Consider the following 55,959-nt stretch of genomic DNA (forward strand, 5'->3'; position numbering starts at 1 on the left):
GGTAGCGGAGCGTTCCGTAAGCCGGTGAAGCGATCTGGTAATGGGTCGTGGAGGTATCGGAAGTGCGAATGCAGACATGAGTAGCGATAAAGAGGGTGAGATGCCCTCTCGCCGAAAGACCAAGGGTTCCTGCGCAAGGCTAATCCGCGCAGGGTGAGTCGGCCCCTAAGACGAGCCCGAAGGGGGTAGTCGATGGGAACACGGTTAATATTCCGTGACCTGGTGGTGTGTGACGGATCTCGTGTGTTGTCAGGCCTTATTGGATTGGTCTGGCTTCGAAGAGGTTCCAGGAAATAGCCCCACCGTATAGACCGTACCCGAAACCGACACAGGTGGTCAGGTAGAGTATACCAAGGCGCTTGAGTGAAGTGTCCTGAAGGAACTCGGCAAATTGCCTCCGTACCTTCGGAAGAAGGAGGCCCTCACAGCGGGCAACCGTTATGAGGGGGCACAGGCCAGGGGGTAGCGACTGTTTAGCAAAAACACAGGGCTCTGCTAAGTCGGCTTCAAGACGACGTATAGGGCCTGACGCCTGCCCGGTGCCTGAAGGTTAAGTGGAGGGGTGCAAGCTCCGAAATGAAGCCCAGGTAAACGGCGGCCGTAACTATAACGGTCCTAAGGTAGCGAAATTCCTTGTCGGGTAAGTTCCGACCTGCACGAATGGCGTAACGACTTCCCCACTGTCTCCAGGACATGCTCAGCGAAATTGAATTCTCCGTGAAGATGCGGAGTACCCGCGGTTAGACGGAAAGACCCCGTGCACCTTTACTGCAGCTTCAGAGTGGCATTAGGAAAGAACTGTGTAGCATAGGTGGGAGGCTTTGAAGCGACGGCGCCAGCTGTCGTGGAGCCATAGGTGAAATACCACCCTGTTGTTTTCTGATGTCTAACCTCGATCCATGAAACTGGATCAGGGACCCTCTGTGGCGGGTAGTTTGACTGGGGCGGTCGCCTCCTAAAGAGTAACGGAGGCGCGCGAAGGTTGGCTCAGGACGGTTGGAAACCGTCTGTTAGAGTGCAATGGCATAAGCCAGCCTGACTGCGAGACTGACAAGTCGAGCAGAGACGAAAGTCGGTCATAGTGATCCGGTGGTCCCTTGTGGAAGGGCCATCGCTCAACGGATAAAAGGTACGCCGGGGATAACAGGCTGATAACCCCCAAGAGCTCATATCGACGGGGTTGTTTGGCACCTCGATGTCGGCTCATCACATCCTGGGGCTGGAGCAGGTCCCAAGGGTTTGGCTGTTCGCCAATTAAAGTGGTACGTGAGCTGGGTTCAGAACGTCGCGAGACAGTTTGGTCCCTATCTGCCGTGGGCGTCGAAATTTGAGAGGAGTTGACCCTAGTACGAGAGGACCGGGTTGAACATACCTCTGGTGTACCTGTCGTTTCGCCAGAAGCGCAGCAGGGTAGCTATGTATGGACGGGATAACCGCTGAAAGCATCTAAGCGGGAAGCCTCCCTCGAGATAAGATTTCATAGAGCCGTCGGAGACCACGACGTTGATAGATCGGATGTAGAAGTGCGGTAACGCATGGAGCTAACCGATACTAATTGCTCTATTTGCGCTTGAGAGTCCCGCCATCAACGACAACTCTGGGTAACACCAGCGTTTGTCCGAGAATGTCGGATGATGATTAAGAGCTACGCCTAATACAACTACACCTGAATTCCAGGCTAAGTGTGCATCGATTTTAGAACCGTTTTTCGCTCCCTTTAAGGGCCCCATCTGGCTTGCCAGATGGGTGTTCTCACCGGCTTCATTGCTTGGTGGCTATAGCGTCAGTGCCCCACCCGATCCCATCCCGAACTCGGCCGTGAAACCTGACTGCGCCGATGGTACTATCGCTTAAGCGATGGAAGAGTAGGTCGTCGCCAGGCATTGTAGCCGGTGAGCAGTGAAAAACGAATTCTAGTACGGAACCCATTCACATGTCTTTTCCCCGCTTCATTGCGGGAGAAGAACCTTGGCGCGGGGTGGAGCAGCCCGGTAGCTCGTCAGGCTCATAACCTGAAGGTCACAGGTTCAAATCCTGTCCCCGCAACCAACGGACAATCGCCCGCAAACCTCACGGTTTGGCGGGCTTTTTTGCGTCTGGCGATGATCGCCAGGCCAGGTTGCGCCTCCCGCTGGAGCGCGCCCGCCGTTGCGGTCGAGGCGCAGCAGGCTCGCCGCCCATCGGTCATGCCAGCGCTTGTCAGCGCTCACAAACCATCGATCTAATCGTTTCGATGACAGCCGCTCCTCCCGAAATATGCTTCAACGCCGCCCGAAGTTCATCACAGGAGTCGGGTCCGTGTCGCTCACCCCAGTACAGCAGTCCGCCTATAACGACATCAAGAGCAAGCTCGACAATGGCGGCTGGTTCAACACCGTCACGCATGACGAGGTCAACGATGTCGCGGCCAAGCTCAAAGGGCTGAGCGCGACCGACGCCGATGCGGTGATCGACGAAATGCAGCGCAACGGCGAACTCGATCGCTTCGCGTCCGAAGCGGTCGACGGGTCGTGGTTCGGCAATGGCGGTTATACCGACAATGAGCGCCGCGACATGTTCACCGATCTGGCGGGCAAGCTCGACGGCGACAGTCTGGCCAAGGTGAGCAATGCGTTCGCCAAGGCATCAAGCGGGGAGGACGGTTATAACCGGGTCGGCGAACTGGCCGATGCCGTCGCGTCGCACGCGTCCTCGGCGGCGAAGGTTGACTATGTGAAGGCGCTCGCTGCCCAGTCAACGGACGGCAAGGGACTGGACGGTGCGAGCTTCGGTGGTTCCTGGTCGCGCGAAGTGGATGCGGAAGCGTCGGCGATCGGCAAGGTGATCGGATCGATGCGCGGCGCGCAGGCGGAGGCCGCGTTCGGCGCACTTGACCAGGATCAGCTGCGCGCGGTGATGAATACGGGCATCGACCAGAGCAACCAATATTCCCAGGGCGGCGTCATCACCAGCTTCGACGCCAAGGGGTTTCAGTCGGTGATGGACGCGGCCGTCAGCACCACGAACGCGGATCTCAAGGCGCGCATCTTCGACGCCGGCGCCGATGCATTGCGCACCGTGCGCGACACGCAAGGCGTGGGGCTCGGCCAGAATTCGCCGGACCGGAACGAAACTCTTTCCGCCGTCACCGATTCGATGACCAAATTGCTCGACAGCGACACTGCGGGCATCGCCCGCGAGCTGACCTATAACACCGAGACGCAGGATGGCTCGGATCTCGCCGCTTATGCTCAGGTGATGATCGCCGACGGCAAGGAAGCCAAGCTCGGCGAGCAGATGGCGCGACTTCAGTTCGGTAATGACCTGCAGGGTGATCCAATCGCCCGGCTCAACCAGACGACCAACGTCAACGGGCAGGAACGGCGCGAGAATGCCGGTACGCTTGGATATTTCACTGGCGCGATCTACGCTGGCGCCGCGGCCCATTCCAAGGACGTGAAGGCGCAGCAGGAGGTGGTGACGGCGGTGCTGAAATCGGTGCTCACGGTGGTCGACAAGGCGGGCGTGGGCGGCAAGGCCGTTGGCACGGCGGCAAGCGTCGGCAAGGAATGGGTGCAATTCGCGGTAAGGGCGGCGATCGCCGATCCGGGCGCGACGGCGGCACAGAAGCTGGAACGCGCCGCCTTGCCGCAGGACCCGCAAACCGGCGAGCTCGGCGTGGGCGATCCGGTCGCCGATGCCTTCAACACCACGCTGAGCCGCGTGCAGCGCACCGCCGAACCGTGATCGGCCGCGGTGCTCCATCACGGTTCAGGTGGCGCTGGCCAGCGCCCCTTGTCGCGGTCTTGATGCTGGCCGCTTGCACCCAGAAGGAGCCGACCGCCATGTCCCTGCCAGACCCTCCGGCGCCAATCGTCCACCCTGCGGAATATGCATTTGGCGACCAGGTGGCGAGCGCGGAGGAGCATCTGGTCGGGCAGGTCGATCAGCTGTTGCGCACCCGCTTCGGCAAGCCGGTCGAAGCGCATCTCGCCGCACCGACCGCTACCGACTTCGCGGCGCTGCGTCGCTGGTATGGTGAGCGGGCCAAGGGCTGGCAACCATTGCCCGATGTCGAAGGCGCGGCCAAAGCGGGTCGCGGGCAGGGCTTCGGCTTTTCGCATGGCGATCAGGCCTTTGTGATGGTCTGGCTAACACGTGACGCAGCGGAAGGAGCGAACCCCGTCACCATCCTTCGTTACGGAAAAGCCGGCTAAAGCGGCTCGCGCTATCGCGCTTTCTGTTGAAGAGCGCGGAGCGCGACGACCCAGCCCTAAACCGGACGCAGGCCGCCCAGCAGGGTCGGAATCAATTCCGACACGGTGGGATGGATCGGCACCGCCCATTGCAGCACGGGAAAGTCCAGATCGGCGTGCATCGCGTCGATCAGACCATGGATCGCTTCATCGCCGCCGACGCCCAGGATCGCCGCGCCGAGGATTTTCCTGGTCTCGGCATCGGCAACGACTTTCATCAGGCCATTGGTCTCGCCTTTTTCGATCGCGCGCGACACCTGGCTTATCGGCCGGGTCGAGACGAGCAGCGGCCGGCCGCTGTCGCGTGCCTGCGTCTCGGTCAGGCCGACCCGGCCGAGCGGCGGATCGGTGTAGAGCGCATAGGCCGGCACGCGATCGCTCACCCGCCGGTTCTCGCCATCGAGCAGGTTCGCGGCGACGATCTCGAAATCATTATAGGCGGTGTGCGTGAAGGCGCCGCGGCCATTGCAGTCGCCCAGCGCCCAGATGCCCGGCACATTGGTCGCCAGACCCTCATCGACTTGGATATAACCACGACCGTCGACCGTGACGCCGGCCTGGTCGAGCCCGAGATCGTCGGTGTTGGGCTTGCGCCCGATCGCGAGCAGGACATGCGACCCGATAACCTGTGGCGCGCCTTCGGTACAATCGACCGATGCGGCGATGCCCTCGGCATGAGGGGCGAACGAGATGCATGTCGCGTTGGTGCGAATCTCGATCCCTTCGGCGATCAGCATTTCGCGGATCGCCTCCGATATCTCCGGATCCTCGCGCGCGATCAGGCGCGACGACATCTCGACCACCGTCACGGCGGCGCCGAAGCGCCGGAACATCTGTGCGAATTCGAGCCCGATATAGCTGCCGCCGATCACCACCAGGTTGTGCGGAACCTCGGTCAGTTCGAGGATCGAGACATTGGTGAGGAAGTCGATCTGGTCGAGCCCGGGCATCGCTGGTGCGTTGGCGCGGCCACCGACATTGAGGAATATCTTCGGCGCGGTGATCGGCTCGCCGCCGACCTCGATCGTGTCGGGCGCGGTGAAGCGGGCATGGCCGCGTAGCAGAGTCAGCCGCGCCATGCCGATCAGCCATTGTTCGAGCCGGTCGCGCGACCCCGACGATACCGCCGCCGCCCGTGCCTGGACTTTGGCCATGTCGATCACCGGCGGCCCGTCGATGCCGACGCCATAGTCATCGGCCCGGCTCGCCATGCGCGCGACATAGGCGCTCGCCACCATCGTCTTTGTCGGCGTGCAGCCGGTATTGACGCACGTCCCGCCGACCGCACCGCGTTCGATCAGCGCGACGTTCATCCCGGACGTGGTCAGCCGCCCGGCAAGTGCCGGCCCGGCCTGACCTGCGCCGACAATGATCGCGTCGAAGCTGCGGCTCATGCCGCGCAGCAGACGATCAGGTAAGCGCCGGCGATCGCCACCGCGTCCTCGATCAACGCCGCTGGCCGGTCGCTGCCGAACAGTCCGGCCAGTTTCGTGCGTGCCGCTGCGCCGCCATAGGTGCCGATCACCGCCCCGATCAGCCCGGCAACGATGCCGGCGGCGATCGATCCGCCGCCCGCGCCGCCCGCCGCACCGATCGCGCCGCCGCTAAGGCCGCCGGTCAGCAGGCGCGCGATGAATTGCGGCGGCACCTTACGGCTCGGCGTCGAGGGGAGTTGGTCGGTGACGAGTTCGGCCAATGCCAGCACCGACAGAATCCACGGCGTGAAACGATAACCGAGAAAGGCGAGCCAGGTGCCGTCGACATGCAGCCAGCCAAAATGGGCGGCCCAGCTCACCGCGGCCGGCGCCATCATCGCGCGCAGGCCGGCGACGACGCCGATCAGCAACGCCAGGATCAGAATGGTCATGCGCGGTCCCCTTCGTTCCGGTCAGGTAATGATGCAGGATATTCTTTTTCCCACGCGAGTCTCGTGCGAAATCGAAGGCGGTTTTGGCGCTTGATGACGACGCTGCGATGGGATGAACGTCGGGCATCCCAATACGTCACCCCGAGCGAAGGCTGGGATCTCTCGCGTGGGCAGCCGTGTCGAACTTCGCGGAGAGATGCCAGCCTGCGCTGGCATGACGTTGGGGTGAGGCGTGGTTACGGAGCCAGCGATTCACCTTGCAGACTGTCGTCGTCATGACGCTTCCGGCGGAGGCCCGCAGCGTCGCGGAAAAGGCCATCCGACCGACCCTTTGACTCGGCTGACTCGGAACCGAAAGACTATGACCTACGTCCCGCCATTTCCCGATATTCCCGTAAAGCGTGCGCAAAATTCCCGCTACGCCGCACCGATTTTCCCGCAGTTTTTCCCGCAGTTTCCCGCAGAACGCCCAAAAAACCATTCTCCCGCAAAATTTCCCGCAGCTGCGCGAATATTGGCATCGGGCTGCGATCCATCGGAGCTCGTGCGGCGCCGAACGGAGCCATGCCACCGATTCAATCTTATCCGCCCGGCCATTACATCGCCCCCAACGGTGTCCCATCCACTGCCGTTCCGCTCTTTCACATGACCATCAACCACAGGCCGCGCGGACCGGGGCGCTTTCAATCCGGCCAACCACGCCATATCACCCATGAAACGGCAACCGTTGGGGACATGGACGATCATGACAATTGCCGGCCCGACGCTATCCCCCGGCGAAACAATGGCCGACTCCGCGAGCGGCGAGACGCGAGCCCGGTTCGATGCACATCAGTTCCAGGCATGGCTCGCGGAAAATCATGCGGGGTCGAACGGTATCTGGCTGCTGATCCAAAAAAAGGGATCCGCCGCGAAATCGCTGACCATCGGCGAAGCGCTGGACGTCGCACTGTGCTTCGGCTGGATCGACAGCCAGCGAAAGAGCTACGATGGCGATTTCTATCTGCAGCGTTATTCGCGCCGACGCACGGGCAGCCCATGGTCGCGGCTCAATGTGCTGCGGGTCGAGGCGCTGGCCGATGCGGGGCGGATGCAGGCGCCCGGCTTGGCCGAAGTGGCTACCGCGCAAGCGGATGGGCGCTGGGCCATTGCCTATCAGCCGCAGCGCGATGCGGAACTTGCGCCGGATATCGTCGCGGCACTGAAGGACAATGCTCCCGCCGCCGCCGCTTTCGAGCGGCTCGACAAGACTGGCCGTTACGCCGTTTTCCTGCCCGTCCTGAAGGCCGTCACGCCCGAAATCCGCGCGGCTCGTCTTGGCAAGGCAATCGCCAGGTTGACGTCCTGATCTAACGAAGGCGCGTTATTTCGTCCGCTTGATCGCCGAGCGCGCGCCGCCGATCAGCCGCGACATGACCAGCTGCTCGACCCCGGCATGACCAAGCCCGAGATGGTCGGGCCTGACCGCGACCGCGTCGCCCAGTCCGATCGTCCCGGTACGCAGCGCCGCGCGCCCGACCCTGCCCCAGCGCCGCGCGGTCTCCCAGCGGATCAGGGTCAGGCTCTCGGCATCGATCGTGCGGGTCGACAGGAAATCCTCCTGCAGGCGCGCCAGTGCGGAGCCGAGCTGGAGCAAAGCGACGCGGTTGGGCACCGGCTCTTGTCCCATGATATGGTGTACGACGAGCCTGGCGACATCGTGCGCCTCGTCGCCGAACAGATCGCGATAGGCCTCGGCGAGCACCAGCGCGGCATTTGCGCGCATCGTATCGACATAACGCTGCGACGCGCCACCGCAGTGGCGGCGATAGACCAGCAGTTCGTCGTCGAGCCGCGCAATCCGGCCGAGCCGTGCGAGGCGGTGATAGAGATCGAAATCCTCGGCGTAGAGAATCGCGGGCCGGGTGAACGGATCAAGCTGTCGCGCGGCATCGGCGCGGATCATCACCGATGACCAGACCAGCGGATTCTCGATCCTCAGCAGCCATTCGATCAGCGATGGCGTCGAGCTTGCGGCATGGCTGGTGGCGGAGAGCCGTCCGTCCTCGAGCGCCGCCGCCGCGGTGCCGAGCAGCACCGTGTCGGGATTGGCCTCGAGATAGGCAACTTGCCTGGCGAGCCGTTCGGGACGACACAGATCGTCCTGGTCGAGTCCGGCGATGTACCGCCCCCGCGCCGCGGCAAAGGCGCGGTTGCGCGCGCGGACCGGGCCCTGATTGGTCTCGCTTTCGATCACGCGAAGCCGCGGGTCGTCGATCCCGCGTAGCACGGCGAGTGTGTCGTCGGTCGACCGGTCGTCGACCACGACGATCTCGAAATCGTTGAAGCTCTGCGCCTGCAGGCTGGCGATCGTTTCGCCGACCAGGCCCGCGCCATTATACGCCGCCATGACGATACTGACGGCGGGGGTCGTCATGCCACCGCCCTGATCTGACTCGCCGCCGTTCCTTCCAGGATCTGATCAACGATCATCTGGCCGACATCGTTCTGCCACAACCACAGGCCATTGGCCTGGCCCGAGAAACTCGCTTCGCCGCCAAGCGCGCCCCACGGCACGAAGCCGGCGGCAAGGCCGATGCCGTAGACGCCGGGAACGGGCGTTCCGTCGGCATGGACCACGCGGCAATGCCGGTCGACCATCGCGCCGCCCACCTGTGCCGACAGCGCGATCGGCTCGCCCTGCATATCGCTGAGCGGCAATGCGTGAGGGCGATAACCGAGCGCCGCAACGACGATATCCGCGCGATCGAGATGCTCGCGTGCCGCTATGTCGTCATCGCCGGTGATGCGGTGAAGCGCGATGCGTGGATCGGGTGCGCGGCCATCGATACCGAGCATGCGTAGCACCAGTTCGCGCGCCTCGAGTCGGAAACCGGCCAGGCGATAGACGAAGCCGCTGACCGGGCAGATGTCTTCGGGGCCGAAATCGGTGAAGCCTTCGGCATGCGCTGCTTCGACCGATGGGTAGAAGGGCCGTAACGGACGACGGTGGAGCAGAGTGATGCCTCCCGCGCCGAACGGCAACGCGGGGCTGCCCTTCAGCAACAGGGCGATGCTGGTCAGCGCGCTGGTCGATCCGCCGATCACCGCGATGCGAGGGTTCCGCTTGCCGGCGAGCAGATCGGCAACCTTGGCGAAGCCGCCGAGCGACAGGATCTCGTCGGACTGCAGGAGCTTGTCGCCGACCTGTTCGACCAGCGAAACGCCTGCGACGCTCTGACGCACCAGCCGGCCGAGCGGCTGATGCCCGCCGGTGGCGATGACGATTCGGTGCGACAGCTGGTCGAACTCGATCCCGTCGGCACGCCGCTTGAGCCGCGTGCGCCACAGGCCGTCGGTCGTGCGCTGGCTGCCCAGCACTTCATGCCCGGTCAGTACCGATCCACCATTGGCGGACACGATATCGGCCAGCCGGTCACCGGTCGCGCGCAGCAATGGACCCGCTTCGACCAGAGGCACGCCAAGCGCATTGGCATAACGCTCGACCGCGCGGCCCGCCGGGTGCGCCATGATCGCCGCAAGTTCGGGGTGGGGGTTGTCCTTGACCGCGGTCAGGAAGGTTTGCGCGGTGCTGTCCGAATTGATCGCATAGCGACCGAGCCGACCGCCGCCGATCGCATCGTCGCGCTCGACCACGACCAGGCCGGCGCGGGCCAGATCGGCTAGTTGGCCTTTCTTGCTCGCCGCGGTGAGCAGTGCGGTACCGGCTGGTCCGCCGCCGACGATCAGCGTCGAGGCGATCATGGGCTGGCGCGCTACGGCCGGCACGGATGCGGCCTCGGCGTGGCAGATAGATTTCAGCGTGGCGGCGATATGATGCGCATCCGCCGGCGTCATCGCATCGGTGATCGGCAGCGACAGCATGCGTGCGGCGACCCGGTCGGCGACCGGCGTCGGTTCGATCAGTGCGCTGGTCTGGAACAAGGGCTGCTCGGCGAGATGCGGGCTGAAATACCGCCCTACGCCGATCCCGGCGTCGGCAAGCCGGGCGACGATATCGTCGCGCCGTGCGGCGAGTGTGTCGGGCAACAGCATCGGCATGAACTGCATCGCGCGCCGCCGCCCCGATACCGCCTGCAGCGTGAAGTCGCTCAGGCTTTCGCGATAGGCAGCTTCGATCGCGGCGCGCGCATCGCATATCGCCTCGATTTCGCCGAGCTTGGCGCGCGCTAGTATCGCGATCACTTCGGGCAGCTTGGCGTTGATGCCGGGCAGGGTTGCGTTGCGTCCGCTCTCGAAGCCGAAATTGATCATCGCGCGCAACGCATCGATCAGACGCTTGTCGCCGCTATGGACCAGCCCGCCTTCGGCCACCGCGAAGGTCTTGGTCGCGTGCATCGAATAGACCACCGCGAACGGCGCATCATGGCCAAAGCCATTGCCGGCGCCATCGACCGTGCCGAGCGAGGATGCCGCGTCGATCACCACGCCGACGCCGAAGCGCTGCTGCAGCCAGGCGTAGCGATCGAGATCGATCGCATTGCCGAAGGTCGCATAAGGGACGATCACGCCGATCCGGTCGCCGTGATGGTGGAGCAATTGCTCCTCCGCCTCGGGCGATGCGCTCCATTCGTCGGGATCGACATCGCAGATCAGCGGCGTCAGGCCGGACCATAAAGCGGCCTGAGCGGTCGCGGCGAAGGTCAGGCTGGGCATCAACGCGAGGCCGCCGGGCCGACCCGCCTCGATCGCGGCATGCTTGATCGCGACCATCAGGCCGAGCGTGGCGTTGGACACCGCAAGACTCGCGCCGCGACCGCCGAACAAGGTGTCGGTGACCTCGGCTTCGAACGCGCGGACTTCGGGCCCGTTGTTGCTGAACACGCCGGAGGCTTCGACCCGGCGCAACGCATCGCGCTGCTCGCTGAGGCGTGGCGGGTTGGGGGCAATCAGAGGAAAATGACGCATGCGCGTGCTTATGCCCGGTGCCGACTAAAAACCCGTTACGATCCCGGGACGCGCGATCTACGGGTTTTCCATTGCTCTCGCCACGCAACGACCTATCGTATCGCTAACGCATCAAAAGGGAGACGCCATATGGCGACCGAGTTCCTTCTCAACGGAGCAAAGGCGACCTTCGATGGCGACCCCGACACGCCCCTGCTTTGGGTGCTGCGCGATCATCTCGAACTGACCGGCACCAAATATGGCTGCGGTATCGCGCAGTGCGGCGCCTGCACCGTTCATCTCGACGGCAAGAACCGCCGCTCCTGCGTAACGCCGGTCGGCACCATCGCCGGGCGCAGCGTCACCACGATCGAGGGAGTGACGGGCAAGACGGCGGATGCGGTCAAGGCGGCGTGGGTCGCGATCGACGTGCCGCAATGCGGCTTCTGCCAGTCGGGTCAGGTGATGTCGGCGATCGGCCTGCTCTCGATCAAGCCGAACCCGAGCGACGAGGATATCGACCATGGCATGGCGGGTAACATCTGCCGTTGCGCGACCTATGTCCGCGTCCGCCAGGCGATAAAGGATGCCGCGAAATCGGCGGGAGCCGCATCATGAACGCGCCCTTCGATGCCAAGGGCGCGAGCCGCCGTGAATTTCTCGGCAGTTCGGGCCTGGTGCTCGGCCTTGCGCTGCCGCTTGGCGGCCGGGCCGCCGCCGCGACGGCGCCGGCCGATGCCGCTGCGCCGTTTCAGCCCAACGCGTTCGTGCGCATCGCCGCCGACGACAGCGTCACGGTGATCATCAAGCATATCGAATTCGGCCAGGGCCCGGCGACCGGCCTGACCACGATCGTTGCCGACGAACTCGACGCCGATTGGGGCCAGATGCGCATCGCCTTCGCGCCTGCCAACGATCCGCTCTACAAGAACCTGCTGTTCGGTACGATGGGCACCGGTGGCTCGACCGCGATAGCCAATAGCTGGATGCAGCTGCGCACCGCCGGTGCCGCCGCGCGCGCGATGCTGGTCGCGGCCGCCGCGCAGAAATGGAAAGTGCCTGCCGCCGAGATCAAGGTATCGAAGGGCGTGATCAGTCACGGCAAGCTCAAGGCAAGTTTCGGTGAGCTTGCTGCCGCCGCCGCGCTGCTGCCGGTGCCGGAAAAGCCGGTGCTCAAGACGCCCGACCAGTTCACCCTGATCGGCACCGATGTTCCCAAAATCGACACATTGGTCAAGACGACCGGCACGGCGCAATTCACCATGGACACGCGCCGCCCCGGCATGGTGATCAGCGTGATCCAGCATCCGCCCGCATTTGGCGGTACGGTCAAGGCCGTGCGCGATGCGGCCGCGCTGGCCGTGCCCGGCGTGGTCGCGGTCAAGGCGATCCCGCATGGCGTGGTGGTCTATGCCAAGGACACGTTCGCGGCGATCAAGGGCCGCGCCGCGCTTGAGATCGACTGGGACCTGTCCAAGGCGGAAACCCGCTCGACCGAGACGATGATCAAGACTTATGCGGCCGCCGCGGCGACACCGGGCAAGCAAGCCGAGGCAAAGGGCGATGCCGCCGCCGCGATCAAGGGTGCGGCGAAGACGCTCGATGCGACTTATGTCTTTCCCTATCTCGCGCATGGTCCGATGGAGCCGCTCGACGCGGTGATCGAGCCGCGTGAAGGGGGCGCGGACGTCTGGATGGGCAGCCAGTTCCAGGTCGGCGAGACCGCGGCGATCGCCACCACGCTTGGCGTACCGTTCGCCGGCATGACGCTTCACGAGCTTTATGCCGGGGGCAGTTTTGGCCGGCGCGCGACGCCGGCGATGGAATTCGCGATCGAAGCCGCCACCGCGGTCAAGGCGCTCGGCGGCAAGACCCCGGTCAAGCATATCTGGACGCGGGAGACCGACTTGCTCGGCGGGCGCTATCGTCCGCTCGTGGTTCATCGTGCGCAGGGAGGAGTCGATGCGGCGGGGGAGATCGTCGGGTGGGATTCGGTCATCGCCGCCCAGTCCTTCATGATCGGCACGCCGTTCGAAGACAAGACCAAGGGCTATGACGATTCGATGATGGAGGGCGTCACCGAAAGCTCCTACGACTTTCCAGCTTTCCGCGCCGGCTTCCATGTCATGCAGAATGGCGTGCCGACCTTGTGGTGGCGCTCGGTCGGCAACACTCACACTGCCTATGCGGTCGAAACCTTCCTCGACCAGCTGCTCGAACTCGGCGGTAAGGACCGTATCGCTGGGCGGCTCAAGCTGATGAAGGATGATCGCGCCAAGGCGGTGCTCAACCGTGTTGCCGAACTGGCCGGGGGGCTCGATGCGAAATCCGGCCGCACGCGCGGCGTTGCCTTCCACAAGAGCTTCGGCAGCTATGTCGCGCAGATCGCCGAGGTGTCGAAAGGCGCGGACGGCCTGCCCAAGGTGCACAAGATGTGGTGCGCGATCGACTGCGGCATCGCGGTCAACACCAATGTCATCCGCGCGCAGATCGAGGGCGGGATCGGCTATGGCCTTGGCCATGCGCTCTATAGCGAGATCACGCTGGGCGAAGGCGGGGTGGTGCAGCAGAGCAATTTCGACAGCTATCGCTCGTTGCGTATCGGAGAGATGCCGGAAGTCGAGGTCGCGATCATCAAGTCCGGCGCCAACCCGACCGGCGTCGGCGAACCCGGCCTGCCGCCGACCGCACCCGCCGTTGCTAATGCCTGGCGCAAACTAACCGGCAAGGCGGTGCGCCGATTGCCCTTCGCGCATGGAGACAATGTATGAAACTGGGCATGATCCGGCGCGTCATCCCGCTTCGCTACGCAACATTGGCGGTCGCTGTCGTCGCCTTGCCCGTCGCGGTGCTGGCATCGAATACGCAAACGGCTGTACCGGCATCGACCGGCCTGAAGGCATCCGCCAGCTTCGCCTCGATCCGTAATCAGGATGCACGCTCCGCCGCGCTGTTTACGGAGATGGGCAAGGTGATCCAGAGCCCGCGCTGCCTCAATTGCCATCCGCGCACCGATCGCCCCAACCAGAACGATGCGATGACCCCGCACAATCCGCCGGTGGTGCGTGGCCCCGACGGCCATGGTGCGCCGGGTCTTGAATGCGCGACATGCCATGGGCCCGCCAATGTCGCCTTCGCCAATGGCTCGGGCAGCATTCCCGGAAACCCCAATTGGCACCTCGCGCCGATCGAGATGGCGTGGGAAGGCAAGACGCTCCGCCAGATCTGCGAGCAGATCAAGGATCCCAAGCGCAACGACGGCAAGTCGCTTGAGCAGCTGATCGAGCATAACAGCCATGACAGCCTGGTCGGCTGGGGATGGAATCCGGGCAAGGGCCGCGTGCCCGCACCGGGCAGCCAGGCCGAGTTCGGGGCGCTGACCAAAGCTTGGGTGGAGAGCGGCGCGAAGTGTCCGGCTTGAGCGATTTCACGACGATCGCGCTCGCCGTCGATGATGACATTGCGACGATCACGCTCGACCGGCCGGACAAGCTCAACGCGTTCAATCAGGTGATGATGGAGGAATTGGTCGCGGCGTTCGACGCGACCGATGCCGACGACAGGGTTCGTGCGGTGATCGTCACCGGCGCTGGGCGCGGTTTCTGTGCAGGGGCCGATCTGTCCGGCGGCGCCGCGACCTTCGACTATGACAAGAGCGGCGGGTGGAATGGCGCGGACTCGCCGACGCGTGCCGACGGCAGCGTCGATTATAGCCACCCTGCGGTGCGCGATGGCGGCGGTATCGTGGGACTGCGCATCTTCGAATCCAGGAAACCCGTGATCGGCGCGATCAACGGCCCGGCGGTCGGGATCGGTGCGACCATGACCTTGCCGATGGATTTCCGCCTGGCGAGCGAGGTGGCGCGCTTCGGTTTCGTGTTCGCGCGGCGCGGCATCGTGCCGGAGGCGGCGTCGAGCTGGTTCCTGCCGCGCCTTGTCGGCATCGGCCAGGCGCTCGAATGGTGTTATTCGGCCCGCGTGTTCGATGCAGCCGAGGCACTGAAAGGCGGCCTGGTGCGCAGCGTGCATGCGCCTGATGACCTGCTTCCCGCCGCCCGGGCACTGGCGAAGGAGCTGACTGGCGAGGGCGCGCCGGTCTCCATTTCGCTGATGCGCAAGATGCTGTGGACCGGCATGGGCATGGCGCATCCGATGGAAGCACACCGCCTCGAAAGCCGCGCGATCTGGGTGCGCGGCGCGAGCGGTGACGCGGCGGAAGGCGTGGCGAGTTTCCTCGACAAACGCGCGCCCGTTTTCCTCGACCGCGTGTCCGAAGCATGGCCCGACTTCACCGACTGGTTCGACGACCCGCCTTATGATTGAGAAGGCTGCCCCGGCCGAAGCCGGGGCGCCGGTATCAGAACTTCGCGCCGGCGCGAACGCCGATCGTGCGCGGGGTGCTGTAAACGATCGTGGTGCGCTGACCGCAATTACCGCAGGCTTGGGCGCGGGTCAGCTCGGCGCGCTCATTGAACGCATTCTGCGCGAAGATTTCGAGGCTGAATTTGCCGAAATCGGCGCCGACCGCGAAATTGGCGGTGGTCGATGCCTTAATTCGCCCGAACGATGTCGCCGCAGCCACACGAATGTCCGCCGAAGCGGAACTCTGGTGCGCGACCAGCCCCTGGATATAGGCCTTCGCCTCGCCGAGCGGCACCGTGTAGCGCGCCGTGGCATTGGCCTTGAAGCGTGGCGTGATCGGCAAGCGCGTCCCGATCGGCGCTGCTACATTGGCGGGATCGCCGCCGCATTGATAGGTGGGATCGTCGAACGTGCACAACAGCTGCGTCGTCTTAGCGTCGGTGTAGGAACCCGCCGCCGTCAGGGTCAGCCCGCCGGTCGACAGGTTCGCGTCCATCTCGACGCCGCGAATGCGAGCGTTCGGGCCATTATGGATTTCGGTAAAGCTGTTCTGGCCCAGGAACGAGAATTGAAACTTGTCCCATTCCTGCTGATAGATCGCACCATTGAGCCGCAACAGACCACCGAACAAGGTCGTCTTCGCCCCCAATTCGTAATTGGTCAGGAAGTCGGCGGCATAAGGCTGCACATCGGCACGGCGATTGATGCCGCCGGGACGGAAACCGCGCGACCAGGTGCCGTAAAGCAATATGTCTTCGGTCGGCTTCCAGGTCAGGTTGAAGCGATAGGTCGCGCCCTGACCCCCGGTCGATTTGGGTTTGAGAGCGCCGCTCGCATAGGTGGCGAGGTTGGTACACGGGCTGCCATCGACCGTCGCAGGGAGCAATGTGCCGCCCGGATTGTCGCGTAATGTCTGGCCGGTCGTGGTGAAACAGCCGGCAACGCCGGTACGAGAGCTGGCGGCCCCGTTATACGGAGGCCCAGCCGGATTTCGGCCGAAGCCGAAGAAGCCGATCAGTGAATTGTCGTAGATATAGCCGCGACCACCCGCGGTCAGTGTCAGGTTGGGCAGAATGTCGTAGCTCGCCTCGCCAAACATCGCGTAATCCTTGTCGACGCGATGCTGCTGGGTCAGCCACAGCGTGCCGGGCACGCCGTTAACCGACAATTCCGGTGCAAGATTGGCCACTTGGTAATCCTGATGGATCGCGTTGCTTTGACGCTGATAGAACAGGCCGGCGACGACGCGGAAGCGCTCTCCTTGCGGCGACGCGACGCGGAATTCCTGGCTCATCTTCTTGAAATGATCTGACGCCACCACGAACTGACGCGGGTCGATCGTATTGCCCGCGGCATCGTTGAAATAGAAGCAGCCGGCGATACCACTGCAGCTGAAACTGCCGTCTTCGCTGACGTAATTCGCATAGAGCTGGTCATAGGCTTCGGAATAATCGGTATAATCGGTTGCCGAATGCGCGGTGCGATCAAGATAGGCACCCGCATAGGTCACGTCCCAATTGCCGACCTTCCCTTCAATCGTCAGCGCCGCCTGGACGAAGCGCTCCCGGCGACTATCGGGAAAGAAGCGCTGCACTTTGAGGTCGCCGACACGTGGATCCGAAGCGAACGTGCCGTTGGTCTTCTGCTCCTGGTAGATGACGGTCGGCGTTACTGTCCAATTGTCGTCCAAATCGATCTTGAGTGCAGCGCGTCCGCCATAGACCTCGTTCTTGTTGAAATCCTTCTTGACGAACGCGTTGTTGTTGATCGTGCCGGTATAACCCGGCGCCAGGTTGGTACCGGGCGGAATGATGAAACTGCGGGTGCCCGCAACATTGTCGATATAACCGGCGTCACGCTCATAGAAGCCGACGACGCGTAGCGCCGCGCTGTCGGACAGCGGAATATTGACAAAGCCTTCGAGCTTGCCGCCGACACCGCCTTTGTCGACCGTGTTCACTTCGCCATCGATCGCGCCAGAAAAGCCGCTCGTGTCGGGCTTGTTGGTGATGATGCGGATCGTGCCGGCCTGCGACGACGCGCCGTATAGTGTGCCCTGCGGTCCGGCGAGACTCTCGATCCGCGCGATGTCATAGACGTGGACGTCGAGCGTGCCGCCGATCGTCGTCACCGGCTGTTCATCGAGATAGACGCCGACCGAGGGCAGCGAGCCCGAATGGTTGCCGTCGCCGCCCGATGCCACGCCGCGCATATAGACCGTCGTCACACCTGGCTGCAGGCTCTGGAACGAGACCGACGGCAGCAGCTTCGAATATTCTTCGAAATTGCTGATGTTGAGCTGGTCGAGCTTGCGCGTGCCCAGTGCCTGGATGCTGATCGGCACATTCTGAAGATTTTCTTCGCGCTTCTGCGCGGTGACGATGATGTCGTCCGAATCGTTCTCGACCGCTGCGGCGGGCGTGTCGGCCGATGCCTGATCCTGCGCGAAGGCTGGCGAAGCGATGAAGGCGGCGGACGCCAGCATGGTGGCCAGTGTGGAGCGGCGCTTGTTAACTTGCATGACGATCCCCCGAAGCGACATTCTATTGCGCCAGACTGTTCGCAAGCGCAGCAACCGTCAACGGTCCGATATGGACCTACTCATTTCATGACCGCAACGTGACAGTTTTGCCACGCCTCGATTTCCGCGCGTCAGGGGAAATGCGGCGTGTCAGGATAGGTGTCGAGCACATCGCCCAGCGCCAGCTTCAACGGGTCGAGCCAGGGTTCGAACGGTTTCCAGGCTTCGGTGCCTTCGCGGAAGATCGGCTGGCGAACCTGTTCGGAACTGGCGGTGCGCACCGCGCGGTCGGTCTTGTGGAAATCGAGGCACGCAGGCTCGAATTCGAGCCCGCACGCGGCGAGCAGGAGGCGAACCTCGCCTTCCGTGTCGTCGACCATGTTTTCATAGATCACGCGGTGCACGCGTCCCGGCAGCGCGGTATCGATATGCGCCATCAGCCGCACATAATCGCGATAGTAACGGCCCATATCGTCAAGCGAATAGCTGAATGTCTGGCCGCGCGCGAAATGCTGCTTGTAGTTGGAAAAGCAGCAGCCGAGCGGATGGCGGCGTGCGTCGATGATTGTCGCGTTGGGCAGGATCAGGTGGATCAAGGGCAGATGCGCCCAGTTGTTGGGCAGCTTGTCGATGAAGAACGGCCGGTCGGTACGACGCTGAATCCGCGTACGCTGCAGATATTCTTCGCCGAGTTCGTGCAGCCGCTCAAGCGGTACGTCGGCGAGCCGGTCCGGATAATCGGTCCAGCGTCGTGCGAACACGGGAATATCGGGAAGTTCGGATGTGCCCTCGACCAGCGAATGGCTCGACAGGATCTGCTCGACCAGGGTCGATCCCGCGCGCGGCATGCCCAGGATGAAGATCGGGTCCGGCGCATCAAAGCCGGCGCCGGCGCGCGCGGCGACGAAGTCGGGGGTGAAGAGACGGATGCTGCGATCGACGAACGCTTCGGTTTCGTCGGCTTCATAGACGATTTTGGTTCGGCGCAGCGTATTGCCGGCCTGGTAATGGCCGAACGCTTCCGCCGGCTGCTTGCGATCCTCGAATGCCTTGCCCAGTGCGAAATCGAGGTGGAAGCGATCCTCGTCGGAAATATCACCACGTACCAGCTGCGCCTGCATCGCCGCGATATCATGATCGTCGAACCTCACCGTCTTCAGATTGGCGAGGCTCCACCATGCTTCCCCCAGTTCGGGGCTGAGTTCGATCGACCGGCGATAGGCAGCCACGCCATCGGCCTGACGTCCGACCGTCTTGAGCATATGGCCATACGACATCCACACCTTGGGCTGGCGCGGCGCTTTTTTCAGTACCTCTTCGTACAACGCGATCGCCTCGTCGAACCCGCCGATCCTGCCGAGCGCCGCCGCCTTGAGATTGGCATGGCCGGGATTGTCCGGTTCCTCCTCCAGCACCAGATCGAGCTCAGCAATCGCCTCGTCCGCGCGGTTCTGGCGATACAGCACGATGGCGAGGTTGGCGCGCGCAGCGGTGAAATCCGGCGACAGCTCGATCGCACGGCGCAACAGGTTTTCGGAATCCTTGTAGCGCCCGATCCGCCCGGCCAGTTCGGCGAGCATGCGGATCGCCTGAACGTCGAACGGGTCGGCCTTGAGATGCGCCTTCAACAGCGGTTCCGCTTCCGAAAGGCGATTGTCGTGCAGCGCCAGTGCCGCGTCGATCAGACGTTGTGGCCAGCGGGGTGTGGGAACGGCGGCGAAAGTCATTGAACCGCCCTTAGCGTGAGAATGCCGCGCGTGAAATCATCTCCTGCCGTTCGGCCCCGGACTTGATCCGGGGTTGTCGAAACCCCGCCCGCGCCAAATGCGGACATCGGCTGGGGAAGCCGCCCTTCGACAGGCTCAGGGCGAACGGAGAGGCTGGCGCGGCGTCGCATATAATGCCTAGACTGAAGTCGGCAGGGGGAACGGTAGATGACCACAATATCACGCCGCGCATTGGGCTTCTGGACCTGTCTCGCGCTGGTCATGGGCAATATGATCGGTTCGGGCGTCTATCTTCTCCCCGCGACGCTCGCGCCGCTGGGCTGGAACGGCATGATCGGCTGGATCGTCACGATCGGCGGCGCGCTGTGCCTCGCTTTTGTGTTCGCCCGGCTTGGCGCGAAGCTGCCGATCGCCGGCGGCCCTTACGCCTTTACCCAGGCGGCGTTCGGGCCGGCGGCGGGTTTCGCCGTCGCATGGAGTTATTGGGTGCTGATCTGGGCGGGCAATGCCGCGGTCGCGGTTGCGGTGGTCAGTGCGCTCAGCCTGATCTTTCCGGTGCTGGGACAGGCGCCGGCGCTGGCCGCGCTGGCGATCATCTGGGGGCTGATCGCGGTCAATATTCGCGGCGTCGCGCTTGCCGGCCGGGTGCAGTTCGCGACCATGGCGTTAAAGCTGGTGCCGCTGGTCGGCGTGATCGCGCTCGCCGCCTGGCTGTTGCTGCGCGATGGCGCGGGGGCGGTCGCGGCCAATCCGCCGGTGCCGCTGAGTGCGGGCGCGATCGCCGGGGCGGCGGCGATCACCTTTTGGGGCTTTCTCGGCGTCGAGGCGGCGACGGTGCCCGCCGACAAGATCGCCAACCCCGCTTATGTCGTGCCGCGCGTGACCCTGATCGGTACCGCGCTGACCGGTCTGGTCTATCTGCTCGTCTCGGCGGCGACCGCCTTTCTGATGCCCGCGGCGATCACCGCTGCATCGCCCGCGCCGATCGCCGAATTCCTCGGTCGTGAATTCGGATCGCGCACCGCCGATGTCGTTGCGCTGTTCGCCGCGATCAGCGCGTTCGGCGCGCTTAACGGCTTCATCCTGCTCCAGGGCGAGGTGCCGCGTGCGATGGCGCAGGGCGGCGTGTTTCCCGCCTGGTTCGGCAAGGAGGGCGCGCGCGGCACACCGGTCCGCGCGCACCTCGTTTCGGGCGTGCTGGTCACCCTGGTCGCCTTGTCCAACTATACGCGCGGTATGGGCGACCTGTTCACCTTCATCGCTTCGGTCTCGCTCGCCGCCGGCATGCTTGCCTATTTCGCCAGCGCGCTTGCCGCGATCCGTTTGCTGCCCGACGACCTCCCGCTCAAAGTCGCAGCGGCGATCGCGGCCGCCTTTGTCGTGTGGATGGTCTATGGCCTTGGGCTGGAGGCGAATTTGTGGGGACTTGCGCTGCTCGTGGCGGGGCTGCCGGTTTATCTATGGGTCCGCCACACTCGGATGCTAACCGAACAGCCGGCCTAATACGCTGCGATCGCGGATGATCTCATGCGCGGCATTGTGCCCTGGTGCGCCGGTCACGCCGCCACCAGGATGCGTGCCCGCGCCGCACATATAGAGCCCTTTGATCGGGCTGCGATAATCGCCGTGGCCAAGCATGGGCCGCGCTGCCCAGAGCTGATCGAGCGACATATGACCATGCATGATGTCGCCGCCGATCAGCCCGAACTTGCGCTCCAGGTCGAGCGGCGAATGGATTTGCCGCGCGATGATCGAGCCTTTGAAATTGGGGGCGTGCTTGGTGACGGTGTCGACGATCAGGTCCGCCGCCGCCTCGCGTTCGTCGTCCCAGTTGCGGCCGTCAGGCAGGACCGGCGCGAACTGTTGGCAGAACAGGCTGGCGATATGCTGTCCCGGCGGGGCGAGGCTGTCGTCGACCGAGGTCGGGATCTTCATCTCGACGATCGGCTCGTCCGACCAACCCTTGGCCTTCGCATCGGTGAACGCCTTGTCCATATAATCGAGCGTCGGCGAGATGATGATGCCGCAAGTGTGGTGTTCGGCCACTTGCTTGCCCGGCAGGACCGAGAAATCGGGCAGCTCGGACAGAGCGACATTCATCCGGAACGTGCCCGACCCCGCCTTGAAATTGTCCATCCGCCGCGCGAATTCGGGCGTCATATCGGCGCGGTCGACCAACTGGCGATAGAGCAAAGCCGGACCGACATTGGCCGCGACTACCTTGGCCGCGATCTCCTCGCCGCTTTCCAGCGTCACGCCGGTGACGCGGTTGCCATCCACGAGGACCTTGGCGACCGGCGTCTCGAGGCTGATCTCGACACCCAGTTCGGTGCACGCCTCGGCCATGTATTTGGTGATTGCACCCATGCCGCCGACGCTGTGGCCCCAGGCGCCCTTCTTGCCGTTTACTTCGCCGAACACATGGTGGAGCAGGACATAGGCCGACCCCGGCGTATCGACGCTGGCATAATTGCCGACCACCGCGTCGAAGCCGAACGCCGCCTTCACATAGTCGTTCTCGTACCAGCTATCGAGGAAGCTGCGCGCCGATTTGACGAACAGGTCCATCACATCGCGCTGCGCCTCGATGTCCATGCCGGTGAGTTTGCGGCCCTGTGCCGCCGCGGCGATCAGTGCGCGGACGCCGCCGCCGGCATTGGGTGGGGTCTTCAGCGCCATGTCGCGCAGCACTTCGGCGACGCGCTCAAGCGCTTCCTCGTACTTGGGGAAAGTCTCGGCATCCTTGGGTGAGAAGCGCGCGAATTCGGCCTGAGTCCGCGCAGTGCCGCCACCGAGCTTCAGATAGCCGTCGTCATGCGGGAAGAAGTTCGAGATGGTGCGCTCGATGATTTTCCAGCCGCGCTCGTGCAGCCGCATGTCCTTGATCACCTTGGGACGGAGCAGGCTGACCGTGTAGCTGGCGGTCGAGTTGCGGAAACCGGGGTGGAATTCCTCGGTAACGCACGCCCCGCCAATCACATCGCGGCGTTCGAGCACGCGGACCTTCAAACCCGCTTTGGCGAGATAGAAAGCGCAGACCAGGCCGTTATGCCCGCCGCCGATGATCAGTGCGTCGTAGGATTTGGTCATGCTCGCTCCCTTAAGCCCTCTCCCTTCGGGAGAGGGTTGGGTGAGGGTGACTGCAAGGCCACCTTCGTCCCAATCACCTCACCCTCCCGCCGCTGCGCGGCTCCTTCCCTCTCCCGATGGGAGAGGGACACTTAATCCACCACTCGCGGCCGGCGGCTCCAGCCCGGCGCGGGCGCGCGGTGCTGGCGTGCCTCCGGGATGATGCGGCGGATCTTCTTCGCGAAACTGCGCAGGCATACCTCGCTCGCGCCGATCGGGCCGGCGGTATAGGTCTGCGAGGCCATGCCGCGCTGCACCCGCTCGATCAGCCAGGTGTCCTCGGCATTGACCGTGCGGTTGATCCGCCAATTGGCATAGCGCACCAGCTTCATCTCTCGGCGCTTTTCTTGAGGAGTATGGGCATCGGGCAGCGCAAAGCACATCTCGCGCAACAGCGATGTGGTCGGCGTCAGCGGTAGCCATTGCATGAAATCGATCTGATCGGCGTACAGGTCGAACGCCATATTCGGCCACAGCTTGAAATAGAGCCAGAGTCGCTGATTCTCCTCGGGCAAATGATCCACCTTGGGCAGATGCTTCTGGTAGAATCGCTCCCATGGATTGGCCGAAGGGCGGTCGACCAGCCGGCCCGACATCTTGTCGACCCATGGCTCAGCCTCGATCGCATAGCTTTTGCCAAACAGCCGGGTCAGCCCGTCATGCGCGACCGGGATGTGAAGATTGTCGGAATAATTGTCGCCGACATTCTTCCAGTTTACCGCCCGCTCTCGCGCGCGCACCGGGCTGATCGTCTGCATGTCCTCGAAGCGATAGGGGGCGATCTGACCGTCATAGGGCGCCATCATTTCGGCGACCGACGGCCCGCCATCATCCTCCAGCCGCACGAACACGAAGCCGCGCCAGATCTCGACCCCGATCGGAGCAAGCCCGTTCTTCGCCATGTCGAGCGCCGGATAATCGCCGCGCATCGGCACGCCGCTCAACCGCCCGTCAAGCTCATAGGCCCAGGCGTGATAAGGGCAGACCAGCTTCTTCGCGCAGCCTTGCGGCCCTTCGACCAGCCGCATCGCGCGGTGGCGGCAGACATTGGCGAAGGCGCGGACCTGGCCATCGTCGCCGCGCACCGCGAGGACGCTTTCGCCGATATAATCGAGCGTGTGGTAATCGCCGGGCTTCGCGATATCCCCGACATGACAGACGATCTGCCAGGAAGGGCGAATGACCCGCGCCACTTCGACATCGAAATATTCCTGATCGGTATAGAGCCAGCCGGGCAGACTCCAGTCCGCGTCCGGATCATGCGCTTCCATATCGGCAAAACGATGCGCCATCCCGGCCTCCCGCCATTTTCCCTCAGGGTCGATCCTTTGTTGAACGATCGTATAACAAGCTGCGCGGTAACGCAATTGCTGTTATGGCGGTGCAATGACTCAGCCTGCCTTCTCCCGCGCCGAACCTGATGCGCGCCGTCTCAGCCTGATCGAGGCGACCGCGCGCGTGCTTGCCTCGCATGGTGCGGCGGGGGCGTCCGTCCGGGTGATCGCGGTCGAGGCAGGCGTGTCGCCGGGGCTGGTCAGCCATTATTTCGACGGCATCGATGCGCTGATCGCCGCGACCTATGTGCATGTCGGCGAGCGGGTCAGCAATGCACTCGATGCCGGCGTAGCGGCGGCGGGAACGGATCCGCGCGCGCGGCTCGATGCCTATGTCACCGCCAGCTTCCACCCGCCGATCGCCGACCCCGGCCTGCTCGCGACTTGGCTGGCATTCTGGAGCCTGGTCAAAACGCGGCCGGGGATCGCCGCGCTGCATGACGATATCTACGCCGCCTATCGCCGCGACCTGGAGGCACTGCTGGCGGAATGCGGCGTCGCGCCCGGTGATCTGCGCCTGACCGCGATCGCGATTACCGCTCTGGTCGACGGGCTATGGCTCGAACTCTGCCTGTCGCCGACCACTTTCACCGCGGATGAGGCGCGCGGCATTGCCGGACGCCAGATCGCGGCGCTGCTGGGCTGACTGTCCCACCTCCCTTGACCGTTCGGGCTGAGCCTGTCGAAACCCCCGTGGCCCACGACGCGCCAGGAGTTGTGACATGCGCCCTTCGACAGGCTCAGGGCGAACGGGATCGGGGTGGATGGCCCTATTTCGACAAATCCGTGATCAATGACCGCCAATAAGCCATGGACGGCTTGATATTGGCCAGCGGCGTGCGCTCGTTGAGGCCATGGCTGAATGAATCCGATTCCTTGATGAAGGTCGGGCTGACGCCATAACTCGGCACGCCGCGGCTACGGAACCACATCGAATCGCTTGCCCCGGCGGACATACCGGGGATGATCGGCACGCCCTTATATCCCAGGTCGAGTGCTTTCCTCACCGCCTTCATCACATCGGGCCGCATCGGCGAGGCGTCGTTGGGAATGGTGCCGGTATCGATATATTTGATCGTCATCGCCGGGTCGGCGGCGACCTCGGCCAGCTTTGCCTGCACATCCTCGACCTTCACGCCGGGAAAGATGCGGCAGTTGATCAGCGCGGTGGCGCGTTGCGGCAGCGCGTTGATCGCATGCCCGCCGCTGAGCATGGTCGCGACGCAAGTCGTACCGATCTGGCCGATATAGGCCGGGTTGTCGGTCAGCGTGGCGATCGCCACCTTGTCGGTCTGGTCGGCGGCGAAGGCGCGCATCGCCGCCGCGATCTCGTCGGTCTGCTGCTTGGCGGCCTCGGTAAAGAATGCCTTGGTCAATTCGTTCGCCTGGGGCGGGAATTGATAGGCGCCGATCCGGCCCAACGCGGCGGACAGTTGATAGATCGCGTTGAGCTTGCGCGGTGCGCTCGAATGGCCGCCGGGATTGGTGAATTCGAGCTGGAAATCGGCATAGGTCTTCTCCGCGCCCTGCAGCGTGAAGAATTGCGGATGGCCGTCCTCGGCCAGCGTGCCGCCACCGCCATCGGCGTTGAGCACCAGTTCGGCATTGGGGAATTTCGCCGCCAGTGCCTGGGTCGTCTTCATCACCGTTTCTTCGTCGCCCGAAAAGGCCACGACAATGTCGCGCCGCGGCTTGAAGCCGTCGCGCTTGAGCTGCAGCAGCGTGGCGATCACCTCCGCCCCGTCGAGCTTCATGTCGGTCGCGCCGCGTCCGAACAGATAGCCATTCTCGATGATCGGCGTGAACGGGTCGCGCTGCCAGTCGGCCGGCTTGGCCTCGACCACATCCATATGGCCGGAAATGACCAGCGGCTTGGCCGCGCTGTCGGTGCCGCGGTAATAAGCGACGAACATCGCGGTATCGTCGATCCGGGTCACCGTCACATCGCCGGCGGCGAACCCGCCCTCGATCAGCAGCCCTTTCAGATAGTCAGCATAGTCGGGCGTCTGGTTGCCCGGTCCCTGCACGGTTCGAAAGGCGATCGCGCGCTTGGTGATGTCGAGCGCCTGGGTCTCGGCCTGGCTGTTGTCGGCGCCTTTGGCGTGTGCCGTGCCGGTCATCAGCGCAAACGCCACCACCATCGAACCGAATTGCCGCATGCGCATGACCCTTTTTTGTCGTTGAGCGGGTGATGCTACGATGTGGAGCGGTGTCGTCAACGGGGCCGCGGCATTTCCGATGAGCATTTGGCCCGTTCTTCCTCGCGCCGCGCGTTCATGATCGCCAGCCAGCGCGAGCGCAGCGCCGCGGGACGATCGGCATAACGATCATCGAGGAAGCGTGCCGCGCGGATGCGGTCGAGCCGGAACATGCGGAAATCCGTGCGCAACTCGCACCACGCGATGACCACGCGCACCGCGTCGCGATAACCGACCAGGAACGGCCATATTGTACGCTCGCTCGCCCGCCCGCTTTCGTCGGCATAGTCTATCGCCAGCTTGCGACCGCGCTGGCACCACAGACGCAGCTGTCCGACGTCGATCGTCTCGACGGTTTGATGCCAGGCCGGCGGGGTGACCACCACCGGTTCGAGTACGAGCGCGCGCAGGCCTTCGGGCACCGTCGCGGCGAGTTTGGCGATCAGGTCGTCGGCCGCCCGGGACAATGCCGGGTCGCCACGCGACCGCACCCATTGTGCACCGAGCACTGCGGCCTCGACTTCGTCCGATGTCAGCATCAGCGGCGGCATGTCGAACCCGCCTTCCAGCACATAACCGATGCCCGCTTCGCCGCGAATCGGTACGCGTTGCGCCATCAGGGTGGCGATGTCGCGATAGATGGTGCGTTTCGATGTCTCCAGCTCCGCCGCCATCGCCTCCGCGGTCAGCGGGCGGCGATGGCGTCTGAGCACCTGGATGATTTGAAAAAGGCGGTCGGCTCGTCTCATTTTTTCGCTCTATCGCATCGCTGCTGACAGCATGGTGGCAGCAGGGTGGCAGTAGTCAATGATCATCGCCGGCGCTGATGCCGACGGAGGAAAAGGATCACACCATGCTGGCACTTTATCACGCACCCCGCTCGCGTTCGGGCCGCACCGTCTGGCTGCTCGAGGAACTCGGTGCGGCCTATGACATCCGCTTTGTCGATATCGTCTACGGTGACGGCAGCGGCCGGCGCGATCCCGCCAATGTCCATCCCGACGGCAAGGTGCCCGCGCTGGTCGATGGCGACGCGCTGGTCACCGAAAGCCTGGCGGTCGCGCTCTATCTGACCGACCTGTTACCAGAGGCCGGGCTGGGCGTCCTGGTCGGCGATCCTGCACGCGGCACCTATTTGACCTGGCTGGCCTGGTGCGCCGGTGAACTGGAGCCGACGATCTTCGCACAGATGACCGGCGCGGGCGACGACCCGCGCGCAAAGGCAGGCTTCGATGCTGTCGTGGCGCGGATCGATGCGGCGCTGGCTGCGGGTCCGTATCTGATGGGTGATCGCTTTACCGCGGTCGATGTGATGGTCGGGGGCACGCTCGCCTGGGCTCGTTCGGTGATGCCGCCCAGCGCGGCGCTCGATGCGTATCTCGCGCGGTTGAACGAACGCCCGGCGAGTATCGCTGCCTGCGCGAAGGATGCACCGGCAGCGGACCGTCAGGCGGCCTGACTTGCGATACCGGCCGCCGGGTGTTGCCCGGCGGCCGACCGGATTTTTGCCGGCGCGCTCGCGATGATTCTAACCTGTCCGTTTCGAGCTTGTCGAACCGCATGGAGCCGCCACCGAAACACGTCAGACTATGCACCAGGGAAATGGTGCCCGAGGGCGGGTTCGAACCACCGACACCACGATTTTCAATCGTGTGCTCTACCAACTGAGCTACTCGGGCGCTGCCGGATATATCCGACAGGAGGCGGCCTCTTAGTCGTCGTTATCGGCGGTGTCCAGTCCGGTCTGCACCCGAGTCTGGGCGTCATTTTCCGCTTCCGGATCGGCCGGTCCGGCGGGAATGCGATAACCCTCGCCGAGCCATTGCAGCAGGTCGCGGTCGCGGCATCCCTGGCTGCAGAATGGCTTGTGCGTTTCGCTCGGTGGCTTGCCGCAGATCGGGCAGGCGGTTTTCTTGGCCATCTCTATCTCGTCTCGAATATCGGCTCGACGCCGGTACGGCGGGCGAGCTCTTCGCGCCAGTCGCTTCGCATCGCGATCAGATCGGCGACGCGTCGCGATACGATATGGTGTCGCGGGGCCGGCGGGGGAATACGTTCGATCATACGCAGCAAAGCGCGCGCTTCGGCGCCGGCCGGGTCGATGCGTAGCCGCTCGGGCAGTGACGCGCGGTGACGCGGGCGCACGATCTGCAGGAACCCGAAGCCATTCATCGCCGTGCGCTCGAACGGCAAGGGCAGTGCGGCATCGATCGCGGCGGCGACCGCCTGACGCGCTTCCTTGCCCGATAGGGTCGGAAAATCGATGCCGATCGATCCGGTGATGCCGTGGCGGACGATCGCCGAGCCGATCGCGCTCGCCGCAGCGATGGCGAGTGCTTCGAGCGGTCCCGATCCATCGACGTCGAACAACGTCATTGCCGGTGTCGGTGACAGGCGCAGCGCGCCGCCGGCAAAGACGATCTCGCCGCTGGTCGCTTCCTCCAGCACTTCGGACCAGCCCGCCGCTTCGAAATGATCCGCCTCATGCGCGCGGCACTGGCGGATCGGATGGCCGCTCGCGCTGATCCGCGCGAGCAGATCGGGACCGGGTGTCGGCGCCGCATCACTCGGCAAGCAGCGCGCGAGCTTGGTGCGTCCGGGTTCGGGAATCACTTCGCGGAGGATGGCCACGGTCAGTTTCGCGCCTTGCGTGATGGCGGCGGGCAGGGGCGCGCACATCGCTTCCTCGCCGCTGTCGAGCGTCACGCGGCCCTCGCGGCCCTTGACGATGATCTCGGTCAGTCGCGCGCCGGAGACCGTGCCGACCAGCGGGCCGACCCCGTCGGGCTCGATCCGCGCCACGACGATCCGGTCGCGATCGACCAGAATGGCGCGGGATTCACCGATCCCGGCCTCGTAGAGCCACTCAGCCAAGCGGAATGCCGACGGTGGTCAGCAACGCGCGCGTTTCGAACAGGGGCAGGCCGACCACGCCCGAATGGCTGCCGGACAGGAACCGCACCCAGGTCTCGGCGCGACCCTGGATCGCATAGCCGCCCGCCTTGCCCATGCCTTCGCCGCTCGCGACATAGGCATCGATATCGATCGGAGAGAGTGGCTTGAACGCGACGATCGTGTCGGACAGCCGCGAGCGCGCCTTGCCCGTCGCGTCGATCACACACACCGCCGACAGGCAATGATGACGCCGGCCGGACAACAGTCTGAGCATGCGGCGCAGATCGACCTCGTCCTCGGGTTTGCCCAGGATACGCTGGCCGACCGCAATGGTCGTGTCGCCGGCGAGGATCACCTCGCCCGGCGCACGATCGACCGCATGTGCCTTGGCGGCCGCGATGCGCTCGACATAGACACGGGGCTCTTCGCCTTTCAGCGGATCCTCGTCGATGTCGGGCGCGGCGATGCGATGCGGCACGATACCGATCCGGGCAAGCAGTTCCAGCCGTCGCGGACTGGTCGATGCCAGTACGAGGCGGGGCACTATAGCGGGTACAAGTTCGGGCTCTGCGGCCACGCCCTCGACCTCTTTACTTGAAGCGATAGGTGATACGACCCTTGGTCAGATCATAGGGCGTGAGTTCGACGAGCACTTCGTCGCCGACCAGCACGCGGATGCGGTTCTTGCGCATCTTGCCGGCGGTGTGACCAAGAATTTCATGGTCATTCTCAAGCTTCACACGGAACATGGCGTTGGGCAAAAGCTCCACCACCTGTCCGCGCATTTCGAGCAGTTCTTCCTTGGCCAAACAAACCTCTGGTGATTTTGGGGAATTCGTGAACGCGGGCCTTTAACCGAAGACACGCGCGAAGGGAAGCGTGGTGCTGACTTCGTTTGATGTGCAGCCAACCTTAGGACCGCGACGCCGCCCGCGCACGCAGCAGCGAATCCTTGCGGGCGGTGCGTTCGCTCAGCGCCCAGCGCAACGCCATGCCGATGCCCGCAGTGCCGGCGCGGACCAGATGACGATGCGGCCGTGACTGAGTCAGGCCGTGCATCGCGGCGGCCCAGGGCGGCAGCAGGTCGATACCCGCCGCCATGGTCAGCGACTGCATCGGCTTCATCGCCAGCGTGTCGGCCGGCGGATTGAACAGCGCATGGGCGATGGTCCGCGTCCGCTCATCGGCGCGCAGCTGCGGACGCATCGCTTCGAGATAGGCGTCGACCGCCGCCTTTGTCTCGGGAATGCCGGTGGCGCCGAGCCGCCGCGCGACCACCGCCACCTCGGCGAAATAACGGTCCTGCCGCGCCGCCGACATCGTGGGCGCGCGGTAGCGGCGATAGGCGGCAAGGAAACTCGCCGATTCCGCGACATGGACCCAGGTGAGCAGCACCGGGTCAGTCGCCGAATAGGGCGTGCCGTCAGGCAGGGTGCCCGCGACGCGATCATGGATGCGCCGCACCCGGTCGATCATCGCCTCGGCCTGTTCGGTCGAGGCATAGGTCGTGCCGCCGACGAAACGTGCCGTGCGCCGCAGCCGCCCGCGCATGTCGCGGCGAAAATCCGAATGATCCCACACGCCGGCCAGCGCACCGGGATGGAGCATCTGCAGCAACAGTGCGGCGACGCCGCCGACCATCATTGTCGCGAAATCGCCATGCACATCCCAGGCGACCGACCCCGGTCCGAACAACCCGTCGTCCCCGGTCGACAAGTCGAACTGCGCGTCGCTGGCCGAGGGGCCGACAAGACTGTCGATCTGACGTTCGACGATGGCACGGACCGGGTTCATGCGAAGGGATGTGGGGCATCCGGGTTGCCAACTCAATCCTCCCCGGCACGGGGAGGGGGACCAGCGAAGCTGGTGGGCCGGCAGCGTAGCGCTTGGGGAGGTCCCCCTCCACCGCGCGCTGAAGAAGCGCGCGGTCCCCCTCCCCGTACCGGGGAGGGCGCCATCACGCCGGATTATGTTCCTTGAGGAATGCCTCCAGCTCGGTCAGAAACTGGACACGGTCGGCCTGACGCGAGAAATGATGGTCGCCCAGCGGCTGTTCGACATAACGGTAGGGCTTGCCCGCCGCCTTCAGCTTCTCGGCCATTTCGCGCGACTGGCGAACCTGCACGACGCGGTCGAGCTTGCCATGTATGATCAGGATCGGGGTGCTGAACTGTGCGGCGTAGTTGATCGGCGATACGCTTTTCAGGTCAGGCGCGAAGCCCTGGAAATAATCGTTGGTCCGCCCGCCATTCAGGAAACCCCTATCGTAACGCTGCATCGCGGGCATGTCGGAAACGCCGGCGAAAGACACGGCGCAGCGATAAATCCCCGTGTCGCGCTGCGCCGCGCGGAACGCGGCATAGCCGCCATATGACCCGCCGACGATGCACACGCGCTTTGCATCGGCCAGGCCAGTGCTTGCCGCCCATTTGACCGCATCGATCAGATCGTCCTGCATCGCCAGGCCCCATTGGCCCTGGCCCTTTTCGGTAAAGGCGGTGCCGAAGCCGGTCGAGCCGCGATAATTTGGCTGCAATACGGCGTAGCCACGACTGGCAAGGAACTGAGCCTGCCAGTTCCAGCTCTCGTCATCGCGCACGGCCGGGCCGCCATGCGGCATCAGAATCAGTGGCAGATCCTTCGCCGCCTTGCCCTTTGGGACGGTGAGAATCGCGGAAATCTCAAGCCCGTCGCGCGCCTTGTACTTGATCGTGCTGACCGGCGACTGCGCATCGGTTCCCAGCGCTTCGTTGATCTTCGCCAGCACGCGCAGCCGGCCATCGTCCGGGCGATAGACATAATAGGCGCCCGGCCGGTCGGCACCCGCGACCTTGACGATCAGCACGCTGAAATCGCTGCTCCACGAGGTGATCTGCGCGTGGCGCGCGCCGACCGCCTTGTCGATATCGGCCTGGATTCCGGCCAGAACCGGGTCGAACCAGTGGGTGCGCGAGTGTGTGTCGGTATATTGTACGCCGATAATCCGCGTGCCGGTGGCGTCGGGAATGATCCCGCCGATATCATAGCCCGGTTTGCCGAACATCTTCTCGCCGGTCTTCAGCGTGGTGAGATCGAAGGCATAGAGTGCGTTGAAACCGTCACTATCGTCGAATGCGAGCGCCCTGTTCGATCCGGGGCCGGGTTCGGCCAGAAACATCGCCGGTACGCTGCCCAGCGACGCGCCGCGGCCGCGCGCCTTGCTGACGGTGCGGAACGACTTGGTGCGGTCGTCGCGATAGAGCAGCCGATAGGATCGCCTGTCGTCATTATAAGCGACGCCCATGCGCACCGTTCCCGTACCATCGGCGAACCAGCTCGACACCTTGTCGGTCGACGAGACGACACGGGTACTCTTGCCCGTGCTGACGTCGAAATCACGCACCTCGGGCCAGAAACCCTCGTCGTTGGAATAGACCGAGGTCTGCATGGCGAGCAGGATATGGGGCGATCCGTCATGCGCCATCCACAATACGTTGCCGGCATTCTGCGCCGCCATCTTGGCGCCGAGCATGATGACTTTGTTGCCGTCCGCGCTGATCGAGGCGGTACGGGAGAGATACCAATCATCGCCCTGAACCTTCTCCGTCGCGCCGATATTGGCGATCAGCCAGTCGTTGTTGACCCATTCCCAATCGTTAAGGTCATTCTCCCCCATGCCGATCGAGATCATCTTCTTCACGTCGCCAAGCGGGACGATCGCCAGCCGCAATTGTCCGGCGACTGCGATTCGCGCCGCGATCCGGGTACCGTCGGGCGACAGCTCGGGTGCGGTCAGGAACGGCAGGCTAGCGAAATGCTCGATCGGGATCGAGCCGGCCGCAGCACCTTTAGCTGGTCGAGTGGCCGGTTTTTCCTGGGCGGCAACGCCGAGCGGCAGGATCATGCCCGCCAAGAGAGCCGCCGCGACACGCAAGATCATTGAATCCCCCTGATTTCCCCGATCGTCAGGCTAGCCGAGACGACATGACGGGTATAGCAAAAAGCCCGCCGCACCTGAGGTGCGACGGGCTTTTCGGAACCGAAACGGCTGGACTGGCGTCAGCCCACGCCGTGACCCGCGAGCGCCGCGAGCAACAGCAGCGCGACGATGTTGGTGATCTTGATCATCGGATTGACCGCAGGACCTGCCGTGTCCTTGTACGGATCGCCGACGGTATCGCCGGTCACCGCGGCCTTATGGGCCTCGCTGCCCTTGCCGCCATGATTACCGTCCTCGATATATTTCTTGGCATTGTCCCAGGCGCCGCCGCCCGAGGTCATCGAGATCGCGACGAACAGGCCCGACACGATCACGCCCAGCAGCAACGCCCCGAGTGCCGCGAAGCCGCTTGCCTGATCCGATACCGCGGTGATGATGAAGTACACCGCGATCGGCGCAAGCACCGGCAGCAGCGACGGAATGATCATCTCCTTGATCGCCGCCTTGGTGACGAGATCGACGGTCCGGGCATAGTCGGGACGGCTGGTCCCTTCCATGATTCCGGGATTGTCGCGGAACTGCGCGCGAACATCCTCGACCACCGAGCCCGCCGCACGGCCGACCGCGGTCATGCCGAACGCGCCGAAGCTGAACGGCAGCAATGCGCCGAGCAGCAAGCCGACGATCACGTACGGGTTGGAGAGCGAGAAATCGACGTTGAGGTCGGGGAAGTAGATGCCGAGATCGGTGGTGTACGCACCGAACAGCACCAGTGCGGCAAGTGCGGCCGAGCCGATCGCATAGCCCTTGGTCACCGCCTTGGTGGTGTTGCCGACCGCATCGAGCGCGTCGGTGCGCTGACGCACATCGTCGGGCAGGCCGGCCATTTCGGCGATGCCGCCAGCGTTATCGGTGACCGGACCATAAGCGTCGAGCGCCACGACCATCCCGGCCAGCGCCAGCATCGCGGTCGCGCCGAACGCGATGCCGATCACGCCCGCCAGCTGATAGGTCGCGATGACCGCGATCGAGATGACGATCGTCGGCAGCGCCGGGCTTTCGAGGCTGACCGCGAGACCCTGGATGACGTTGGTGCCGTGACCGGTTTCCGATGCCTTGGCGATCGACTTGACCGGGCGATAGTTGGTGCCGGTGTAATATTCGGTGATCCACACCAGCGCACCGGTCAGCGCGAGGCCGATCATCATGCACCAGAACAGGTCCATGCCGGTGAAGCCGGCATTGGCCACGCCGGGTTCGAGGAACGCCGCGCCACCGATCACGGTGTGCATGTCGCCAAGCGTGTATTGCGTGGCGAAATAGATTGCCGGGATCGACAGGATGACCGTGGTCCAGAAGCCCTTGTAGAGCGCGCCCATGATCGAGTTGTTGCTGCCGAGACGGACCATATAGGTGCCGATGATCGAGGTGATGATGCATACGCCGCCGACGATCAGCGGCAGGCCCATCAGCGCGAGAAGCTCGCCGGCCGAAGCCTGGACGAGCAGCGCGATCGACACCATCGTCACGCCGAGCGTCACGACATAGGTTTCGAACAGATCGGCCGCCATACCGGCGCAGTCGCCGACATTGTCGCCGACGTTATCGGCGATGGTCGCTGGGTTGCGGGGGTCGTCCTCGGGGATGCCCGCCTCGACCTTGCCGACCAGGTCGGCGCCGACATCGGCCGCCTTGGTGAAGATGCCACCGCCGAGACGCGCGAAGATCGAGATCAGCGAGGCGCCGAAAGCGAGGGCGACGAGCGAATCGATCACGATGCGCGAGGTCGGCGCATTGCCGGCGGGGCCGGTCAGATACCAGAAGAAGCCGGCGATCGCGAGCAGGCCCAGGCCCGCCACCAGCATGCCGGTGACCGCGCCGGAGCGGAACGCCATGGTCAGGCCGCCCTGCAACGACGTGCGCGCGGCCTCCGCGGTGCGGACGTTCGCCTTGACCGACACGTTCATGCCGATGAAGCCAGTCACGCCCGACAGGATCGCGCCGATCGCGAAGCCGATCGCGGAGACATAGCCCAGAAAATAGGTGACCAGCGCCGCGACGACGATGCCGACAATGGCGATGGTGCGGTACTGACGGCCGAGATAGGCCTTGGCGCCTTCCGCGATCGCGGCGGCGATATCCTGCATCTTTTCGTTGCCCGGGCTCGCGGCGAGCACCTGGCGGCTGGTGATGATGCCGTACACTACGGCAATCAAGCCGCAGATCATGGCGGCATAGACAATCGTCATGCTGATCCTTCCCCTTTATGTCGCTTGGGACGGACGGTCAGGCTGACCGCGTCCCCTACGGTTTGGCGGAGGGTATAAGGCGGGTAACGCGGAGCGCAACCCGGTCAAAGGTCGTGCTGGAATCCGAGTCTGCCCGGAAGCGGCAGGACATCGCCCCCGTCATGGAGGATCAGGCCGGCACCGGGATCGAACCGGCCGATACGCCGCGCGGGCACCGGCGGCGCCTTGTCGGGCGAAGCGGCGAACAGCAATTGATAGTCATCGCCCGCTGTCGCCGCGGCGAGCCGGGCCGTGCGACTGTCCCCGGCAAAGCCAAGATAGGCGGCGGAGAGCGGCACGGCGGCAAGGTCGATCGTCACTGCCAGCCCCGATGCATCGGCCATGCGCCGCGCGTCGATCAGCAGCCCGTCCGACACATCCATCATGGCATGCGCATAACGCCCGAGTAGACGGCCATCGGCGATGCGCGGCTGGGGGCGGCGATAGGCGGCGAGCAGCTCGGCGGGCCCTGGCTTGCCCTGGGCGATGGTAAGGCCGGAACCGGCATCGCCGATTGTGCCGGTGACGTAGAGCGCATCGCCGGCCCTGGCGCCCGAACGCGGCGGCGCGGCGGCATCGGTGCCGATCGCGGTCAGGGTCAGCACGCGCGGCGCGCCTTTGGGGAGCGAAACGGTGTCGCCGCCGAGCAGGGGAGTATCGAAGTTTTCTAGGGCGCGACCCAAGCCGGCGAGGAACGCCCTGTCCCAGGCGGTATCGCTCAGAGGATAGTTGAGCAGCACGCCGACCGGCGTCGCGCCTTTGGCGGCGAGGTCGGACAGGTTGGTCGCGACCAGCTTCCAGGCAATGTCCTGCGGAGGATCGGTGGCGAGGAAATGGATCGTCTCGACGATCGTGTCGGTGGTGAGGATGTAGGGGCCGAGAGTGGCGGTGTCGTCGGTCAGGCCCTGCGCGCCGGGATGGAGTGGAAGCGTGCGGAGGAGTGTGAGGAAGTCGGCTTCGGTCACGCTTCAAATCCTCCCCGGCACGGGGAGGGGGACCAGCGAAGCTGGTGGAGGGGGTGAGCCGGCAACGTGACGCTTGGGGAAATCCCCCTCCACCATTCGCTGAAGAAGCGAACGGTCCCCCTCCCCGTGCCGGGGAGGATTAAGGGCGGACGTCTTTCGCGATCGCATCGAGCAATCCATTCACGAAACCGGCTTCGCGCTTGTCGAAGAATGCGTGCGCCACATCGACATATTCGGTGATCACCGTTGGCGCCGGCACATCGACCCGCGCCATCAATTCATAGGTCCCCGCGCGCAGGATCGCGCGCATCGACTTGTCGAGCCGCGCCATGCTCCAGCCCTTGGCGAGCTTGGCCGCGATCGCCAGGTCGATTTCCTCCAGCCGCGCGTGCGTGCCCTTCACCACATCGTCGAAGAAATCGACATCGGCCTCGGCATATTCCGCGTCCTCGATCGTCGCGCCGAGCCGGTGCTGATGGAATTCATGGAGCAGCTGCGGAATCTTGGTGCCCTCCATCTCATGCTGATAGAGTGCTTGGGCGGCGGCGAGGCGCGCGGCGGAGCGGGCCTTTGAACGGGGGGCGGTTCTCGACATTGACCGCCAGATAGGTAGGTTCACCGCTTATGGCAAAGCGTCAAATCACGATTGCGTCGATCCTGTTGTGGGGGTGCGTCCCAATCGCACCTGCCTTTGGCTGCTCAGTGGTCGTCGATCATGAGCCGACCTGGGCAGAAAATAGTGCTGCGGCGCGCCGGGTGGTGGAGGAGGCTACTGCCATCTTCGATGGAGAAGTCATCGAAGCCGAGGTGGCAGGAGTCAGTCCTGCACGTGTGCGGGCCGTGCGCATGTTCAAAGGAAGTCGGCAAGACGAGTTTCTGATCGAGGCCAACGACAGTTGCGACCTGTTTTTCGATCGAGTCGGCGAACGGTCGCGTTTCATCCTTTTCGGTGGGCCGGAGCGCTTCAGCACATCGATCGATGGGTCGAATGCCCGGGCGATCGACCGCCTGCTCAAATCGGATCGGCGGAAAGACTGGCCCTTCGTTCCAGGGCAGCTACTCGCCACCAGGCCCTAAAGCCGCAGCGCCACCGACTTCGCATGCGCCGGCAGTCCCTCGGCCTCGGCCAGCGCAACCGCCGCCGGACCGATCGCGGCCAATGCCGCTTCATCGCATTGCAGGAAACTGGTGCGCTTCATGAAATCGAGCACCGACAGGCCGCTGGCGAAGCGCGCGCGCCTGCCGGTCGGCAGCACATGGTTCGGCCCCGCGACATAATCGCCGATCGCCTCGGGCGTGTGGCGGCCGAGGAATACCGATCCGGCATGGCGCACCCGGTCGAACAGCGTCTGCGGATCGTCGCACGCCAGTTCAAGATGCTCGGGCGCGAGGCGGTCGACCAGTGGCATTGCCTCGATCAAATCGGCGGTGACGATGATTGCGCCGTTCGCGTCCCAGCTATCGCGCGCGACTCGGGCAGTGGACAACTGGCCGATTTGCAAGTCGACCGCATCGGCGACACGCTCGGCAAAGGCCGCGTCGTCGGTGAACAGGATCGACTGGCTGGTCGGGTCATGCTCGGCCTGGCTGAGCAGGTCGGCGGCGATCCAGTCGGGGTCGTTGCGGCCATCTGCCACGACGACGATCTCCGACGGTCCCGCGACCATGTCGATGCCGACCACGCCATAAAGCTGGCGCTTGGCCTCGGCGACCCAGGCGTTGCCCGGGCCGGTGATCACATCGACCGCGGCGATCCGCCCGGTGCCATAGGCAAGCGCGGCGATCGCCTGCGCCCCGCCGACGCGCCAGATCTCGTCAACCCCGGCGATGTGCGCGGCGGCCAGCACCAGCGGGTTAATCTCGCCGTCCGGGGTCGGCGTGACCATGACCAGCCGTTCGACGCCGGCGACCTTGGCGGGGATCGCGTTCATCAGCACCGACGAGGGATAGGCCGCGCGGCCGCCGGGGATGTAGATGCCGGCATTCTGGATCGCATTCCACCGCGCGCCGAGGCGGACGCCGGCGCTGTCTGTGGTGTCGCTGTCTGCCGGTCTCTGCTTCTCGTGATAGGCCGCGATGCGCGCGGCGGCGAGGTCGAGTGCTTCGCGCAAAGGCGGGTCGAGGCCCTCATAGGCCGCGATCCATTCGGCTTTTTCGATTCGCCAGCCGGTTTCGTTCAGGTCGTGATGATCGAATTTTTTGGTGAAGGCGGCGAGCGCGGCGTCACCCTCGTCGCGGACGCTGGCGACGATCGTGCGCACGTCGCGCGCGACATCGGCGTCGGCCTCGCGGCGCGCGTTGACCAGGGTGGCGAAGTCGCGGTCGAAGCCGGGATCGGAAGTGGAGAGGCGCTGCATTTTAAAGCCCCTCCCTTTCAAGGGAGGGAGTTCGGCGGCCCTTGGCCCTGTCGGGGGGACAGGGCTGCTGCCGAACTGGGTGGGTGCGCGCGTCTGCGCGCCCAAAAGAATCGTCGCGCCCAGCCCGAAGCGCCGCGCAGGGGATCGACCCCTGCGAGCCGCTGACCCACCCCTTGCCCAGTTCGGCGGCTCTTGGCCCTGTCTGGGGGACAGGGCTGCTGCCGAACTCTTGAAAGGGAGGGGTTGGAAGAAGGGCAGGATTACTCATCCCGCCACCGCGCGCCGGAAGGCCTCGACCAGCGGCACGATTTCCGCGCGGGTCTTGAATGCGGCACGGTTGACGATCAGGCGGCTGGTGACCTCGGCGATCACCTCGACCTCGACCAGGCCGTTTTCCTTGAGCGTGCGGCCCGACGACACCAGGTCGACGATCCGCGGGGCCAGGCCGAGTAGCGGCGCCAGTTCCATTGCGCCGTTCAACTTGACGCATTCCGCCTGTACGCCGCGTGCCTCGAAATGCGCGCGCGTCACGTGCGGATATTTGGTCGCGATGCGCACATGGCTCCAGCCGCGTGGATCGTCGCTCGCCGCCAGCGCGGCGGGCTCGGCAACCGACAGGCGGCAATGGCCGATGCCGAGATCGACGGGCGCGTACAGTTCGGAATAGTCGAATTCCGCCAGCACGTCGGATCCGACGATGCCGAGCTGCGCCGCACCATGCGCTACGAAGGTCGCGACATCGAACGCACGGACCCGGATCAGGTCGATGCCGGGATTGCTCGTCGCGAAGCGCAACGCACGGCTGTCCTCGTCGGAAAAGGCCGGCTCGGGTTCGATCCCGGCGTGCCGCAATAACGGTATGGCCTCGGCCAGGATGCGTCCCTTGGGGACGGCGATGATCAAGGGGGGGATGATTGGTGCGGCCATGGTCGAGCGGGGCTTTACTTGGGGTCCTTCGCGGGCGCAACAACGCCGCCAAAATGGAGGCGGGTATGGCGGACGAGCAGAATAATCGCGGCGCATTCGTGATTCAGGAGCATTTCTGCACCGTCATGGGCGCGCCGATCACCGCGCGGATCTGCGCCGCGCTTGCGGAGAGCCTCGACCGGGACACGAAAACCGGCGCGCGAGTGCTCGACTGGCCGGGTGAGCCGACCACCGACGCCTTGCCGCTGAGGCTGGTCGGCGGCCTGCATTCGCTTGACCTGGCTGGTGTCGCACCGGCGCTTTCGCGCGTGTTCGCAGGAGAGATCGTCGATCCCGACACCGTGCAGCGCATCTTGCGCGAGAGCTTCGCCACGCATGACGCGGTGGTTTATCCGTGGCTCGATGGCCCGCCACAGACCAACGAAGCGGGCCGATCGGCCGCCTTGATGACGGGCCTGATCGAAGTGGCGCGGCGCCATGGAGCAAAGCTCGATCTGCTCGAGATCGGGTCGAGCGCAGGTCTCAACCTGCTGATCGACCGCTTTCGCTTCGATCTTGGCGGGACGATGATCGGGCCGGCCGATTCGTCGGTGACGATCCGTCCAGAATGGCGCGGCGCCCCGCCGTCGCTGGTGCCGGTCGAGATCGTGTCGGTGCGCGGCGTCGAGATCCAGCCGGTCGATGTGACCGACCCGAAAGCGGCGGACCGGCTGCGCGCCTATATCTGGGCCGACAATCCCGAGCGCACCGAGCGCCTGTCGCGCGCGATCGCGATGATCGCGAAGCGGCCGGTCGACATGGTGCAGGGCGATGCTGCCGACTGGGTCGAGGCCCGGCTGGCCGAGCCGCAGACAGTAGGTGTCACGCGCGTGCTGATGCATTCGGTGGTGTGGCAATATCTCGGTGCCGAGCGCCAGGCGCGGATCGAGGCAGCGATGCAGGCGGCGGGTGCCGCCGCGACGGCGGAACGGCCGCTCGCGTGGGTGCGAATGGAGCCCAACCGCAATACCGCGCAGCAACAGGTCTGGGTACAGAGTTGGCCGGGCTTTGCGAAAGGCGTGCTGCTGGCCAATGTGCAAGCGCATGGGGCCTGGGTGGAGCCTTTCTCAAATCCTCCCCGGAGGGGAGGGGACCGCGAGCCGAAGGCGAGGGGTGGAGGGGATCGCGGTGAAGCTCACCGGCCCGACGGAATCGATCAAGCGTGCGAAGAAACTACGCCGCGAGATGAGCTTGCCGGAGGTGTTGCTATGGCAGGTGCTGCGCAAACAGCCGGACGGTGCGAAGTTCCGGCGGCAACATCCGGCGGGGCCATATTCGCTGGATTTCTATTGCGACGCGGCGAAGCTGGCGATCGAAGTTGATGGTGAGACGCATAATCGCGGCGATCGGCCCGAGCGGGATGAAGTGCGCGACGCCTGGCTGACGATGCGCGGCGTCCGAACGCTGCGGATCAATGCTGTGGATATACTCCGTGATCTTGATGCTGTCGTTCGGTACATCATCGCTACCGTCAACGCGCGCGGCGGCCCCCTCCACCATCCTTCGGATGGTCCCCCTCCCCCTGCGGGGGAGGAATTTTAGCTTAGCCAGCCGAGGATCGCGCGGGTCACTGCCTCGGGCGCTTCCCACGGCACGAAATGCCCCGCATCGACCTTCACCAGCGTCATGTCGGGCACCAGTGTGTCGAGTCCCTCAAGCTGGCTCGGCAGCAATGCCGCGTCCTTCAGGCCCCAGATCACCAATGTGGGCTGCTTTACCGGCGGGAAGGGCGCGTCGAGGAATGCCGGACGTTCGGGCGTTTCGTGCATTTCGGGCACGACGATCGCGCTGGCGCGGTACCAGTTGAGCATCGCGGTCATCGCGCCGGGCTGATCCCATTGGTCGAGATAGATCGGCTTTTCGTCGGCGACATTGGCGAAGTCGGTGTGGCGCAGGAAACTACCGTCGAAAAAGGCGCTGAGCCCGATGCCGTCGATATATTTCTCGAACTCGGGATTGCGGAAGGCGCGGATATACTGGCTCGCCTCGCGCTGGCCGAGATCGTCGAACATCGTCTTCTGGAAGACGAACGGGTGCGGCGCGTTGATGATGATCAGCCGCTCGACCCGGTCGGGCCGGGTTAGCGCCGCCATCCACGCGATCGCGCCGCCCCAGTCATGACCGACCAAAGTGAATGTCCCGATCGCGAAATGATCGGCCAGCGCGACCAGGTCGCCGACCATCTTGTCCGGGGTATAATCGCTCACCTCGGCCGGCTTGGACGAGCGGGCGAAACCGCGCTGATCGGGCGCGAGCACGAAATGCGTTTTCGCCAGTTCGGGAATCTGGTGGCGCCAGGTGCGGTGCGATTCGGGGAAACCGTGAAGCAGGATGATCGCCGGATTGGCGGGATCGCCGGCGACCGCGACGTCGAGCGTGACGCCGGTGGGGAGGTTTATTTGTTGCAGGTCGAAGGCATTCATCACTCTTTCCCCTCCCGCTGGCGGGAGGGGTAGGGGTGGGCCCACCTCTCCTCAAGCGGTATCGTTAGTCGTTAGCGCGAGCTCACCCCCAACCCCTCCCGCAAGCGGGAGGGGAGAAGTCTACGGATAACTCACCGTCAGCGGAATCTCCGGAATCGGGATCCATTCCTTGTCGTCGCCGGGCACTTTGGGGAATTCGCCGGCCTTCCAGGCGCGCTTGGCCTCGTTGATCCGCTCGCGGTCCGAGGAGACGAAGTTCCACCAGATATGGCGCGGCGTCGCAAAGGCCTCGCCGCCGCACAGCATGACGCGGCCGCCGCTGGCCGAACGCAAGGTCGCGGCAATGCCGGGTTTGAGCACGTAAAGCGTCATCGGCTCGAGTGTCATGCCGTCGAGGCTCGCCTCGCCGAGTGCGACATAAAGGGCGCGTTCATCGGCCCCCGCGTCGATCGGCACGCTGCCCCCGGCGTCGAGCACGATGTCGGCGTAGATCGTCTCGGCATAAGTGGTGGTCGGTGCCGATGCGCCCCACAGGCTGCCCATCACGACCCGCGCCCGGGCATTTTTGGTTTCGACCACCGGCAAAGCGGCTTTTTCGACATGTTCGAACGCCGGGTCCATCTCCTCATTTTTTTCGGGGAGAGCGATCCAGGTCTGGATGCCCGACAATTCCGGGCCGATCGCACGTTTCGCGCTGGGCGAGCGTTCGGAATGGACGATGCCATGCCCGGCGGTCATCAGATTGACCGCGCCCGGTTCGATCGTCGCGAAGGTGCCGATCGAATCGCGATGGTCGATGCTGCCGCCGAACAGATAGGTCACCGTGGCGAGGTTGATATGCGGGTGCGGCCGCACATCGATGCCCTCTCCGACACTCAGATGCGCCGGGCCCATCTGATCGAAGAACAGGAATGGGCCGACCATCGTGCGTGGTTTGGAGGGAAGGGTGCGATGGACCTTGAACCCGCCAAGGTCGTGCGTGACCGGGGTGATGGTCTGCAGGATCAGATCGTCATTGGTCATCGCTTTGCTCCAGGATTGTGGTCAGATCTTCGGGGAAGATCGTCTCGGGCCAGGTCGCCAGTTCGCCGCGCGCGAACCAGCGATGCTGCTGCATCACACGGCGTTCGAGTTCGGTATGGCCGCCGGTGTCGATCGTACAGGCGCCGGCATGCACGCGAAAATAGCGTTCCTCCGCGATCACCGGCACATCCTCCAGCGTCGTGAAGGTAACCGTGCGGCGATGCACTTCTTCGCCACAGTCGAGATCGAGCCCGGTTTCCTCGCGTAACTCGCGACGCGCGGCACCGGCGAAGCTTTCGCCCGGATCGATCGCGCCGCCCGGTGTCGCCCAGAAAGGCGGCCGGTCGCCCGCGTCGAAGCGGAACAGGAGCACGCGGTTCTGGTCGTCGGTCAACAGGATACGCGCGGCGGGCCGTTCGGCGAGTGCGCTCATTCGTCGTCGAGCTCCGGATAATGGCGGAAAATGCCTTCCTCGCTGAACGGCAGCCGGCGGTCGCTCTTCAGATAGGCCTTGATCCCGGGCAAGTCGGCGACCTGATCGTGAATGCGGATGACGCCGGGATAATCCCGTTCAATTGCCGCCATGCGCCGCGGGAACATGTAGCGCAGCCCCGCGACCATTTGGAACAGTGACGTGTCGGCATAGGTCCAGCGATGATCGATCAGCCATTCGCCCGGGGCCGAATCGATCGCGAGTTCGAAATAACGCAGGAATTTCGGCATCCGCGCGTTACGGAACGCGGTCGCCGCGGTCAGTGCCGCGTCTTTCTGATCTTCGTAATAGGCCGCCATATCGACCGGGTGATGGACATTATGTGCTTCGGCGACGAGGTCCGCGATGGTCAGCTGCAGCTCATTGAGCCACAGTCGCTCGGCCATGTTCGACGGTGCGAGCTGGTGCCGCTCGCCGAGAAACATCAGGATGTTGGCGACCTGCGCAATCAGCATGCCGTCGAGTTCGAGATAGGGTGGTGCGAACGGGCCGCGCGCCTCGGCATTGGCCTTCATGTTCGCGACCAGTGCGTCCGCGCCGTTGACCCGCGCGCAATCGACATAGTCGATCCCCGCGGCCTCGAGCGGCAAGCGGATGAATTCGCCGCGCCCCTGAATAGATGGCCAATACCAGAGTCCGTATTGCACGGTCATTCTCCCGGCGCCCTTGCGCGGATCGCAAGGGCGTGGATTCGGTCCCTCAGCAAATCCGCCAATGCCTGGTTGACCAGGCGTTGTCGCTGAACCCGGGACAGGCCGATGAACGCGCGGCTTTCGACGGTGACGGAGAAATGGGACTCGCCGGTACCGTCATCGCCCATATGACCGGCATGCTGCGCGCTGTCGTTGCTCACGTCGAGATGCGACGGCGCGAGTGCATCGGTCAGGCGGGCGGTGATTTCCGCGGCGACCGAGGGGGTGGCGGATTGGGTGGCGGGGCCGGTGGCGAGATTGGTCATCGATCCTATATAGGCGGTTTTTGGACGTTCGGGGAGCCGCGTGGCGCTGTGAGTGAGAAGAAGGCGGACGAAAGTGAAAAGAGGGACCGGCCGGGCATACGCTTTCACGGCCGGGTCGAAGGGACGGGCAGGGAATGCGCCGAGCCGGGCTGCCACGAGCCGGGCGAATTCCGCGCACCCGCGCTCGACGGTCCCAACGGCAGCGACGGCCCGCGGCCGTATCGCTGGTTTTGCCTCGACCATGTCCGGGCGTTCAATGCGCGCTACAATTTCTTCAACGGGATGAGCGCCGACGAAATTCATGATGCCCAGCGTCCGTTCGCGGGATGGGAGCGCGAGACGCGCGCCTTTGCGCATTCCGGTGCCGACCGCCCGCCGACCTGGGCCGATTTCCGCGACCCGCTCGACGCGATCGGCGCGAGGTTCAAGCGCGCGGCCGAAGCGCCCCGCGCCGATGGGCGGACTCTGTCGGAGAGCGACCGGCGCGCGCTGAAAGTGCTCGGGCTGGGGACCGATGTCGATCGCCGCGGTCTCAGGACGCGCTATGCCGAGCTGGTGCGGAAATATCATCCCGACCGTAACGGTGGGGATCGCAGCTACGAAAAGGCACTGCAGGACGTGATCGCGGCCTATACCCAGCTGAAGAGCGCAGCCGCGTTCGCTTGATCCCGTTATCGCGGCCAGTGATACTCAATAAGCGAGCTTGGGTTCGAAATCGCCGCGCCCTTCCGGCGTGGTGTCGAACAGGGCCCAGAGCGGGTCGAGCAGGTCGTTGTGCCGATATTCCTGGCCGGGCTCGGGCGGCACGTAAAGCAATTCGCTGCCCCAGAAATGGCGGACCTTGTCGCCATCTTTCCGGAAGACATTGAGTATCGGCATGTCCCATTCCACACCGGGTTTGAAATCCTGCTGCACGCGCATCGCCGGCGTCAGGGCGAGCGAATCGCCGAAATAGTCGCGATCATAATCATTACCGGCGGTGGAGAGGAATTGGAGGTGATTCCAGCCGCGCTCGCGGGCCAGGGCCAGCAGCCGGGCAAGAGGCGATTTCGCGACGATATAGAAGGGCAGGCGTTGCCGGGCGTGGCGCGCGACCCCATCCCAGCTGTCGAGTGTATGGGTGCAGCCGGTGCAGGGTGCGTCACGGTCCGGGCCGTACATGAAGCTGTAGAGCGCAAGGCTATCGTGATCGCCGAACAGATCCGCGAGTGCGACTTTCTCCGGCATGCCGTTGGTGTCGAGGCGCTCGAACACATAATTCTCGCGGACTTCCCCACCAGGCGGGAGGGCACGGCGCTTCGCCGCGACCGCCTCGATCTGGCGGCGGAGCGCGCGTTCGTCTTCGAGCAAGGCATTGCGTGCAATGCGGTAGTTTTCGGTCTCGTTCGGGAAGGTGAGGTGTTCGATCGGCATCATATCTCTCCTGTGATGCAGCGTGCGGTGCATCACCGCGTGATCCCCCTTTTCGATTATCCCTCCCGCTTCATCCGTTCCTGGCGCGCACGCTCTAGCTCGTTGGGCTCGGGCATCGCAAAGGAACCGGTCGGCACCGGGCCGGCGGGTTCATAAGTCGCGATGATCACCCCGGTGGTCGATACGCGGTGATCGACCAGCTTGAGTGCGCCCGCTTTCACGCCGTTCTCGAACACGCGCTTGCCGCCGCCGAGCACGACCGGGAAGGTCATCAGGAACAGCTGGTCGATCAGCCCCGCCTCGATCAGGGCGGGGTAGAGTTTCGAACTGCCCTGGATCAGCAGGTCGGGCCCATCGCTTGCCTTGAGCCTGGCGATACCGGCGGCGGCGTCGCCGTTGATCGCATGCGAATTGTTCCAGGTCAGTGGTTCGGTCGAGGAGGTGACGACATATTTGGCGATCTTGTCGAATTTCTCGCCGATCGGGTCGTCGGTCATGAACGGCCAGTGCGCGGCGAAGATCTCATAGGTCTTGCGGCCGAGCAGCAGATCGAAGTCGCCGCCGATCACGCCGTCCATATAGTCGCCCATCACCTCGTCCCAGAAGGTGAACGACCAGCCGCCCAGCGTGAAGGCGCCGGTCGGATCCTCGCTCGGCCCCCCGGGCGCCTGCTTGACGCCGTCGAGCGACTGGAAGACGCCTGCGATGATCTTGCGCATGATGATCTCTTTCGAAAAGGATGCCCGGGGAGCTTCCCTCCCCCGCGTGGCGGGGGAGGGACGTTGCGGCGTAAAGCGACGATGCCGGTCGCCTTTCTAAGCGACCACTTCGCCGGCGAAGGCGCGATCGATCGCGGCGATGTCGATCTTGCGCATCTTCATCATCGCATCCATCGCGCGCTTGGCCGCCGCCCGGTCCGGACTGGTCGTTGCATCCAGCAATGCGCGCGGGGTGATTTGCCAGGACAGACCGAACTTGTCCTTGCACCAGCCGCACATGCTTTCCTGACCGCCGCCATCGACGATTGCGTTCCAATAGCGGTCGGTCTCCTCCTGGTTGTCGGTAAGGATCAGGAAGGATACGGCTTCGTCGAACTTGAACATATCGCCGCCGTTCAGGCCGAGGAACTTCATGCCGAGCACCGTGAACTCGACCGTCAGCGCAGCGCCTTCCTTGCCGGAGGGATTGTCGCCCGGCGCGAGATTGATCGCATCGACGCTCGAATCGGGGAAAGTCGCGGCGTAGAATTCAGCAGCTTCCTGGGCATTGTGGTTGAACCACAGACATGGTGAGATCTTGTTCATCATCGTTCTCCTTGCTGGTCTCGCTTTATTGTCCCGGTCCAACGACACCGAACATCACGCCGTGCGGGTCACTGGCGACGATGATGCGATCGCCGCCGGGGACTTCCATCGGCCCGGCATGAACGGTGCCGCCACCGTCCTTCACCTTCTGCGCCGCGACTTCGATATCGGGCGCGCGGAAATAGAATTGCCAGGCGGGCGGCGGGCCGTCGGGCTGCCGGTTCATGGTCGCGCCGATGGTCTGGTCGCCGACCGCGACGAAGACATAATCGCCCATGCCGGGCATCTCCATCTTGTCGGGATAGGTCCAGCCGAACACCGTCGCATAAAAGGCGTTCGCCGCTTCCTGATCGGTTGTGGCGAGCTCGTTCCAGTTGCATTTGCCCATGCCCATCCGGTCATAGGCGGTGCTGCTTTGGTCGCTTGCGCCGCGCATGATGTAGAAGGGGATGCCCTGCGGATCGGCGACCATCGCGATGCGGCCGATATCGGGAATGTCCCAGGCGGGCATCAGCACGCTGCCGCCGGCCGCCTCGATCTTTTCGACCGAGGCATCGACATCATCGACGCCGATATAGAATAGCCAGGTCGGTTTGGCCCCGCCGGCGATCATTTCGGGTGTCAGGCGCAGCACGCCGCCGACCTGACCGCCGCCCGATTCCGCGCTGACATTGATCATGCGGTAATCCTGGCCGTCCGGCGGCGCGTCTCCAACCGTCCAGCCGATCACGGTGTCGTAGAATTTTTTCGACGCGTCGGGATCGGCGGTCATCAGTTCGTACCAGATCGGCGTACCTTCAGGGTTCGTCATTGTCTCTCTCCTGTCGAAATCGTTCGTTATGGAATCAGCGGTCGAGGATAGGGGCGAAGCCGCCATAGACCATGCGCTTGCCGTCGAACGGCATCTCCGCGTTGCCGTCGGGCTTCATGCGCGCATCTTCCATGACTTTGGCCATGCCAACGTCGCGTGTTTCCTTGGAAGGCCATTCGACCCAGGAGAAGATCACGTGCTCGTCGCCCCGGGCCTGCACCGCGCCCTTGAAGTCGGTGACCGTGCCATCGGGCACGTCATCGCCCCAAGCCTCGACCACGCGGGTCGCACCATGGTCGCGGAATACGGTCGACGCCTTGCTCGCCATGCCGCGATACGCGTCCTTTTTACCGGCCTCGACCGGCACGAGATAACCATCGACATAGCCGGTCGATCCACCCGGGCCGTCGTCGAGCAGCGGCTCGAACCCGCCATAGATCATACGCTTGCCGTCGAACGGCATCTCGCCCATTTCGGCCATGCGCGGGTCTTCCATCATCCGCGTCATGCCGTCCTGGTAGACCTCCTTGGAGGGCCATTCGAGCCAGCTGAACAGGACGGTTTCATCGGCCTTCGCCTTCACCGCGCGTTTGAAGTCGGTGACCGTGCCGTCGGGCACTTCGTCGCCCCAATTCTCGATCATGCGGGTCATGCCATAGTCACGGAACAGCGCGACCGACTTGGTGGCATGATCGAGATAGGCCTGCTTGTTCGCCGCAGGCACCGCAAGCACGAAACCTTGAATATAGCTCATCATCTCTCTCCTTGTTTTTTGGGAAAATGGTCTTGTGACCCGGGGGGTGATCGGGGGCGGTTCAGGCCGCCTCGCGTTCGTCGAAATCGGCCAGTTGTTCGGCCAGGGCTTGCTGAAATCCGGGCCTCGCTTCGCACCGCGCGAGGTAGGCGGCGAGATTGGCATGCTCGGCGACCAGCCCGGTGTGACGCAGATTGCGCAGCACCGAGGCCATGATCAGGTCGCCCACGGTGAAGCGACCTTCGAGATAATCCTGCTCGCCAAGCCAGTCCGACAGGCGGGACAGGCGCTCGCGCACTTTCCGCTCCGCCTCGGGCCGGCGCAGCGCCGCCCATTGCTCGCCGGCGTTGAAGACATCGATATTGACCAGTTCGAAGATCATCGGCTCGATGCTGTTGAGCGCCGCGATCACCCAGCAGGTCGCACGGGCTCGCCCGGCCGCGTCGGCGGGGAGCAGCGCGTCGCTGCGTTCGCCGATATGCAGCACGATCGCGCCGCTCTCGAACAGGCCGAGATCGCCTTCGACGAACACCGGCACCTGGCCAAAAGGCTGTTCGTGGAAATAGTCCGCCGGGCGCTGGGTGGTCGCGTCGAGCCGCCGTACCCGATAGGGGATCCCAGCTTTGGCCAGCGCCCAGCGCACCCGGATGTCGCGCACCAGGCCGCGCGCGAAGTCAGGCACCCAGCGAAATGCGGTGATTTCGATCGAGGGGGAAGTCATCATCCTGCTCCTTGGTTTTATGTTTTTTATGTGTTTTTCGAAGTCATTATGCGATCGGCAGCAGCGCCCGGACGCGCGGGTCGCGCAGCCACAGTCCGCCCCAGACGACCAGCCCGAGATAGACGCCGAACAGTGTGTTGCTGAACAACGGCATGCCGGCGCGAAGGTTCACCGCGACAGCGCCGCCGAGGAACGCGGTGATCAGCAGCGCGCCGAGAAAGGCGGTGCGCGGCCAGGCGTAAAGGACGACGCCGACCAGCAGGATCGACCCGATCGTGCGGTACAGGCCGGGATCGGGCGCAAGACCCAAAGGCGGACTGTTGTCGATCATCAGCTGTGGCGCGGCGAGTTTGAACGCCGCATCCAGGCCAAGCGCGAGGATCGCAAGCCCGCTCAGCACGCGGCCGGTCCAGAGAGTCTTGTTGTTTGTTGGGGAGGACATCGGGGTTCCTTTGCCGGTCAGGCGATCACGGGGGCGCCAGTCATCGCGCTGTGCACGAGGATGGCGATCACGGTGACGGCGAAGCCGCCGGCACCGGATATGAAGGGGACGAACTTACGCATGGTATGATCCTTTGCGGGGGTCCTTTGCGGTGCGCGGTCAGGCGGCGGTGTCGGCGAATGCCTCGGGGCCGGCGGCGGCGGCGGCGGGGTCCATCCACATCACTTCCCAGATATGGCCGTCAGGATCGGCGAAGCTGCGGCTGAACATGAAGCCGTAATCCTGAGACGGAGTCGCATCGGCAGAACCGCCCGCTGCGCCGGCCTTGTCGACCACCGCATTGACCGCTTCCTTGCTCGCCTGAGCGATGCAGATCAGCATCCCGACCGCGCTCTTCGCGTCGGCGATAGTGCGTCCGGGGATGAACGAGGCGAACTTCTCATGGCTGAGCAGCATCGCGTGGATCTGGTCGGAAAAGACGATGCACGACGCCGTCTCGTCGCTGAACATCGGATTCTTCGTCGCGCCGATCGATTCATAGAATGCGGTCGCCTTGGCCACGTCGCTGACGGGCAGGTTCACGAAGATCATGTTGGTCATGCTCATGGCGGTTCTCCTTTTTGGAAACGCTGAGTTGCGAATCACTGTTTGACGGTATTGCCCGCTTCAGTTATTAAAAGCAACTATGAAGTTAGAAAAAGTAACCGATTCGGCAAAAACGGCGGAAAAGCGTTGGTACGACGACGCTTGCGGTACGGCTTTGGCGATGGAACTGGTCGGCGAGCGCTGGTCCCTGTTGATCGTGCGCGAGCTTATGTTCGGTCCGCGACGCTTTGGTGAATTGCGCGCCGGCCTGCCCGGAATCAGCGCCAATGTGCTGACCCAGCGGCTCGAGGGCATGGAGGAGGCGGGGATTGTCGAACGCCAAAAACTGCCGCCGCCCGCCTCGGTGCAGGTCTATGGCCTGACTGAATGGGGTTATCAGAGCGAGGTCGCGATCAAGGAACTGGGCCGCTGGGCGGTGCGCTCGCCCGCGCATGATCCCACGCTGCCGCTCAGCGCGGCGTCGATCATGATGTCGTTCCGCACCATGTATGCGCCTGATCGTGCGGCCGGCCTGGCCGCGACGATCGGCTTCCGCTTCGGTACGGAGACATTCGTGGCGGAAATCGGCCCGGACGGCATCCCGATCCGGCGCATCGACCCATCGGGTGCCGATCTGATCCTGTCGACCACGCCGATGATGCTGGCGGCGATCGTCTATGGCGGCCTGCCGATCGCCGATGCGGAGGCAGGAGGCGTGCTGACGGTACAGGGCGATCGGACGCTGCTCGACCGGTTCGTGACACTGTTCCCGTTGCCGCCGAAAAATTCCCCGCCCCCCAAGGAGTGAAGACAATGGCAACCAAGCCGAACCGCATCGCGATCGAGAACGTCATTCGGCCGGGCAAGACATATAATGTCGACGCCGGTAAATTCGCCGCGATGCGCGACGCGGTGCTCGCCAGCTTGCCGACAAGCCCGCCGGGAATGACTGTGCCGGAACTGAAAGCCGAGGTCTTGCCGCGCCTGCCCGACTCGCTGTTCCCGGGCGGCGAGAAGGCCGGCTGGTGGATCAAGGCGGTCCAGCTCGATCAGGAAGCAAAGCGCGTGATTGCACGCGCGGATGGCTCGCCGGTGCGGCTCTATCGCCTTTAAGGTGGAGAAGTTGCTCCAGGACTGTTGAGTCGGACGCTTTCCTTGGCCTAAGGCGTTAGGCCAGACGTGAGGCAATAATGACCGACATTCCAAATACCCAGCCCGACAGCCGCGAAACGACGATCATGGAGGCGCCCGACAAGATGCTCAGCGTCCGCGACGCGTTCGGCATCGATTCGGACATGCAAGTCCCGGCGTTCAGCGAAGCGGACGAGCGCGTGCCCGATCTCGATCCGGCCTATGTGTTCGACGCCGACACCACGCTCGCGATCTGCGCGGGCTTCGCGCATAATCGCCGCGTGATGGTGCAGGGCTATCACGGCACCGGCAAATCGACTCATATCGAACAGGTCGCGGCGCGCCTGAAATGGCCGTGCATCCGCATCAACCTCGATGCGCATATCAGCCGCATCGATCTGGTCGGCCGCGACGCGATCGTGCTCAAGGACGGCAAGCAGATCACCGAATTCCGCGAAGGGCTGCTGCCCTGGGCGCTGCAGACGCCGACCGCTTTGGTGTTCGACGAATATGATGCCGGCCGCCCCGACGTGATGTTCGTGATCCAGCGCGTGCTGGAAACCGAAGGCAAGCTGACCCTGCTCGACCAGAACCGCGTGATCCGCCCCAACCCCTGGTTCCGCCTTTTCTCGACCGCCAACACGGTTGGCCTCGGCGACACCAGTGGGCTCTATCATGGCACGCAACAGATCAACCAGGGTCAGATGGACCGCTGGAACATCGTCGTCACGCTCAACTATCTGCCCGCCGCGGTCGAGGCGCAGATCGTGCTCGCCAAGTCGGGCGAGTATGACAAGCCCGAGGGCAAGAAGGCGGTCGAGGACATGGTTCGCGTCGCCGACCTGACCCGGCGCGGCTTCATCAACGGCGACATCTCGACCGTGATGAGCCCGCGCACCGTGATCACCTGGGCACAGAATGCGCTGATTTTCGGCGATGTCGGCTTCGCCTTCCGCCTGTCGTTCCTCAACAAGTGCGACGAGACCGAGCGCGCGCTGGTCGCGGAATATTATCAGCGCGTGTTCGGCAAGGACCTGCCGGAAAGCGTCGTCGGCAAGAGCTGACGGCCGGGCATGATGCCCGGGTCTCTCCGGTGGAGTAACGAAGCGATGACCGACCACAGGCGCCATTGGCGGTCGATCGTTACGCTCGCTGCAGTGCCGCTGCTGCTTGCCGCCGCGCCCGCCGACTACAAGATCGGCGCGCCGCCGCTGCGCCTGTTGCCGTCGCTGACCCCAGCGGGCGAGCAGAAGGTGCTGCCCGGCACGATCGTCGCGATGAGCGTACTCGGCCGGCCCGATTCGGCGATTCTCGTCACGCCGATCGCGCTCGACCAATCGGGCGAGAAGCGCGCGTTCGAACGCGGTTCGGTCGTCGCGGCGGCGAGCGTGCCGGGGCTGCCCGGCGATCCGCAGCGGGTCTTTTGCGAAGAAGGCAAGGAAGGCTCGATCGGCAAGCAGATGACCGGACAGATGCTATTCGGCCTGGTCGGCGCGCTGCGTCCGACCAAGCTCGACACGCGTTATTGCCTGATCGATGCCGATAGCGATTCCTGGTTCGACCACGCCTTTCTGGTCGGCGCCAAGGGCAAGAGCAAATTGCCCTTTGCCATTCCCAAGGCGGAATATGGCCTGATCGAAGGCCTGCCGCTCGGCGGGGAAAGCGTGGTCCGGCTGCGTTATGTCGGCAGCGGCGGCGAGAAAGGCAGCGTGTCGTTCGATCTCGAGGCGTCGGGCTTTGGCCGCATGCGTGCGCTACCCGGCGCGCGGCACACGCTGTCGACGGTGAAGCTGCCCGCGCACGACATCATTGCCGGCGCAGTGATCACCCTGCTTGCCTATGACGCGAAATCGGGCGAAGCGACGGTGATCATGAACCGCGATCTTGCGCCCGGACATATCGTCCTGCCAGAGCTGAGCCAATGACCACTGAAACGCCCCTCGACCAGTTCAAGGCCGTGCTTGGCGGCACCTCGCGTGCGCTTGCCGACGAGCCTGAGGTCGAGCTCGCCTTCACCGCTGACGCGCCGACTCAGTCGGGCAAGCATATCAAGGTGCCGATGCCGGCGCGCACACTGCCGGCCGATCAGGTGGCGGAGGCGCGCGGTTTCGCCGATGGTTTCGCGCTCCGGCTCAGGCATCACGACGCAGCATTGCACGCGAAGACCGCGCCAGGCGACGCGGTGGCGCGCGCGGTGTTCGATGCTGTTGAAGGCGCGCGGGTCGAGGCGCTTGGCGCACGCGGTTATGCCGGGATCGCCGCCAATCTGGCGACCGCTCTCGACATGAAATTGCGCGCCGATCCGATCACGCGCGCGCGCAATCGCGAAGAAGTGCCGCTGTCGACCGCGCTCGGCCTGATGGTGCGCGAACGGCTGACTGGCGCACATGCGCCTGCCGCGAGCGCGATGGGCATGGCGCTGATCCGCGACTGGATCGAGGACAAGGCGGGCCACGATCTCGATGCGCTGGCACTGGCGATCGACGACCAGCGCGCCTTTGCGACGCTGGCGACGCGGTTGCTCGAGGATCTCGAACTGATCGAGGGCGACATGATCCCCGACGACAGCGAGGAAGGCGGCAGCGACGACGAGGGCACCGAGGATCAGCAGTCCGACGAAGGCGACGAAGGCGAGAGCGAGGGCGAGGAAGGCCAGGGCGAGATCGAAGCGCGCGGCCAGGACCGCGATGCCGAATCGCAGGACGGCGAGTCGACCGAGCAGGGCGACGACCAATATGACGATATGGACGGCGAGCCCGGCGACGAGGGCGAGGAGGGTATGCTGCCGGTCCGCCCCAACCGGCCGCTGCACGATTTCGGCGCGCAGTTCGATTACAAGGCCTGGACCACTGCCTATGACGAGGTGATCGCCGCGACCGAGCTGTGCGACGCCGACGAACTGGCGCGGCTGCGGTCGTATCTCGATCAGCAGCTCGTCCATCTGCAGGGCGCGGTGACCAAACTCGCCAATCGGCTGCAGCGCCGCTTGATGGCGCAGCAGAATCGCTCTTGGGACTTCGACCAGGAAGAAGGGCTGCTCGACGCGGCGCGGCTCGCCCGCGTGGTGGTCAATCCGATGCAGTCGCTGAGCTACAAGATCGAGCGCGAGACCGATTTCCGCGATACGGTGGTCACGTTGCTGATCGACAATAGCGGCTCGATGCGCGGGCGGCCGATCTCGATCGCCGCGATCAGCGCGGACATCCTGGCGCGCACGCTCGAGCGCTGCGGCGTCAAGACCGAGATTCTCGGCTTCACCACCCGCGCCTGGAAGGGCGGGCAGGCGCGCGAAACCTGGCTTGCCGCCGGGCGGCCGCCGCAGCCGGGCCGGCTCAACGATATCCGCCACATCGTCTACAAGAAAGCCGATGAACCCTGGCGCCGCGCCAAGGCATCGCTCGGGCTGATGATGCGCGAGGGATTGCTCAAGGAGAATATCGACGGCGAGGCATTGCTCTGGGCGCATGGCCGGCTGATCGGTCGGCCCGAGGAGCGCAAGATCATGATGGTCATCTCGGACGGCGCGCCGGTCGACGATTCGACGCTCAGCGTCAATTCGGGCAGCTATCTCGAACGCCATCTGCGCCAGGTGATCGCCTGGATCGAGACCAAATCGCCGGTCGAGCTGGTCGCGATCGGCATCGGCCATGACGTGACGCGTTATTACCAGCGCGCGGTGACGATCATGGATGCCGAACAGCTCGGCGGCACCATCATCGAACAGCTCGCGGCGCTGTTCGATACCGAGTGAGGGGGCATCGACATCGCTAAATTCCTCCCCGGAACCGGGGAGGGGACCGCCCGCTTCTTCAGCGGGTGGTGGAGGGGCGCTCTCCACAAGCGTCGCGCTTGCGGCCCGGCCCCCTCCACCATTCGCCTTCGGCTCATGGTCCCCCTCCCTCGCTTCGCGAGGGAGCAATATAGGTGATCACCGCACCCCCAACCGGCTTTCAGGGTCCCATAAAACGCTCGGTCACCATCGCCGGTCACCAGACTTCAATCAGCCTTGAACCCGTCTTCTGGGCTGCGCTTGAGTCTGCGGCCGCCAGCCACGCTCTCCCACTCAATGCGCTGATCGCCGAGATCGACGCCTTGCGCATCATGGCGGATGACCCGCCCAATCTCGCAAGCGCGCTGCGAAGCTGGCTTTTCAATGTTTCTAGTGAGAATAGCTCTCAATAGCGTTGACAATGAGAGTGACTCGCAATAGCCGACCCCTGACTTTAAGGGGATTACCGTTATGCGCCGTCC

At 64.3% G+C, this 55,959-nt stretch carries 55 protein-coding genes, 2 tRNA genes, 2 rRNA genes and 1 pseudogene (2 of these 60 cut by a window edge); 24 read left to right on the forward strand and 36 right to left on the reverse strand.

Annotated elements, in window-relative coordinates:
• From G4G27_RS21310 to G4G27_RS21330, 5 genes are all read left to right on the forward strand, one after another.
• A 23S ribosomal RNA gene (locus G4G27_RS21310) occupies positions 1–1,576 on the forward strand (it extends 1,233 nt beyond the left edge of the window).
• A 191-nt stretch (positions 1,577–1,767) separates the two neighbouring features.
• Positions 1,768–1,882 (forward strand): 5S ribosomal RNA (gene rrf / locus G4G27_RS21315).
• Positions 1,883–1,972: 90 nt separating this feature from the next.
• Positions 1,973–2,049: transfer RNA gene (locus G4G27_RS21320), tRNA-Met, on the forward strand.
• 249 nt (positions 2,050–2,298) lie between these two features.
• On the forward strand, positions 2,299–3,726 hold the full coding sequence (locus G4G27_RS21325) for a hypothetical protein (RefSeq protein ID WP_183110488.1): 1,428 nt from the start codon (positions 2,299–2,301) through the stop codon (positions 3,724–3,726).
• A 98-nt stretch (positions 3,727–3,824) separates the two neighbouring features.
• On the forward strand, positions 3,825–4,196 hold the full coding sequence (locus tag G4G27_RS21330; protein ID WP_183110489.1) for a hypothetical protein: 372 nt from the start codon (positions 3,825–3,827) through the stop codon (positions 4,194–4,196).
• A gap of 56 nt (positions 4,197–4,252) precedes the next feature.
• Here the strand turns inward: G4G27_RS21330 and G4G27_RS21335 are convergent, their stop codons facing one another.
• Together G4G27_RS21335 and G4G27_RS21340 are read right to left on the reverse strand one after the other, a co-directional pair.
• The gene (locus G4G27_RS21335; RefSeq protein WP_183110490.1) at positions 4,253–5,629 is read right to left on the reverse strand and encodes an FAD-containing oxidoreductase; all 1,377 of its coding nucleotides are present in this window, start codon (positions 5,627–5,629) and stop codon (positions 4,253–4,255) included.
• Complete coding sequence (locus G4G27_RS21340) at positions 5,626–6,102, reverse strand: DUF4126 domain-containing protein (protein ID WP_183110491.1); 477 nt, start codon at positions 6,100–6,102, stop codon at positions 5,626–5,628. Before G4G27_RS21340 ends, G4G27_RS21335 begins: the two co-directional genes overlap by 4 nt.
• Before the next feature lie 784 nt (positions 6,103–6,886).
• Between G4G27_RS21340 and G4G27_RS21345 the strand changes: the two genes are divergently transcribed.
• Positions 6,887–7,450 carry a YdeI/OmpD-associated family protein gene (locus G4G27_RS21345; protein WP_183110492.1) on the forward strand — a complete coding sequence of 188 codons (564 nt, stop codon included), beginning with the start codon at positions 6,887–6,889 and terminating at the stop codon, positions 7,448–7,450.
• Positions 7,451–7,465: 15 nt separating this feature from the next.
• On the opposite strand, the gene G4G27_RS21350 is transcribed toward G4G27_RS21345, so the two are convergent.
• The gene (locus G4G27_RS21350; RefSeq protein ID WP_183110493.1) at positions 7,466–8,518 is read right to left on the reverse strand and encodes a glycosyltransferase; all 1,053 of its coding nucleotides are present in this window, start codon (positions 8,516–8,518) and stop codon (positions 7,466–7,468) included.
• Positions 8,515–11,010 carry a DegT/DnrJ/EryC1/StrS family aminotransferase gene (locus G4G27_RS21355; protein ID WP_183110494.1) on the reverse strand — a complete coding sequence of 832 codons (2,496 nt, stop codon included), beginning with the start codon at positions 11,008–11,010 and terminating at the stop codon, positions 8,515–8,517. The genes G4G27_RS21350 and G4G27_RS21355 overlap by 4 nt, the downstream gene beginning before the upstream one ends.
• Before the next feature lie 129 nt (positions 11,011–11,139).
• On the opposite strand from G4G27_RS21355, the gene G4G27_RS21360 reads away from it, so the two are divergent.
• The 4 genes from G4G27_RS21360 to G4G27_RS21375 are packed head-to-tail and all read left to right on the forward strand — an operon-like array spanning position 11,140 to position 15,312.
• On the forward strand, positions 11,140–11,607 hold the full coding sequence (locus tag G4G27_RS21360) for a (2Fe-2S)-binding protein (protein ID WP_183110495.1): 468 nt from the start codon (positions 11,140–11,142) through the stop codon (positions 11,605–11,607).
• The gene (locus tag G4G27_RS21365; RefSeq protein ID WP_183110496.1) at positions 11,604–13,760 is read left to right on the forward strand and encodes a molybdopterin cofactor-binding domain-containing protein; all 2,157 of its coding nucleotides are present in this window, start codon (positions 11,604–11,606) and stop codon (positions 13,758–13,760) included. The genes G4G27_RS21360 and G4G27_RS21365 overlap by 4 nt, the downstream gene beginning before the upstream one ends.
• Positions 13,757–14,410 (forward strand): Isoquinoline 1-oxidoreductase subunit, encoded by a 654-nt coding sequence (locus tag G4G27_RS21370; RefSeq protein WP_244624449.1) that lies wholly within the window; start codon positions 13,757–13,759, stop codon positions 14,408–14,410. Before G4G27_RS21365 ends, G4G27_RS21370 begins: the two co-directional genes overlap by 4 nt.
• Positions 14,407–15,312: a crotonase/enoyl-CoA hydratase family protein gene (locus G4G27_RS21375; RefSeq protein WP_244624738.1), complete on the forward strand. Its 906-nt coding sequence runs from the start codon at positions 14,407–14,409 to the stop codon at positions 15,310–15,312. Before G4G27_RS21370 ends, G4G27_RS21375 begins: the two co-directional genes overlap by 4 nt.
• A gap of 34 nt (positions 15,313–15,346) precedes the next feature.
• Here the strand turns inward: G4G27_RS21375 and G4G27_RS21380 are convergent, their stop codons facing one another.
• The gene (locus G4G27_RS21380; protein WP_183110498.1) at positions 15,347–17,872 is read right to left on the reverse strand and encodes a TonB-dependent receptor; all 2,526 of its coding nucleotides are present in this window, start codon (positions 17,870–17,872) and stop codon (positions 15,347–15,349) included.
• 131 nt (positions 17,873–18,003) lie between these two features.
• Positions 18,004–19,599: a sulfotransferase gene (locus G4G27_RS21385; protein WP_183110499.1), complete on the reverse strand. Its 1,596-nt coding sequence runs from the start codon at positions 19,597–19,599 to the stop codon at positions 18,004–18,006.
• A 207-nt stretch (positions 19,600–19,806) separates the two neighbouring features.
• Here G4G27_RS21385 and G4G27_RS21390 point away from each other — a divergent pair, with 207 nt between their 5' ends.
• A complete protein-coding gene (locus tag G4G27_RS21390; RefSeq protein ID WP_183110500.1) occupies positions 19,807–21,102 on the forward strand; it encodes an amino acid permease in 1,296 nt (431 codons plus the stop codon).
• Here the strand turns inward: G4G27_RS21390 and G4G27_RS21395 are convergent.
• Positions 21,082–22,689, reverse strand: a complete 1,608-nt coding sequence (locus G4G27_RS21395) for an NAD(P)/FAD-dependent oxidoreductase (protein WP_183110501.1) — start codon at positions 22,687–22,689, stop codon at positions 21,082–21,084. The genes G4G27_RS21390 and G4G27_RS21395 overlap by 21 nt on opposite strands.
• 131 nt (positions 22,690–22,820) lie before the next feature.
• Positions 22,821–24,020 (reverse strand): aromatic ring-hydroxylating dioxygenase subunit alpha, encoded by a 1,200-nt coding sequence (locus G4G27_RS21400; RefSeq protein WP_183110502.1) that lies wholly within the window; start codon positions 24,018–24,020, stop codon positions 22,821–22,823.
• A 94-nt stretch (positions 24,021–24,114) separates the two neighbouring features.
• Here G4G27_RS21400 and G4G27_RS21405 point away from each other — a divergent pair, with 94 nt between their 5' ends.
• Positions 24,115–24,708 (forward strand): TetR family transcriptional regulator C-terminal domain-containing protein, encoded by a 594-nt coding sequence (locus G4G27_RS21405; protein WP_183110503.1) that lies wholly within the window; start codon positions 24,115–24,117, stop codon positions 24,706–24,708.
• Between the two features lie 124 nt (positions 24,709–24,832).
• On the opposite strand, the gene G4G27_RS21410 is transcribed toward G4G27_RS21405, so the two are convergent.
• The gene (locus G4G27_RS21410) at positions 24,833–26,221 is read right to left on the reverse strand and encodes a M20/M25/M40 family metallo-hydrolase (protein ID WP_183110504.1); all 1,389 of its coding nucleotides are present in this window, start codon (positions 26,219–26,221) and stop codon (positions 24,833–24,835) included.
• Between the two features lie 56 nt (positions 26,222–26,277).
• Entirely contained in the window at positions 26,278–27,009 is a 732-nt protein-coding gene (locus tag G4G27_RS21415; RefSeq protein ID WP_183110505.1) for a YafY family protein, read from the reverse strand.
• A 104-nt stretch (positions 27,010–27,113) separates the two neighbouring features.
• Between G4G27_RS21415 and G4G27_RS21420 the strand changes: the two genes are divergently transcribed.
• The gene (locus tag G4G27_RS21420) at positions 27,114–27,719 is read left to right on the forward strand and encodes a glutathione S-transferase family protein (RefSeq protein WP_183110506.1); all 606 of its coding nucleotides are present in this window, start codon (positions 27,114–27,116) and stop codon (positions 27,717–27,719) included.
• Positions 27,720–27,863: 144 nt separating this feature from the next.
• On the opposite strand, the gene G4G27_RS21425 is transcribed toward G4G27_RS21420, so the two are convergent.
• The 10 genes from G4G27_RS21425 to nusB form a co-directional block, all read right to left on the reverse strand.
• Positions 27,864–27,939 (reverse strand) — tRNA-Phe (locus G4G27_RS21425).
• A gap of 32 nt (positions 27,940–27,971) precedes the next feature.
• Positions 27,972–28,181 carry a DNA gyrase inhibitor YacG gene (gene yacG, locus G4G27_RS21430; RefSeq protein ID WP_183110507.1) on the reverse strand — a complete coding sequence of 70 codons (210 nt, stop codon included), beginning with the start codon at positions 28,179–28,181 and terminating at the stop codon, positions 27,972–27,974.
• A gap of 2 nt (positions 28,182–28,183) precedes the next feature.
• Positions 28,184–29,134, reverse strand: coding sequence for a ribonuclease (locus G4G27_RS21435; RefSeq protein WP_183110508.1), 951 nt, complete (start codon positions 29,132–29,134; stop codon positions 28,184–28,186).
• Positions 29,127–29,699: a Maf family protein gene (locus G4G27_RS21440; protein ID WP_183113950.1), complete on the reverse strand. Its 573-nt coding sequence runs from the start codon at positions 29,697–29,699 to the stop codon at positions 29,127–29,129. The genes G4G27_RS21435 and G4G27_RS21440 overlap by 8 nt, the downstream gene beginning before the upstream one ends.
• A 46-nt stretch (positions 29,700–29,745) precedes the next feature.
• A complete protein-coding gene (gene infA / locus G4G27_RS21445; RefSeq protein ID WP_010162480.1) occupies positions 29,746–29,964 on the reverse strand; it encodes a translation initiation factor IF-1 in 219 nt (72 codons plus the stop codon).
• Between the two features lie 103 nt (positions 29,965–30,067).
• Positions 30,068–30,949 carry an oxygenase MpaB family protein gene (locus G4G27_RS21450; protein ID WP_183110509.1) on the reverse strand — a complete coding sequence of 294 codons (882 nt, stop codon included), beginning with the start codon at positions 30,947–30,949 and terminating at the stop codon, positions 30,068–30,070.
• Positions 30,950–31,112: 163 nt separating this feature from the next.
• Complete coding sequence (locus G4G27_RS21455; protein WP_183110510.1) at positions 31,113–33,074, reverse strand: S9 family peptidase; 1,962 nt, start codon at positions 33,072–33,074, stop codon at positions 31,113–31,115.
• A 119-nt stretch (positions 33,075–33,193) separates the two neighbouring features.
• Positions 33,194–35,323 carry a sodium-translocating pyrophosphatase gene (locus tag G4G27_RS21460; protein ID WP_183110511.1) on the reverse strand — a complete coding sequence of 710 codons (2,130 nt, stop codon included), beginning with the start codon at positions 35,321–35,323 and terminating at the stop codon, positions 33,194–33,196.
• A gap of 104 nt (positions 35,324–35,427) precedes the next feature.
• Complete coding sequence (gene thiL / locus G4G27_RS21465) at positions 35,428–36,327, reverse strand: thiamine-phosphate kinase (RefSeq protein ID WP_183110512.1); 900 nt, start codon at positions 36,325–36,327, stop codon at positions 35,428–35,430.
• 139 nt (positions 36,328–36,466) lie between these two features.
• Positions 36,467–36,922, reverse strand: a complete 456-nt coding sequence (nusB, locus tag G4G27_RS21470) for a transcription antitermination factor NusB (protein ID WP_183110513.1) — start codon at positions 36,920–36,922, stop codon at positions 36,467–36,469.
• A gap of 107 nt (positions 36,923–37,029) precedes the next feature.
• On the opposite strand from nusB, the gene G4G27_RS21475 reads away from it, so the two are divergent.
• Positions 37,030–37,404: a hypothetical protein gene (locus tag G4G27_RS21475; RefSeq protein ID WP_183110514.1), complete on the forward strand. Its 375-nt coding sequence runs from the start codon at positions 37,030–37,032 to the stop codon at positions 37,402–37,404.
• On the opposite strand, the gene hisD is transcribed toward G4G27_RS21475, so the two are convergent.
• Together hisD and hisG are read right to left on the reverse strand one after the other, a co-directional pair.
• The gene (hisD, locus tag G4G27_RS21480) at positions 37,401–38,684 is read right to left on the reverse strand and encodes a histidinol dehydrogenase (protein ID WP_183110515.1); all 1,284 of its coding nucleotides are present in this window, start codon (positions 38,682–38,684) and stop codon (positions 37,401–37,403) included. The genes G4G27_RS21475 and hisD overlap by 4 nt on opposite strands.
• A gap of 264 nt (positions 38,685–38,948) precedes the next feature.
• Positions 38,949–39,599 carry an ATP phosphoribosyltransferase gene (gene hisG, locus G4G27_RS21485; protein ID WP_183113951.1) on the reverse strand — a complete coding sequence of 217 codons (651 nt, stop codon included), beginning with the start codon at positions 39,597–39,599 and terminating at the stop codon, positions 38,949–38,951.
• A gap of 77 nt (positions 39,600–39,676) precedes the next feature.
• Here hisG and G4G27_RS21490 point away from each other — a divergent pair, with 77 nt between their 5' ends.
• Both G4G27_RS21490 and G4G27_RS21495 read left to right on the forward strand, forming a co-directional pair.
• Positions 39,677–40,972, forward strand: coding sequence for a DUF2332 domain-containing protein (locus G4G27_RS21490; protein WP_244624450.1), 1,296 nt, complete (start codon positions 39,677–39,679; stop codon positions 40,970–40,972).
• Positions 40,866–41,192, forward strand: a complete 327-nt coding sequence (locus G4G27_RS21495; protein WP_244624451.1) for an endonuclease domain-containing protein — start codon at positions 40,866–40,868, stop codon at positions 41,190–41,192. Before G4G27_RS21490 ends, G4G27_RS21495 begins: the two co-directional genes overlap by 107 nt.
• Here the strand turns inward: G4G27_RS21495 and G4G27_RS21500 are convergent.
• The 5 genes from G4G27_RS21500 to G4G27_RS21520 all read right to left on the reverse strand — a co-directional run bounded on the left by G4G27_RS21500 (position 41,189) and on the right by G4G27_RS21520 (position 44,547).
• Positions 41,189–42,073, reverse strand: a complete 885-nt coding sequence (locus G4G27_RS21500; RefSeq protein WP_183110517.1) for an alpha/beta hydrolase — start codon at positions 42,071–42,073, stop codon at positions 41,189–41,191. The two genes, G4G27_RS21495 and G4G27_RS21500, sit on opposite strands and share 4 nt — an antisense overlap.
• Positions 42,074–42,193: 120 nt before the next feature.
• Positions 42,194–43,096, reverse strand: coding sequence for a pirin family protein (locus G4G27_RS21505; protein ID WP_183110518.1), 903 nt, complete (start codon positions 43,094–43,096; stop codon positions 42,194–42,196).
• Positions 43,086–43,529, reverse strand: a complete 444-nt coding sequence (locus G4G27_RS21510) for an NUDIX domain-containing protein (RefSeq protein WP_183110519.1) — start codon at positions 43,527–43,529, stop codon at positions 43,086–43,088. Before G4G27_RS21510 ends, G4G27_RS21505 begins: the two co-directional genes overlap by 11 nt.
• Positions 43,526–44,236 carry a glutathione S-transferase gene (locus tag G4G27_RS21515; protein ID WP_244624452.1) on the reverse strand — a complete coding sequence of 237 codons (711 nt, stop codon included), beginning with the start codon at positions 44,234–44,236 and terminating at the stop codon, positions 43,526–43,528. The genes G4G27_RS21510 and G4G27_RS21515 overlap by 4 nt, the downstream gene beginning before the upstream one ends.
• A gap of 2 nt (positions 44,237–44,238) precedes the next feature.
• Positions 44,239–44,547, reverse strand: coding sequence for a BolA family protein (locus tag G4G27_RS21520; RefSeq protein WP_183110521.1), 309 nt, complete (start codon positions 44,545–44,547; stop codon positions 44,239–44,241).
• 48 nt (positions 44,548–44,595) lie between these two features.
• Here G4G27_RS21520 and G4G27_RS21525 point away from each other — a divergent pair, with 48 nt between their 5' ends.
• Positions 44,596–45,213 (forward strand): J domain-containing protein, encoded by a 618-nt coding sequence (locus G4G27_RS21525; protein WP_244624453.1) that lies wholly within the window; start codon positions 44,596–44,598, stop codon positions 45,211–45,213.
• A 24-nt stretch (positions 45,214–45,237) separates the two neighbouring features.
• Here G4G27_RS21525 and G4G27_RS21530 read toward each other — a convergent pair whose 3' ends face one another.
• The 9 genes and pseudogenes from G4G27_RS21530 to G4G27_RS21565 form a co-directional block, all read right to left on the reverse strand.
• The gene (locus tag G4G27_RS21530; protein ID WP_202049613.1) at positions 45,238–45,960 is read right to left on the reverse strand and encodes a DUF899 family protein; all 723 of its coding nucleotides are present in this window, start codon (positions 45,958–45,960) and stop codon (positions 45,238–45,240) included.
• A 56-nt stretch (positions 45,961–46,016) separates the two neighbouring features.
• Positions 46,017–46,679, reverse strand: coding sequence for a dihydrofolate reductase family protein (locus G4G27_RS21535; protein WP_183110523.1), 663 nt, complete (start codon positions 46,677–46,679; stop codon positions 46,017–46,019).
• A gap of 96 nt (positions 46,680–46,775) precedes the next feature.
• The gene (locus G4G27_RS21540) at positions 46,776–47,264 is read right to left on the reverse strand and encodes a VOC family protein (protein WP_345940659.1); all 489 of its coding nucleotides are present in this window, start codon (positions 47,262–47,264) and stop codon (positions 46,776–46,778) included.
• A 25-nt stretch (positions 47,265–47,289) separates the two neighbouring features.
• Positions 47,290–48,075 carry a VOC family protein gene (locus G4G27_RS21545; RefSeq protein WP_183110525.1) on the reverse strand — a complete coding sequence of 262 codons (786 nt, stop codon included), beginning with the start codon at positions 48,073–48,075 and terminating at the stop codon, positions 47,290–47,292.
• A 34-nt stretch (positions 48,076–48,109) separates the two neighbouring features.
• Entirely contained in the window at positions 48,110–48,442 is a 333-nt protein-coding gene (locus G4G27_RS24260; RefSeq protein WP_244624739.1) for a DUF1428 domain-containing protein, read from the reverse strand.
• A 42-nt stretch (positions 48,443–48,484) separates the two neighbouring features.
• Positions 48,485–48,829, reverse strand: a pseudogene (locus G4G27_RS24265) (DUF1428 domain-containing protein); the annotation flags it as partial.
• 61 nt (positions 48,830–48,890) lie between these two features.
• Complete coding sequence (locus G4G27_RS21555; RefSeq protein WP_244624454.1) at positions 48,891–49,550, reverse strand: glutathione S-transferase family protein; 660 nt, start codon at positions 49,548–49,550, stop codon at positions 48,891–48,893.
• 46 nt (positions 49,551–49,596) lie between these two features.
• Complete coding sequence (locus G4G27_RS21560; protein WP_183110528.1) at positions 49,597–49,992, reverse strand: DoxX family protein; 396 nt, start codon at positions 49,990–49,992, stop codon at positions 49,597–49,599.
• A 159-nt stretch (positions 49,993–50,151) separates the two neighbouring features.
• Positions 50,152–50,592, reverse strand: a complete 441-nt coding sequence (locus tag G4G27_RS21565; protein ID WP_183113953.1) for a VOC family protein — start codon at positions 50,590–50,592, stop codon at positions 50,152–50,154.
• A gap of 85 nt (positions 50,593–50,677) precedes the next feature.
• Here G4G27_RS21565 and G4G27_RS21570 point away from each other — a divergent pair, with 85 nt between their 5' ends.
• The 7 genes from G4G27_RS21570 to G4G27_RS21600 all read left to right on the forward strand — a co-directional run.
• Positions 50,678–51,385, forward strand: a complete 708-nt coding sequence (locus G4G27_RS21570; protein WP_183110529.1) for a winged helix-turn-helix transcriptional regulator — start codon at positions 50,678–50,680, stop codon at positions 51,383–51,385.
• A 5-nt stretch (positions 51,386–51,390) separates the two neighbouring features.
• Positions 51,391–51,690, forward strand: coding sequence for a hypothetical protein (locus G4G27_RS21575; RefSeq protein WP_183110530.1), 300 nt, complete (start codon positions 51,391–51,393; stop codon positions 51,688–51,690).
• Positions 51,691–51,767: 77 nt separating this feature from the next.
• On the forward strand, positions 51,768–52,772 hold the full coding sequence (gene cobS / locus G4G27_RS21580; protein WP_183110531.1) for a cobaltochelatase subunit CobS: 1,005 nt from the start codon (positions 51,768–51,770) through the stop codon (positions 52,770–52,772).
• Between the two features lie 45 nt (positions 52,773–52,817).
• Entirely contained in the window at positions 52,818–53,633 is an 816-nt protein-coding gene (locus G4G27_RS21585) for a hypothetical protein (protein ID WP_183110532.1), read from the forward strand.
• A complete protein-coding gene (gene cobT / locus G4G27_RS21590) occupies positions 53,630–55,459 on the forward strand; it encodes a cobaltochelatase subunit CobT (protein WP_183110533.1) in 1,830 nt (609 codons plus the stop codon). Before G4G27_RS21585 ends, cobT begins: the two co-directional genes overlap by 4 nt.
• Before the next feature lie 173 nt (positions 55,460–55,632).
• The gene (locus G4G27_RS21595; RefSeq protein ID WP_183110534.1) at positions 55,633–55,890 is read left to right on the forward strand and encodes a ribbon-helix-helix domain-containing protein; all 258 of its coding nucleotides are present in this window, start codon (positions 55,633–55,635) and stop codon (positions 55,888–55,890) included.
• Positions 55,891–55,948: 58 nt separating this feature from the next.
• A protein-coding gene (locus G4G27_RS21600; protein WP_183110535.1) for a TonB-dependent receptor crosses the window boundary here: on the forward strand, positions 55,949–55,959 show its start. Its footprint extends 2,506 nt past the window's final position; the window shows 11 of its 2,517 coding nt (coding positions 1–11); its start codon is at positions 55,949–55,951; the stop codon falls past the right edge of the window.

Source organism: Sphingomonas sp. So64.6b, assembly GCF_014171475.1.
GTDB lineage: Bacteria > Pseudomonadota > Alphaproteobacteria > Sphingomonadales > Sphingomonadaceae > Sphingomonas > Sphingomonas alpina_A.

What these genes read in the sequence shown, in the direction of transcription:
- cobS (WP_183110531.1), top strand. Translation starts at nt 51,768, where the DNA reads ATGACCGACATTCCAAATACCCAGCCCGACAGCCGCGAAACGACGATC.
- G4G27_RS21565 (WP_183113953.1), bottom strand. Translation starts at nt 50,592, where the DNA reads ATGACCAACATGATCTTCGTGAACCTGCCCGTCAGCGACGTGGCCAAG.
- G4G27_RS21340 (WP_183110491.1), bottom strand. Translation starts at nt 6,102, where the DNA reads ATGACCATTCTGATCCTGGCGTTGCTGATCGGCGTCGTCGCCGGCCTG.
- hisD (WP_183110515.1), bottom strand. Translation starts at nt 38,684, where the DNA reads ATGCAGCGCCTCTCCACTTCCGATCCCGGCTTCGACCGCGACTTCGCC.
- G4G27_RS21360 (WP_183110495.1), top strand. Translation starts at nt 11,140, where the DNA reads ATGGCGACCGAGTTCCTTCTCAACGGAGCAAAGGCGACCTTCGATGGC.
- G4G27_RS21410 (WP_183110504.1), bottom strand. Translation starts at nt 26,221, where the DNA reads ATGCGGCAATTCGGTTCGATGGTGGTGGCGTTTGCGCTGATGACCGGC.
- G4G27_RS21345 (WP_183110492.1), top strand. Translation starts at nt 6,887, where the DNA reads ATGGCCGACTCCGCGAGCGGCGAGACGCGAGCCCGGTTCGATGCACAT.
- G4G27_RS21365 (WP_183110496.1), top strand. Translation starts at nt 11,604, where the DNA reads ATGAACGCGCCCTTCGATGCCAAGGGCGCGAGCCGCCGTGAATTTCTC.
- G4G27_RS21350 (WP_183110493.1), bottom strand. Translation starts at nt 8,518, where the DNA reads ATGACGACCCCCGCCGTCAGTATCGTCATGGCGGCGTATAATGGCGCG.
- G4G27_RS21575 (WP_183110530.1), top strand. Translation starts at nt 51,391, where the DNA reads ATGGCAACCAAGCCGAACCGCATCGCGATCGAGAACGTCATTCGGCCG.
- G4G27_RS21460 (WP_183110511.1), bottom strand. Translation starts at nt 35,323, where the DNA reads ATGACGATTGTCTATGCCGCCATGATCTGCGGCTTGATTGCCGTAGTG.
- G4G27_RS21450 (WP_183110509.1), bottom strand. Translation starts at nt 30,949, where the DNA reads ATGAACCCGGTCCGTGCCATCGTCGAACGTCAGATCGACAGTCTTGTC.
- G4G27_RS21505 (WP_183110518.1), bottom strand. Translation starts at nt 43,096, where the DNA reads ATGACCAATGACGATCTGATCCTGCAGACCATCACCCCGGTCACGCAC.
- cobT (WP_183110533.1), top strand. Translation starts at nt 53,630, where the DNA reads ATGACCACTGAAACGCCCCTCGACCAGTTCAAGGCCGTGCTTGGCGGC.
- G4G27_RS21585 (WP_183110532.1), top strand. Translation starts at nt 52,818, where the DNA reads ATGACCGACCACAGGCGCCATTGGCGGTCGATCGTTACGCTCGCTGCA.
- G4G27_RS21555 (WP_244624454.1), bottom strand. Translation starts at nt 49,550, where the DNA reads ATGACTTCCCCCTCGATCGAAATCACCGCATTTCGCTGGGTGCCTGAC.
- G4G27_RS21510 (WP_183110519.1), bottom strand. Translation starts at nt 43,529, where the DNA reads ATGAGCGCACTCGCCGAACGGCCCGCCGCGCGTATCCTGTTGACCGAC.
- G4G27_RS21540 (WP_345940659.1), bottom strand. Translation starts at nt 47,264, where the DNA reads ATGAACAAGATCTCACCATGTCTGTGGTTCAACCACAATGCCCAGGAA.
- G4G27_RS21370 (WP_244624449.1), top strand. Translation starts at nt 13,757, where the DNA reads ATGAAACTGGGCATGATCCGGCGCGTCATCCCGCTTCGCTACGCAACA.
- yacG (WP_183110507.1), bottom strand. Translation starts at nt 28,181, where the DNA reads ATGGCCAAGAAAACCGCCTGCCCGATCTGCGGCAAGCCACCGAGCGAA.
- G4G27_RS21570 (WP_183110529.1), top strand. Translation starts at nt 50,678, where the DNA reads ATGAAGTTAGAAAAAGTAACCGATTCGGCAAAAACGGCGGAAAAGCGT.
- G4G27_RS21355 (WP_183110494.1), bottom strand. Translation starts at nt 11,010, where the DNA reads ATGCGTCATTTTCCTCTGATTGCCCCCAACCCGCCACGCCTCAGCGAG.
- G4G27_RS21455 (WP_183110510.1), bottom strand. Translation starts at nt 33,074, where the DNA reads ATGATCTTGCGTGTCGCGGCGGCTCTCTTGGCGGGCATGATCCTGCCG.
- G4G27_RS21385 (WP_183110499.1), bottom strand. Translation starts at nt 19,599, where the DNA reads ATGACTTTCGCCGCCGTTCCCACACCCCGCTGGCCACAACGTCTGATC.
- G4G27_RS21560 (WP_183110528.1), bottom strand. Translation starts at nt 49,992, where the DNA reads ATGTCCTCCCCAACAAACAACAAGACTCTCTGGACCGGCCGCGTGCTG.
- G4G27_RS21405 (WP_183110503.1), top strand. Translation starts at nt 24,115, where the DNA reads ATGACTCAGCCTGCCTTCTCCCGCGCCGAACCTGATGCGCGCCGTCTC.
- nusB (WP_183110513.1), bottom strand. Translation starts at nt 36,922, where the DNA reads ATGTCGAGAACCGCCCCCCGTTCAAAGGCCCGCTCCGCCGCGCGCCTC.
- G4G27_RS21535 (WP_183110523.1), bottom strand. Translation starts at nt 46,679, where the DNA reads ATGCGCAAGATCATCGCAGGCGTCTTCCAGTCGCTCGACGGCGTCAAG.
- G4G27_RS21530 (WP_202049613.1), bottom strand. Translation starts at nt 45,960, where the DNA reads ATGCCGATCGAACACCTCACCTTCCCGAACGAGACCGAAAACTACCGC.
- G4G27_RS21335 (WP_183110490.1), bottom strand. Translation starts at nt 5,629, where the DNA reads ATGAGCCGCAGCTTCGACGCGATCATTGTCGGCGCAGGTCAGGCCGGG.
- G4G27_RS21415 (WP_183110505.1), bottom strand. Translation starts at nt 27,009, where the DNA reads ATGAGACGAGCCGACCGCCTTTTTCAAATCATCCAGGTGCTCAGACGC.
- G4G27_RS21520 (WP_183110521.1), bottom strand. Translation starts at nt 44,547, where the DNA reads ATGACCAATCTCGCCACCGGCCCCGCCACCCAATCCGCCACCCCCTCG.
- G4G27_RS21330 (WP_183110489.1), top strand. Translation starts at nt 3,825, where the DNA reads ATGTCCCTGCCAGACCCTCCGGCGCCAATCGTCCACCCTGCGGAATAT.
- G4G27_RS21390 (WP_183110500.1), top strand. Translation starts at nt 19,807, where the DNA reads ATGACCACAATATCACGCCGCGCATTGGGCTTCTGGACCTGTCTCGCG.
- G4G27_RS21380 (WP_183110498.1), bottom strand. Translation starts at nt 17,872, where the DNA reads ATGCAAGTTAACAAGCGCCGCTCCACACTGGCCACCATGCTGGCGTCC.
- G4G27_RS21500 (WP_183110517.1), bottom strand. Translation starts at nt 42,073, where the DNA reads ATGAATGCCTTCGACCTGCAACAAATAAACCTCCCCACCGGCGTCACG.
- G4G27_RS21490 (WP_244624450.1), top strand. Translation starts at nt 39,677, where the DNA reads ATGGCGGACGAGCAGAATAATCGCGGCGCATTCGTGATTCAGGAGCAT.
- G4G27_RS21420 (WP_183110506.1), top strand. Translation starts at nt 27,114, where the DNA reads ATGCTGGCACTTTATCACGCACCCCGCTCGCGTTCGGGCCGCACCGTC.
- G4G27_RS21395 (WP_183110501.1), bottom strand. Translation starts at nt 22,689, where the DNA reads ATGACCAAATCCTACGACGCACTGATCATCGGCGGCGGGCATAACGGC.
- G4G27_RS21400 (WP_183110502.1), bottom strand. Translation starts at nt 24,020, where the DNA reads ATGGCGCATCGTTTTGCCGATATGGAAGCGCATGATCCGGACGCGGAC.
- G4G27_RS21545 (WP_183110525.1), bottom strand. Translation starts at nt 48,075, where the DNA reads ATGACGAACCCTGAAGGTACGCCGATCTGGTACGAACTGATGACCGCC.